Below are 57,671 nucleotides of genomic sequence, written 5' to 3'. Positions count from 1 at the left end.
TCAATTGGTACTGCTGGCAAAGATAGTGTAGTGACTTTGGACAGAGGTACTGTACAAGGTGTTCAAGTAGGTCAAGTTTTTGATATTACGCAGCAAGGTGAAACCATTCGAGATCCTAAAACAAAAGAATCAATAAAGTTACCTGGACAACAAATTGGTAGCTTAATGGTTTTTAGAACTTTTGATCAGTTGAGTTATGCCTACGTATTAGAAAGCGATTTACCAGTTAAAGTTGGTTCAAGCATTCAGCCACCCCGCTTTAATGATTAATGCTGGATGTACCTTTTACAATGCTTACTCAACTTTCTTCACACCATTACCACACGCTTAAAGTGTGGTATTTGGTGCAACACTCTTTAGTCAGCTTTAAAAAAATTGTCGATTATTTTGGTAACTGCGAAAAAGCAGTCCAACCAGTTAATTTGGCACAGTGGTCAAATCTTGGTTTACATGCTAATCATTTAAAACGTGTAGCTGAATTCCAAACTGCTCAAGGTCAAGCTCAGTTTGAAAAACTGATTCAACATATCCATCAGCATACTGACTTTATTTTAACGGCAGATGACTCAGGCTATCCCACTCAATTATTACCTTATACTGATCACCCCCCTATCATTTTTGGAAAAGGTCAGGCACAAGCCTTATTACAACCACAAATTGCGATTGTGGGTAGTCGAAAACCAAGCCCGCATGGTCGTCAGGTTGCTTATGATTTTGCCTACTACTTAAGTGAAAAAGGATTTTATGTAAGTAGTGGCTTGGCATATGGTATTGATGAAGCCGCTCATCAAGGTGCTTCAGTACATCAACGCACAATTGCTGTCACAGGAACAGGTCTAGACAGTACCTATCCTGCTCAGAATAAAAAACTTGCAGAACAGATCTTGGCTCAAAACGGCGCCATTATTACTGAGTTTTTGCCTGGAACACCTCCATTACAACAGCATTTCCCACGTAGAAACCGAATTGTCAGCGGTCTGAGTTTAGGAGTACTCGTCGTAGAAGCGACGTTAAAAAGTGGCTCTCTCATCACTGCGAACAAAGCTGCCGAACAAGGTAAAACTGTATTTGCCATCCCTCGTCATATTTACAGTGAGTTTCATCAAGGTTGCCATCAACTTATTCGTGAGGGAGCAATTTTAGTCGATCATCCTGAACAGATTATTGAAGACCTTGCTTTACCAACTCAGTGGCAAAGTCAGCAACAAAACTCCACCGAGGAGGCTGTAGTTTCTAATACCCCAGAAATTCCTGAGCATTTAATTAACCTTTATCAATCTTTAGACTGGGTCGGACAAGATATTGACCAGCTTGTTTTGCATCACTCTCAACCTGTGGCAGAACTCACCTCTTCACTGATGGAACTAGAACTACTCGGTTTATGTATGCAACAATCAGGGTTGTATTTACGTTGTCGTTCTTAGTACTGAAGCGCACAATAGCAATTCTGTTTGATTGAAAGGAAGAGTATTACCATGATTACCACCTCAGTTACCGAAGCAGCCGAATGTTTACAACAAGGTCAAGTTTTGGCATATCCAACTGAGGCAGTTTGGGGCTTAGGTTGTGACCCTTTTAATGAGCAAGCTTTTCAAAAGATTCTTGAATTGAAACAGCGCCCTATTGAAAAGGGCGTCATTTTATTGGCTGGCCATATTAGCCAAGTTGAACATCTGCTAACTTCTCTACCTCAAACCACTCAACAAGAAATTATTGATGGTTGGACGAATCATCAACCTTCGGAAAGAGCAACAACTTGGCTATTACCTGCTGGTGAACATATTCCTTCATGGATTAAAGGTGAGCATCCATTTGTTGCTGTTCGAGTCACCACGCATCCTTTATGTGTAGCATTGTGCAATGCTTTTCATGGATTTATTGTCTCGACGAGTGCTAACCCAAGCGGGCAAGAACCTGCTCATTCACTACAAGATGCCTGCCAATACTTTGGTTCACAATTAAACTATCTCAATGGTGACTTAGGCCAAAGTCAGCAACCAAGTAGAATTATTAATGCTCTCACTGGAGAGATTATTCGCGCCTAATTTCGAACAAAAAAAAGCTCAGTTATATAGGGATAACTGAGCATAAAAAAGGATGGGTATATACCACATCCAGAGGGTTTGGATATCTGTGGAACGAAAGATGATTTGCCAAAAAAGCACGTCCTTCGTAGTGGCCGCTATTATGTGGTAAGTGATCAAATGAGAGAAATATATTATTTCTCTAAAAAAAGCATGAAAAGTGTAGGGAATTTACAGTTTTTTGCCTATAAATTAAAATTATATTAATATTTTTACTCGGCTTTTTTAATATTTATATTACAACCCATTTTTATAAACTATTTATAAATCATATAGAAAAACTTTAACTAAGAAAAAATTGGCATATTTTCATCAGTTTTTTTAAAAATATGCCATAGTTTTTTTCTCGACTTTAGTTTTGTTCTTGCATTAATTCACTCTTTTTGGGACTCACCTTCTTCTGAGCCATAATGATACCAATTAAGATAACAATCCCACCTAGCGTGTGATAAATGGTCCACTGCTCAGACAACCAGACACTTGCAATAACTGCTGTAAAGACAGGCACCAAGTTCATAAAAATACTTGTTCTATTAGGGCCGAGTTGTTGAACAGCTAACATCCAAACTAACGGCGCAATGAGTGAAGCAAATACACCTGCATAAATAGCACTTGGTGCATTTTCAACATTTAAAGCATCGAGCCCAAACCAAAGAATTAAAGGAATATGAAATATTACAGAAAATCCAATCTGAACATATAAGCTTGTCATAATTGGCAGAGGCAACTGCCATTTTTTCAAGAAAACCCCATAAAATGCATAGAAGAATACGGCAATAATCATTAACGCATCACCAAGATGCCCGCCACCACTTAATAGCTTATTAATATTTCCTTGTGACATGACATAGAGCAAGCCTGCAAAAGACAAAATACTGCCAAAAACTGCAAAGCGATTAGGCACATCTTTTAAAATGGCAAGCGATACAAAGATCGTAAAGATAGGGATAAATGCATTCACAATTCCCATATTGGTTGCACTGGTATAATGGGCAGCGGTATAAGCCAAGCCTTGATAAAGCACCATCCCAAATGCACTTAACACAGCAAGCTTAGGTAAATATGGTTTTACGAGTTGTCTTTGTCTCCAAACAGGCAAAAACATAAATGGAGTCAAAATAATAAAAGCAATTAACCACCGATAAAAACTAATGCTTACTGGAGAGATATAATCCGAGACATAGCGGGTGACTACGATATTTAAAGACCAAATCAATACTGCCAAAATGGGGAAAATAAACGCCCATTTGTGATATTTCATGACCTGACTCATAGCAATACACCATCTACAAAAGAGATTTTATTTTGAAGAATGTCTTAATAAATTGAAATATCGTATTTCCGACATTGATATTGAACTTAGGACATCATCTTTTTTTAAAATAATGTCCAAGCTTTCATGGCATGCTCTACGACTTTATGTAATTGCTCAGTACTGGCGCCGTCTCTGGCCTGAATGGTAAGGCCTTGAATGACCGTAGCATAAAAATCTGTCATTTCCTGTAGAGGAGCATTGGCAGATAAATCACCCTGCTCGACACCTTGTTTGAGACGCTCCAATAATTTTTCTTTGGTCTTTATGCGTTTATCCAATAGGTTTTGCTGCACATCTTGAGTGGCATCAGAGCAGTTCATAGCAGCAACCACCAACATACAACCAGCTGGTTTATTGGGTTGAACTAGTCGTTTTACATTATCATAAAGATATAATTCAAAAGCGATTTTTGCTGTTTTTGCTTCCAAAAAGATGGTCTCAATAGGACACGCCTCATGAGCCAAATAGTAATCAATACTTTTATAAAACAGCCCGGCCTTATCACCAAAGGTACTGTAAAGACTCGGTGCTGTAATTTCTAAAGCTTGCGTTAAATCACTAATAGACGTTGCTTCGTAGCCATGCTCCCAAAAGAGCAACATAGCTTTCTCTAAAACCTGTTGTTCATCAAAGCATTTTGGACGCCCACGCTTCTTTTTTAGCGCTTCCTCAGTAACAACAAGATCTGTTTCATGCCTATTTGTCATAAAGATCACATCTATTTTTATAACAATCATTATTAAATTAATTGACGTTCGATTTTTTATCAACTATTTTATTTTCATAATGATCGTTAGTTAATTAATAAATTGCCTTTCTTTACTCCAAATTTAGCCAAGTAAGGATCTCCTATGGACCAATCTTCTATTTCTAAAGCGCGACCCACGGCCTCCACTCAAGGGAGCTGGTTTGCTATTTTGGCTGTTTCTATCGCAGCATTTGCCTTAGTTACAAGTGAATTTTTACCTGTTGGTGTTCTAAATAGTGTCGCAACAGATTTAAATATTTCTGTAGGTACGGCAGGCCTCATCATTACCGTACCCGGCATTATGGCAGCTATCGCGGCACCTCTATTACCAGTATCTGTAAAACAACTAGATCGGCGTTATGTACTTATCTTGCTGACGGCCATTATGGTGATTGCCAATACCATTACCGCCTTTGCTGAAAACTTTCATGTTTTATTGTTGAGCCGTTTAATTTTAGGTATTTCAATTGGTGGTTTCTGGGCGACAGCAATTGCTTTAAGTGGAAAATTAGCTCCTTCGCATCTTCCTATTGCTAAAGCAACTGCGGTCGTGATGGCAGGTGTAACTTTTGCTACAGTTTTAGGTGTGCCTATTGGAACATGGCTAAGTGAATTTTATGGCTGGCGTAGTGCTTTTGGAATTACAGCAGGCATTGGCTTAATTGTTTTAATCTTACAATTAATCTTTTTACCTAAACTTGTACCAGACTCGGCAATTCACCTGAACGACTTACCAGCACTATTACGTACGCCCAAAGCACGTAGTGGTATGTTAATTGTCTTACTGATCGGACTTGCTCATTTCTGTGCGTATAGCTATTTAGCCCCTTTCTTTAAAAATGTTGCCGGTTTTAATGGGACTACCATTAGTTCATTATTATTACTCTATGGAATTGCAGGTATTTTCGGAAATGCTTTTGCCGGATATAGTGGCAATTTAAATGTCCGTTATACATTAGCTTTTGTCGGTACATGCTTTGCAATCGTATTTTTCGGATTCCCTCTTTTTGCTGTCCATGAGTTTGGTGCTATTGTCTTAACAGCTTTATGGGGATTCGCATTTGGTGCTTTCCCTACCTCTGCCAATATCTGGATGTTTGTACATGCACCAAATGCCGTTGAAAAAGGTATGCCTCTTTTTGTTGGTATGTTTCAGGTCATGATTGCCACAGGTTCTTTATTAGGTGGCTATGTAGTTGATCATTTCAATGAAAATACTTTAATTTATGGAGTATTAAGCTTCGTTGCCTTAGCATTACTAAGTACATTTACCTTAGCAAAAGGCTTAAATAACCCTAAAGCGACTTGTGAAAATTAAAATATGAGTTAGAGCATATAGATGAACAATGAGGACCAGCAATTTTCATTATTAAACAGTATAGAAGTTCATGAATTTCTATACCAAAAAGAAGATATTGTTCGTCCTCATGCATCTCTCTGGGGAGATTTTAATTTCAGTTTGAATGGTATTTTGGAAATGCAAGTAGAGGAACAAATCTACTTATCTCCTCCAAGCTATGGGCTTTGGATTCCACCAAAAACTGTTCATCAATCTACTCATATCGACCATGAAATTCATTATATCTGTATTCGACTACACCCTCGCCTATGTTCTATTTTAGGGGAAAGTTGTCGATGCTTTAGTATCCAGCCTTTTTTTCGTACCTTAGTTTTACAAATTTTAGAACAGCAAAAACAAACCGAACAACCTGAATACTTAGAACATCTTTTACAAGTTTTATTCGATCAACTCAAACAAGCTCCTGCATATTCGCATTATTTACCGCAAACAAGGCATCCTGTTTTATTGCCTATTTTAGAAAAACTCTCAGATCCCTTACTTTTTAATCACTCTTTACAGCAGTTGCTACAAAACTTTTCGGTCAGTGATCGCCACTTATTACGTTTGAGTCAACAAGAGCTTCAGCTTTCGTTGTCCGAATGGAGAAATCGGGCCAAAATTATTTATGCCATTCATCAGATTCGCCAAGGAACGCCTATCAAGCGTTTAGCATACGATTTAGGTTATCAACATAGCTCAAGTTTTATTGAGTTTTTTAAACGTTATACTGGACAAACACCTATTCAAATTAGAAATAACTAGAATTCAGTTTATTTTTAAAAACTTTTTCTTTTTTGAACACGAATATTATTGCACTACCCCTCAATAGCAGTTAAAACAAATGCGTTACTTGATATCAATTACAATCTTTAGGAAAGACTCATGACACAATCTGTATATCACATTCCAGTAAAAGCTATTTCAGGCGAAACGGTTGATCTTGAACAATATAAAGGTAAAGTTCTACTTATCGTAAATACTGCTTCTAAATGTGGTTTAACTCCACAATACGAAGGCTTAGAAAAACTTTATCAAGCAAAAAAAGACCAAGGTCTTGAAATTTTAGGTTTCCCTGCAAATAACTTTAAAGAGCAAGAACCAGGCTCTGATGAAGAAATTCAGCAATTTTGTTCATTAAATTATGATGTTCATTTCCCTTTATTTTCTAAGGTTTCTGTAGTCGGTGAAGATAAGCACCCACTTTACCAAGCTTTAACAGCAGCTCAACCAGAACGTACTGGTGAAGGTCCTTTCCGTGAGCGTTTAGAAGGCTTAGGTATTCCAACCAACCCTGCTCCAGAAGTTTTATGGAACTTCGAAAAGTTCTTAATTAATAAGAATGGTGAAGTCGTGGCTCGCTTTGCTCCGAACCTAACAGCAGACGATGAACAAATCGTTAAAGCAGTTGAAGCAGAGTTAGCAAAATAATATTTTTAAACGTGAAAAAGGGCGTTTTATACGCTCTTTTTTATGCTCTCCTTAAAGTGTTGTTCGTTTGCAAAAATACAATCTTTCTTCATATTTTATGCCTATAGTATTTATTTGCTTTAATTAATGTTGTTTGTAGTTATGAAAAAAGTTTTACAGGGCGCATTTCTTCCTTTTGTAATTTTTGCCTCAGGCATGCTTTTACTCGGGTGCGATCAGGCACAAGACCATGCTACCGAACAAGAAAAGACTGAAATCACTGAACAGGCAGCTGACCAGACTCTTGAGCAACAAGAGGTAGATACTGCACCCAACAAAACCGAACTTAAAAGCGGTAATATTTTTTATATGGTCCGCGACGCTGCTAATTTACAGCTTAAAGCTGGTGACTATGTTGAACAACTTAAAGATACTCAGCTTGATGTTGAACAAGCCATCCAAGATAAAAATCAGAATGAATTAAAAACTACAGTCACAACTTTAAAACAGCAATTAGAAGGTTTAAATCAAGCACTTTTGACTTTAGATATCAAAAGTCAGGAAATTGAGAATATTCGCCAAAGTTTATTACATGCCAATCAACAAGCTCTTAGCATGCCATTACTAAACGGGAAATTAGATCAAATTAATTTTGACCAAATTGAAAAACAACTGAATACCATTCAAATGGATATGGTGAAGCTTGCGGCCATGATTATGGCAGGAGATGAAAATTCAGATTCAAAAACTGAATCTTAAAAAACAATTTATTAAAAAAGCCACCTTACGGTGGCTTTTTTAATCTCAAACCGGCAATTAAAGTGCGCGGTTTTTGATTTTACGAATAGTTTCAAGCTGTGCAGCTGTTTCTGCCAAGGCAGCCAACGCAGCAGCTGAGTCCAAATCACTCTTTTGGTTTGCAAGCAATTGTTCAGCATTTTTACGTGCTTCTAAAATTGCCGCTTCATCCAAGTTATCAGCACGGATTGCAGTATCTGCAAGAACCGTTACAACATGAGGTTGAACTTCTAAAACACCACCAGATACATAGACGATTTCTTCTGTACCATTTTCCAACTGAACACGAATCGGGCCCGGTTGAAGCAAGGTTACAAGTGGAGCATGTCCTGGCAAAATACCAAGCTCACCACCAGCACCTTTCGCGATTAACATCGTTACTGCGCCAGAGTAAATAGACTCTTTAACACTTACGACATCACATTGCATAGTCGCCATGAGATGATCTCCTTAAATTAGAGTTTCTCAGCTTTAGCAATCACTTCGTCAATACCACCAACCATATAGAACGCTTGTTCTGGGATGTGATCGTATTCACCAGCTAATAGACCTTTAAAGCCACGAATCGTTTCTTTAAGCGGTACTAATTTACCAGGAGCACCAGTAAACACTTCAGCTACGTGGAATGGTTGAGAGAAGAAACGTTGGATTTTACGCGCACGGTAAACAACCAATTTATCTTCTTCAGCTAACTCATCCATACCCAAGATTGCGATGATGTCTTTAAGCTCTTTATAACGTTGCAATACGTTTTGTACTGCACGCGCAATTTCATAGTGCTCTTGACCAACAACTAATGGGTCTAACTGACGTGAAGTTGAGTCAAGTGGATCGATCGCTGGATAGATACCAGAAGATGCGATGTCACGGCTCAATACTACTGTTGCATCTAAGTGAGCAAATGTAGTTGCAGGAGATGGATCTGTTAAGTCATCGGCAGGTACATATACTGCTTGGATCGATGTGATCGAACCAGATTTAGTAGATGTAATACGCTCTTGAAGAACACCCATTTCTTCTGCAAGTGTAGGTTGGTAACCTACCGCAGATGGCATACGACCTAACAATGCTGATACTTCAGTACCCGCAAGTGTATAACGGTAGATGTTGTCGACGAATAATAATACGTCACGACCTTTACCATTTTCGTCTTTTTGATCACGGAAGTATTCAGCCATAGTCAAACCAGTTAACGCTACGCGTAAACGGTTACCTGGTGGCTCGTTCATCTGACCGTAGACCATTGCTACTTTGTCAAGAACGTTAGAATCTTTCATTTCGTGATAGAAGTCGTTACCTTCACGAGTACGCTCACCAACACCAGCAAACACAGATAAACCTGAGTGAGCTTTAGCGATGTTGTTAATCAACTCCATCATGTTAACGGTTTTACCAACACCAGCACCACCGAATAAACCAACTTTACCACCTTTTGCGAACGGGCAAAGTAAGTCAATTACTTTAATACCAGTTTCTAAAAGGTCAGTAGAAGCTGCTTGTTCAGCATAAGAAGGTGCTTGACGGTGAATCGGCAAACGCTCTTCAGTCGCTACAGGACCTGCTTCATCGATAGGACGACCTAAAACGTCCATGATACGACCAAGCGTAGCTGGACCTACTGGAACAGAAATCGGTGCATTTGTGCTGGTTACATTAAGGCCACGTTTAAGACCTTCTGTAGAACCCATTGCGATGGTACGAACAACACCATCGCCAAGCTGTTGCTGAACTTCTAATGTAGTTTCAGTACCGTCAACTTGGAGAGCGTCATAGATCTTAGGAACGCTATTGCGCTCAAACTCGACGTCGATAACCGCGCCGATGATCTGAATGATACGACCGCTACTCATTGCTGTCTCCTCAATTCAAACTTAATAATGTTAAACGGCAGCGGCACCGCCAACGATCTCGGAAATTTCCTGAGTAATCGCGGCTTGACGCAGCTTGTTGTAAATGAGTTGTAGGTCTTTAATCAATTGTCCTGCGTTGTCTGTCGCTGCTTTCATCGCGACCATACGAGCTGACTGCTCACATGCAACGTTTTCAATCACACCTTGATAAACCATAGACTCGATATAGCGAACCAACAAACCATTTAACAATTCTTCTGCTTCTGGTTCGTAGATATAGTCCCAACCATAAGTACGGTTGAGATCATCGCCTTCTTCTGCTGGTGCTAAAGGAACAAGTTGTTCTACTTTAGGCTGCTGAGTCATTGCATTAACGAAGCCATTTGATACGAGATAGATACGATCTAATTCGCCTTTATCAAATGCATCAAGCATAACTTGGACTGAGCCAGTTAACTGTTCCAAACTCGGCGCATCGCCAAGTTGGGTAGTTGCACCGAGCACTTTACCGCCGTAATTCTTAAAAAACGAAACCGCTTTTTGACCAATTAAAGCAAATTCAACTTCAATTGACTGCTGTTGTTGTGCTTTGACATGCTGCACAACTTTCTTGAACAAGTTAATGTTCAAGCCACCTGCCAAACCACGATCTGAAGACACTACGATATAGCCAACGCGCTTAACCGGGCGATCAACCATATAACGGTGTTTGTATTCAGGGTTTGCTTGTACCAAGTGAGCAATTACACGGCGCATATTATCGGCATACGGACGGCCCTGAGCCATGCGCTCTTGCGCACGACGCATTTTAGAAGCAGCTACCATTTGCATCGCGCGAGTAATCTTTTGCGTGCTCTTGATACTAGCTACTTTGGCGCGAATTTCTTTTAAATTTGCCATACGCTTAACCTAGTATTCGAAAGCTCTTTCGAGCTTCCGAAGGTTGATCCGTGAACCAAACTTAACTAAAACTGAACTTAGTAAGTTTGAGTCGCTTTAAAGCTTTCAATACCTGCTTTGATTGCTGCCTCGATGTCTTTGTTATAGTCACCAGTTTCATCGATTTGTTTCATCAACGGAGCATATTCTGAGCGGAAGTAAGAAATTAACGCAGCATCAAAGTCTACGATTTTCTTAACTTCTACGTCAGCCATGTAGCCTTCGTTAGATGCATAAACAGAAACAGCTTGGTCAGCAATTGAGTAAGGAGCATATTGTTTTTGCTTCATTAACTCAGTTACACGTTGACCATGTTCAAGTTGCTTACGAGTTGCTTCGTCAAGGTCAGAAGCGAACTGAGCAAACGCAGCCAATTCACGGTATTGTGCTAAAGCGGTACGGATACCACCAGACAATTTTTTGATGATCTTAGTTTGAGCAGAACCACCAACACGCGATACAGAGATACCCGCGTTCACAGCAGGACGAATACCTGCGTTGAATAATGATGTTTCTAAGAAGATCTGACCGTCAGTAATCGAAATTACGTTCGTTGGTACGAATGCAGATACGTCACCTGCTTGAGTTTCAATAATTGGCAATGCAGTTAAAGAACCAGTTTGACCAGTTACTGCGCCATTAGTGAATTTCTCAACGTAGTCAGCAGATACACGAGAAGCACGTTCAAGAAGACGTGAGTGAAGATAGAATACGTCACCCGGATACGCTTCACGACCTGGTGGACGACGTAAAAGTAATGAAATTTGACGGTAAGCAACAGCTTGCTTAGACAAATCATCATAAATAATAAGAGCGTCTTCACCGCGGTCACGGAAGTATTCACCCATTGTACAGCCAGAGTACGGAGCTAAGTACTGCATTGCAGCAGGATCAGCAGCCGCAGCAGCGACAACAGTTGTATACGCCATAGCGCCAGTTTCTTCTAGCTTACGTACAACGTTTGCAATTGTTGATTGTTTTTGACCAATCGCAACGTATACACATTTAATGCCAGAGTTTTTCTGAGCGATAATCGCATCGATCGCCATCGCTGTTTTACCAGTTTGACGGTCACCGATGATCAACTCACGTTGGCCACGGCCAACAGGAATCATTGTATCAACTGATTTATAACCAGTTTGAACAGGCTCATCTACAGATTGACGCCAAATTACGCCTGGTGCTACTTTTTCAACAGCATCAGTTAATTTCGCATCAATTGGGCCTTTACCATCAATTGGGTTACCCAAAGCGTCGACAACACGGCCAAGAAGTTCAGGACCAACTGGAACTTCTAATACACGACCTGTACAACGAGCTTTTTGACCTTCTTGAAGGCTTAGGTAGTTACCTAAAACAACGGCACCCACTGAATCCTGTTCTAGGTTCAGTGCCATACCAAATAAGCCGCCGTCGAATTCGATCATTTCACCGTACATTGCATCAGCAAGACCGTGAATGCGCACGATACCGTCGGATACCATAACAATGGTACCTTCGTTTTTAGCGGTCGCGCTGGTGTCCAGATCTCCGATACGCTGTTTAATGAGCGCACTGATCTCGGATGGATTCAGTTGTTGCATTGCGCTATTCCTCAATCTTTTATTAGTTCAGTCTTCATCATTTGCATTATGCAAGAAGACGAGTACGCATTTTTTCAAGCTTGTTAAGCGCAGAATCATCTATCACTTGATCGCCTGCACGAATTACAACACCTGCAATAAGCTCAGGTTTAACTTCAACTGAAACAGTTACAGTACTGTTAAAACGCTTTTCTAAAGCAGATTTCAACAGTTGCTCTTGTTCAGCAGTTAATGGGAAAGCCGATTCAATCACGACATCCACATTGTTGTTATTCTGTGATTTAAGCTGTTCATATTCTGCTTCAATTTCAGGTAACAACATTAAACGATCGTTATCTGCAAGAAGTGTCAAAAAGTTAGACACTGCTTGAGATTGATCTTCACCTAAAACTTTAGCAAAAAGCTTCACTTGCTCCGCAGGAGTAAGTTCAGGGCGATTTAAATAAGCGGAAAATGCTTCGTCTTGCACCGCAGCACTGAGCACTTGTAACGCATTCGACCAATTGTCTGTTGCACCTTGCTCAGAAGCATAAGCAAATGCTGCTTTGGCATACGGACGTGCCAACGTCAAGAGTTCAGCCATAATTCGCCTCGCTTAAAGTTTAGCAGCCAGCTGAGACAGCATGGCGTTATGAGCTTCTGCGTCAACTTGCTGGTTCAGGATTTTTTCTGCACCAGTTACTGCCAAAGCAGCTACTTGTTGACGTAATTCTTCGCGAGCAGAATTGATTTCTTGATCAACAGCTTCTTTAGCCTGTTGACGAATACGCTCACCTTCAGCCGCAGCTTGAGTACGAGCTTCTTCGATCAATTGCGCTGCACGACGGTTCGCTTGTTCGATCAATTGAGCCGCTTGTGCTTTAGCTGCATCAAGCTCTTGCTTAACTTGCGCTTGTGCATCGGCAAGGTCAGCTTTCGCTTTTTCTGCTGCATTTAAGCCATCAGCGATTTTACGCTGACGCTCACTAATCGCATTGATTAGTGGTGGCCAAACAAACTTCATGCAGAATGCAACAAAGAATGCAAACGCAATCGCTTGACCAATCAATGTGAGGTTGATATTCATTGCAATTCCTCAAATAGTGGATTTAGGAATTAAGATGATTAACCTACAAATGGATTAGCGAAGATGAAGAACAAGCCAATACCAACACCGATCATAGGCACAGCATCAAGAAGACCCGCGATTAAGAACATACGAGTTTGAAGTTGTGGAGCCAATTCTGGTTGACGAGCAACAGCTTCTAAAAAGCGACCACCCAAAAGACCAAAACCAATCGCAGTACCCAAAGCACCGAAAGCGATCAAGATAGCAGATGCAATTGCAACTAGACCTAAAGTGAGTTCCATGAAAAATTCCTCAGAGGTTAGGTTATTACCAAATTAAATTAAAAAAATTCAGCCCAACCATCATTTGATAGTTAGGCAATACCATTAATGTTTTTCGCTTGCCATGCTCAAGTAAACGATGGTAAGCATCATAAAGATGAATGCCTGCAACGTGATTACAAGAATGTGGAAGATCGCCCAAGGCACAGACAACGCCCATTGAATCCAGAACGGCAATAAAGCAATTAGGATAAAGATCAACTCACCGGCATACATGTTACCGAATAGTCGGAGAGCTAATGAAATCGGACGAGCAAGGAATGTTACCAATTCCAAAATCAAGTTCACTGGAATAAGCAACGCTTTTGCAACTGGATTACTTGGGTTAAATGGGTTAAGTGCCAACTCGCCAACGAAACCACCAACACCCTTTTCGCGGATGCTGTAGAACAAGATAAGTACAAATACAGATAAAGACATACCTAAAGTAATGTTTGGATCTGTAGATGGAACGATCTTGAAGTAAACGTGGTGAGGGTCCATACCAAATACGTTTGCACCTACAAACGCTGCAACTTGAGGAATCCAGTCAACTGGGATCAAGTCCATTAAGTTCATGAGGAAAATCCACACGAAAATAGTGAGTGCAAGCGGAGCGATTAAACGTGATTTGCCATGAAAAGTATCACGGACACTTGAGTCAACAAACTCAATGATCATTTCAATTGCAGACTGGAATTTAGTTGGAACACCTGCATTAGCAGCTTTCGCAACGATCCAGAACATCAAACAGAAAATCACACCAAGGCCAATTGACCAACCCATTGAATCCAAGTGAATTGCAGTGAACCCCATCGAATGAGCTTCTTCAGCAGTCTCAGCCAATTTCCATGTACCGTCTGGCATTTTGCCATAGGTCATATTGGTCAAGTGATGCTTGATATACTCTGTCGAAGTGAGGGCATGTTCTTCAGCAGCCATAAATCACACCTGGTCAATGTCAATTACTAAAAAGAAGGGAAACGAACATCGGCGCACTGTCGATATCTCGCTACCCTCCAAAAAATCTTCAATTCTTCTTGTTTCTACACCCGTTTTTGTAGACGTGACACCCAGAACGGAGCGACCCACGACATTGCCTGAACGAGAATAAAACCAAACAGCAATGCTAACGGTGATAAAGGTTTAACATTGCTCAAAATCAAAATAAATCCAACGATCATGATTGCAAATTTGCCTAACATGCCCCTATACATGTTAGACAGCACTTGTTTTGATGCTCGTGCACCTGCTGTTCTGAAGGATTGCCACGAAAAATAACTCGTCGCAAGCCAGCAGACCAACGCACCAAGTGCCGCACTTAATGCTGCTGTCATGTCTTTTATGCTCCACGCTACAAGAGCGGAAACAGGGATCATACATGCTTGTAAGAAGACCAAAGCTTTTGCTAATCGTCGGTCAATCAAGCGACTAGTTTGGCTCATTATTTATCCACTCACAGCATAAATGCTTGACAAGTTTAGCTGATGATCGCTTTTAATCGCAGGCATTATAGAGTTACACCCCTGAACATGCAATCTTTTCCCGACTTTAGTCGGGGTTTTTCATGACAGGTGGTGCTGACGCTACAGTCAGCCTTTGTTTACTTTTTATCTTACTTTTGCGTACTTAATACACATTTATCTGTTTTTATAGCCAGTTTCTTCCATGCAGTGACGAAATCATCCTCATTATTCATGCTCTCGTCTACTGGCTGAAAAGTAATGTTACCTAATTTTTGATATTGACTCTTAGTGGTAAAACTTTCCGCCAATAAACACATCTGTTTTTTTGGTCGACTATCATTAAGATACTTAATTTGAGCTGCTGTTGGTGCAACGTGAGGATCCTCTGTTAAAGCACCGGCGAACTTTAAGTTTAGTGAGCGTTCTAAATATTGATAGGCATCATGATATGCCCAATACGGTTTGCCATTACTTGAACTATCGTAAGCTTGTGCTGCCTGGAACATTTTACGGGCAAACACATTGGCGTTATTCCAATACTTTGCCTTATTTTCAGGCTGTTGCTGAGAGCGCAAAGCGGCAATAAAGAAACCAATTCGAACCGCATTGTTAGGCTCCAACCATACATGTGTATCTACTGTATTGGGTAAAGCTGCACCGCGTGTACTTCGCTGGGGTAAAACAGAAACAATACCACTATCTAATAAGGCTACAGCCTTCTTATTATTACCTAATAATTTATTTAAAGGCGCTTCATGCGCTTTACCCAGCCAAATCACCAAAGAAGCATCATTAATTGCTTTACGATGCGCTGGGGTTAATTGTACGTCATGTCCAGTTTGTCCCTTTAATAAGAGTTGTGGTTCTTCAACACCCTGAGTGACTTCTTTTGCAATCAGATAAATCGGGTGCGTAGAAACCACCAAACCCTGACTCCACCCTAACGTACTCAAAAGCGAGAACATACTGAAAACAAAAAAACGGAACATGATAGACCATCAATTTAAATTAGCTCGAAGCATGTTATAATATAACAAAGTTACAAAAATACCTAAGATTAATCGAATGAAGCATCGCTTCATGCTAATATTCCGTTAAAAATTCGAGGTTATCCTTATGAGTTCCTGCTCGCATGAACATCATGATTCTTTGCATGGTGTGCATGATCACCACAATGTCGCAAGCCGTTTAGCTGAAGCAGAAAGTTTATGTTCTGCGACTGGCGCACGTCTTACACCTTTGCGCAAAGAAGTTCTGGAACTCATTTTAAATGCGTCAGGTCCAATGGGCGCCTATGACTTATTGGCACGTATAAAAAGTCAAACCGATCGCCCTGCTGCACCTCCAACTGTATATAGAACTTTAGATTTCTTATTAGAAAAAGGGCTCATTCACCGCCTAACTTCTATTAATGCTTATATTCCTTGCTGCCACCCGCGTGAAGGCCACCAAGCAGCATTCTTAATTTGTACTGAATGTCATATGGTTAAAGAGGCCTCTTCCCAAGGTCTTACACACCAGCTTGACCAGCTTGCAGCTTCAGATGACTTTATGGCTCAACACAGCATTATTGAAATTTCGGGGAAATGCCAACAGTGCCGCACAACTCCTTAAATCCTGTATTAATTCAGCTTGAGCAGGTTTCTGTTCATCGTGATGATCGGGATATATTAAAAAAAGTTGATTTTTCCCTGCATCAGAATGAAATCGTGTCCTTAATTGGTCCTAATGGTGCAGGTAAATCAACACTAATTAAAGTTCTACTCGGTATTCTCCAGCCGAGTAGTGGGCGTGTTATTAATCATAAAAAACTTAAAATGGCTTATGTGCCACAAAAGTTTAACCCGTCACACAGCTTACCTTTGCGTGTTCAAGACCTACTAGACCTAGAAAAATGCAGCACTGCCCTGCGTCAGGAAATTATTCAAGACACAGGTATTTCAAAGTTACAACAATCAAAAGTACAACAACTTTCCGGTGGAGAACGCCAACGTGTACTTTTGGCTCGTTCTCTACTTCGCCAACCAGATATTTTAGTTCTTGATGAACCCATGCAAGGTCTAGACATTCAGTCAGAAGCGGAACTTTATGATTATGTCCGCAGTCTGCCAGAACGGTATGGGTGTGCGATCTTAATTGTTTCTCATGACTTACAATGGGTTATGCAAGGAACACACCGCGTAGTGTGTTTAAATAAACATATTTGCTGTAGCGGGCTACCCGAGAATATCCAACAACACCCTGAATATCAGGCAATCTTTGGAACTCAAAGGGTCTTCTATCAACATCATCATGACCATTGTGCTCACGGTGATGCTGCACACCCCTGCCCTCATAATGACCGTCCTCACATTCACCCAGAACCGGAAGCTTAAGCCATGATGGAATGGTTACAATTATTGTTGCCCGCATGGATTATGGGAACCCTGCTGGTATTTTTGACCGCGCCTCTAGGTTGTCTGATGCTTTGGAGACGTATGTCTTTTTTTGCTGACACAATGGCGCATGGTACACTACTCGGGGTTGCTATTGCCGGAGCTTTAAGTCTTCCATTATGGCTTGGCGTTGCAGGCACGGCGGTTTTACTGGTCGGCGTTTTATGGGCTTTACATGACAATCGTTTACCAAACGATGCTCTACTCGCCTTATGTTCAGCGACATTACTGTGTAGTGGTTTATTGTTTATTCAACATGTTCCAAGTTTAAGACCAGAGCTTTTAAGTTATTTATTTGGTGACTTACTTAGCATTGATTGGCCCGACTTACCCGTTTTCACTTTAATTATTGCGATATCAATCGTGATTCTCTACCGTTTTTGGCAGCCGCAAATACAGTTTGCAATTGATCCGGATATCGCAATTAGTGAAGGCGTGAATGCAAACTGGCAACGCCTTATTTTTATGCTGTTATTGGCTTTATTTACAGTTTTAGCTTTGCGTGCTGTAGGTTCTTTGCTCATGGGGGCACTACTCGTAATACCAGCCTTAAGCGCTCGTCTATTAGCAAATTCGCCAAAGCAAATGGTGATTTGGGCGTTTGTGTTAGCCCAGCTCGGCGTTAGTGTCGGTTTATGGTCAAGTGCAGCACTCAATATCTCTACAGGCCTTAGTATTGTTTTATGTATGGCATTAAGTTTTGCTGTTATTTTTATAACTCAAAAACTAAAAAATCAGACACAGGCGACCTAGATTAGGACGCCTGATGAACTGTGCTCAATAATAAAGCCGCACAGCTAAACATCACAGCAAAGCCCCGATTTAAATATTTTTGCTGCCTAGGGGACCGAAGTAATCTTAAAACCTTTGACGCCAATCCCGTGTATCCTGCCATTACTATCAAATCAATCGTAATCATAGTAGCCGCCATAATTAGATATTGTATCCATTGAGGCTTACTCAAATCTAAGAACTGCGGCAAAACTGCCAATAAAAATACGATCGCTTTAGGATTACTAATATTAATCACAAAGCCTTTTAACAACAGAGCTAAAGCAGACTTATCTCTTTTTTCTTGTTGAATTTCTATATCTTTTACAGGTGCTGTCCATTGCGAATATGCTAAATACAATAAATAAGCTACGCCAAACCATTTAACAAACTGAAAAGCTAAAGGAGTTGTTGCAAATAGGACACCTACACCTGCTGCCACCACCATGATTTGAAGCAGCAAAGCAATTTGCATCCCAATCACATTCCAGTAACCATGTCTAAAGCCATAATTTAGACCACTCGACATTGAAGCAATCGCTCCAGCACCCGGAGAGATGCTAATGACCCAACAGGCCAACATATAGGCAAACCAAACTTGCAAAGACATAGTAAAAATAGACAATAAAAGTGGAATTATACCGTTTTATAAAACGATATTGATGAGAATTCAAACAATAAAATCAAGAAATAGACTACTAACCGCTCTTCGCATCAGGCACAATAATTAAAGCTCATACTAAATTATAATTGAGGAGATACCTTCCAATGACTGCTCAATCTGTCATTTTGCCGTTGCCATCAGATCATGCGCGTTTTATTGTTCTTCGTTTAAAAGACTTATCGATTGATGAATTAAAAGAACAACTCGAAGCGTTGTTTGAAGCACGCGACCGTCTCATTACTCAGCATTCAGACGCGCAAATTAAAACAGCAGTCGCTTTTGGTCCAGAACTTTGGAAGCAACTTTATAGTCAATCTCCTGCTGGATTTAAACAACTTGAACCAGAAAATGGCGCATTTAACATGCCAGTCGTACCAGCTGACGTTCTCATCCATATCGCGAGTATGCGTTCTGACATTTGTTTTGCATTGAGCCAAGCCTTTTTTGAAGGTATTAAAGATAAAGTTGAAGTCCTTGATGAGCGTGTTTGCTTCCGCTATTTCGATGGCCGAGATATTACAGGCTTTATAGACGGTACAGAAAACCCTCAATTTCCAGATGACCGTGCAGAAACAGCCCTATTACCAGAAAGCGCGGGAGTTTTTGCTGATGGCAGTTTCATTTTCGCGCAGCGTTATGCACACGACTTAGAAAAATGGAAAAAATTAAAAGTTGATGCTCAAGAAAATGTTATGGGTCGTACTAAGCTTGAGTCAATTGAACTTGATGATGACGTTAAACCAGAAAATGCCCATGTCGCCCGTACTGTTGTCGAAGATGATGAAGGCGAAGAAATGGAAATCTTGCGTCATAGTCTGCCTTATGGCGACGGCAGAGGCGATCAAGGTTTATTTTTTATTGCCTACACCAAGGACCTGAACATTATTGATGCCATGTTAAAACGTATGTTCGGTACAAGTGGAGATGGCATCCATGATCGCCTATTGCATTTCGTGACACCACTAGATGGCGCATATTACTTTGCACCTAGCGAAGAATTACTCGAAGAAATTTTAGAAGACTAAAATAAAAAAGAGGAGCTTAAGCTCCTCTTTTTACGTTCTGAACCTTAGAAAGGAATACGCTTATATTTGCGATATTCAGGTTTCCAGAATGATTGATCAATTTTTTGCTGTAGTAAGTCATCACTAATCGTTACAGCCACGCCATCTGCCATTGCAGCTTTCGCAACTTCAAATGCAATCACTTTAGACACTTGTTGAATTTCACCTAACGGTGGCAATAAATCAGCTTGTGGATCTTTAAGCAATGGAGAACAATTTGCTAAAGCACTACTTGATGCCATGAGCATATTTTCAGTAACGCGTTTAGCACCCGATGCCACTACACCTAAGCCAATGCCCGGGAAAATATACGAGTTATTACACTGAGAAATATTATAAAGCTTGCCGTGATGATTCACAGGAGCAAACGGACTACCTGTTGCAATTAATGCTCTACCTTCAGTCCATTCCACAATATCAGCCGGTACAGCTTCAACACGTGAAGTTGGGTTAGACAACGGCATAACAATTGGGCGCTCACAATTCGCCGCCATGGTCTTGATAATCTCTTCTGTGAACAGACCTGGTTGACCAGAAACCCCAATTAACACTGTAGGCTTAGCATTTTTAACAACATCAAGGAGTGAAATCACTTCTTCAATATTGCCCCACTGATCAACCACCTCAGCTTTTTGCGCTAACTTGCGTTGGAAATCCAATAGGTTTGGCTGATTTCCGGTAATCAAACCAAAGCGATCCACCATGTAAACGCGTGCACGTGCTTCAGCATCCGTCAAACCTTCAGCAACCATTTGCGCAACGATTTGTTCGGCAATACCACAACCTGCTGAACCCGCACCCAAGAAAGCAATTTTCTGATCTTTTAATTGCTTGCCCGCTGCACGGCTTGCTGCAATCAAACTACCTACGGATACCGCTGCTGTTCCTTGAATATCATCGTTAAAACAACAAATTTTATCGCGATATTTTTCTAAAAGTGGCATCGCATTTTTTTGTGCGAAATCTTCAAACTGAATTAATGCTTTTGGCCAACGACGCTTTACAGCTTCAATCACCATATCGACAAATGCGTAATATTCATCACCACTAATACGTGGCTGACGCCAACCCATATAGATCGGATCATTTAACAATTGTGGATTATTCGTCCCTACATCAATTGTGATTGGCAATGTGTAAGCTGGGCTAATTCCACCACAAGCGGTGTAGAGTGAAAGCTTCCCAATAGGGATACCCATTCCACCAATACCTTGATCACCAAGACCCAAAATACGTTCGCCATCAGTAATCACGATGACTTTTACATTATTTTTATTTACGTTTTGCAAAATATCATCAATCACATCACGATCTGGATATGAAATAAAAACACCACGATGACGACGATAGATATCAGAGAAGCGTTGACATGCCTCACCCACTGTTGGGGTATAAATAATCGGCATCATTTCTTCAAGATGATTTTCGATTAAATGATAGAACAAAGTTTCGTTGGTATCTTGGATATTACGCAAATAGATATGACGGTTGATATCGTCAGTAAAAGCACAATATTGCTGATAAGAGCGCTGGCTCTGCTCTTCAATAGTTTCAATAATATGGGGGAGTAAACCGTGTAAGTTAAAGTTACTTCTTTCTTCTTCAGTGAAAGCCGAACCTTTATTTAAAAGTGGTAACTCTAAAAGTGTAAAACCTGCATATGGGATATAAAGGGGATGTTTACTTGGGTGTCCTGATATCATTGCCTATCTCATTTTCCAGCTTAGAGTAGAGAAAAACACGTTTGTATGGTCTCTAAAACTCTTTGTGCGTATAAGCTTAAGCCTAATTCGATCAAAATAGATATTTTAAACTGTGATGTTAAAATTAAACACTATTTAGTTACAACATGTTTAAAAATAACCAATAAAAATCAGCATTTTAATATTTTTATAATTTTAAAAATTTCTTTTATTTTCTTAATTTTAAAAGCCATAATTATATGATTTAGCGGCAACAGGTATTTCCTCAGGAAATAGTATTCAATTAAACACGTAATTTACATATCAAAATTACCCAAAAGGCTTGTAATTCTTCATTTCTAGAATAATAAGACGATTCAACAACCGACATTCATTTAAAAAATAATCATCAGTAATTTGCATAAAGAATTATTGGAATATTAAATCCCCTCCCCTAAGTCATCGGAAATTTGCTATATTTGACGTTTTTCTGCGACATCTATTTTCGATTGATATGAATACGGCAATACAAGCAGCTCTCGACCATGCAGTGCAAACTCTTCAACAAGAAGGGGTGCTTCCTTCCGACTGGAAAAACACAAGCAACTTAACACGCACCAAAGACCGAAGCCATGGCGACTTTGCTTCTAATATTGCCATGATCGGCTCGAAACCTGCTGGTATGAAACCACGTGATTTAGCTGAGAAAGTTCTAGCTGCATTACCAGAAGTTGCAGATATCAGTAAAGCTGAAATCGCAGGACCCGGATTTATTAACTTCTTTTTAAATGCAGACCAGCGCTTTGCTATTCTTGACCAGATTCAAGCACAAAAAGAAATCTTTGGTCGCAGCCAAGCGAATGCAGCGAAAAAGATCCAAGTTGAATTTGTTTCTGCAAACCCAACGTCTAGTCTACATGTAGGACATGGCCGTGGCGCTGCATATGGTATGACTGTTGCTACGTTACTTGAAGCAACAGGTGCTAAAGTTGACCGTGAATACTATGTGAATGATGCAGGCCGTCAAATGGATATTTTGGCGACTTCTACTTATTTACGTTATTTAGAATTACTTGGTCAAAAACTTGTATTTCCAAAAAATGCTTATCAAGGCGATTACGTTAAAGAAATCGCACAGACTATTATTGATAAAGATGGCGATGCCTACCTTCGTGAAGTGGCTGATGTCTACAAAGATGTGCCAGAAGACGTACAATATGCAGAAGAACTAGATAGCGACGGCAATAAAGTCGTTTTATCTGGCGACAAAGAAAAACATATTGATGGCCTTATTGCCAATTCACAACAGTTGTTAGGTGAAGGCTACCGCGTATTCCACCAAGCTGCTCTTCATGCCATTTTAGATGATATTAAAGATGACCTTGCTGACTTTGGTGTAACGTTCAACCAATGGTTTAGTGAAGCGTCTCTTAGTGCAAAAATTGATGAAGCGTTAGAAACACTAGATCAACGCGGCTTCCTTTATGAAAAAGATGGTAACATCTGGTTTAAATCGACTGAATTTGGCGACGAAAAAGACCGTGTTGTGAAGCGTCGTAATGGCCAAACCACTTACTTTGCATCTGACATTGCATACCACTTAAATAAATTACAACGTGGTTATACTGACCTTATCGATATTTGGGGGTCTGACCACCACGGCTATATTTCCCGCGTAAAAGCGGCGATTGATGCAATGGGTTACGACTCTAAAAAATTGACTGTCCTTTTAGTTCAGTTCGTAAGTTTATGGCGCGGTGGCGAGATGGTTCAAATGTCATCTCGTTCAGGTCAGTTCGTGACTTTACGTGACTTGCGTAAAGAAGTTGGCAATGACGCAGCTCGTTTCTACTATGTGATGCGTAAGAGTGAACAACACATCGACTTCGACCTTGACCTTGCTGTGTCACAAAGTAAAGACAATGCTGTGTACTATATTCAATATGCACACGCACGTATTTGTCGTATGTTAGAAAAAGCAGCAAGCACAAACTTACAATTCGATGTAAACACTGCTCGCCCACATGCGGCGCGCTTGTCTCTTGATGCCGAAACTGAGATTCTTGCTAAATTGGCAGCTTATCCAGATGCAGTGTTACGAGCAGCAAATGCGTATGAACCACATCAGGTAGGTAACTACTTAAAAGAGTTAGCTGCCCTGTTCCACGGTTGGTACAATGAGCATAAAGTATTAAGCGATGATGCAGAGCTTACACAAGCCCGTTTATTGCTTTCAATCAATGTACAACAAGTGCTTCGTAATGGTTTAGAATTACTTGGTGTATCTGCACCAGAATCTATGTAATAAATATATTGCATGACAGCAAATCAAAGGTCATGCAATATATAGTAAGCGGTGGTTTGTATAGTTAAGATAGCGAATACAAACCGCTGCTTTTAACATCGTAAGACGAGAATCAAACTCGAATTAAAAAACAATCAAAATACAGAGGAATAATCCACGTGTTTGGCAAAACGCAACGCGGTGTATCTGAAAGACCTAACAAGCCTAAAAAGCCCCTAATTCCCAAATGGTTAGGGACACTTGTCGCTATTTTGGCGGTCTTATGTATCGCTGTAATGCTTATGCTTTGGAAACCTTGGCAACCTGTTCCTGCGAAAAATCAGATTACCTCTGAGCATTATCAAGAAGAAGATACCAATAAAGACTATCGCTTCTACGATCTATTACCTCAGCAACAAGTTACCCCTATTCCTGAACAAGCGATCCCTGAAAGTAAAAATCAAGGCACTGCTATGATTGTTGAGGCACCAAGCACAACTCAACCCGCTGCCTCTGAAAGTGTAGGAATTGATCCTAATCAGACAGCTACAACTCCTCAGCAACCTACTTATATTTTACAAGTTCGTAGTTATAACGACCCTGATCAGGCCGATGCCCGCCGTGCAGAAATAATTTTAAATGGCTTATCTGCTGACGTAATTAAAAGTACTGAAAACGGGCAAACATGGTATCGCGTTATTTCCGGACCGTATGACACTCAAGACGCTGCATTGGCTGCTCAACAGACCTTACAACACAGCGGCATTGATTCTATCGTGATCAAACGCAAGTAAAGTGAAAATAAAAAAGGAACAAATATTTGTTCCTTTTCTTTTAAATATCAGCGCAATTCCTTTCATTAGAACCAATTCCCTTTTGTCTCGCTTTTTGAAACGCGGGTCTTTGCTGAATACGATGTAAAAAAGCTTGAATATGAGGGTATTTACCCTGTAAGCGGGATTGTAAAGCTTCCAAAGGAAAGCTCATTTGAATATCAGCAAATGAAAAATCACCTGCGAAATATTCATGCTCTGCCAAATAGTTTTCTAAAAAACTAATATGATCTTTCATACGTGGACGAACAAAATTTGCCTTTACCCCTTCCGTGATTTTTTTAGCTACGGGCTGAATTAGCCATGGCACATGCTTGTTTACACTATTCATGACCAAAGTCATGACTAATAATGGCATAAGTGAACCTTCTGCATAGTGCATCCAGTAAATATACTGCTGTAAATCTTGAGGATCGGTAGGTTTAAATTGTTGCTTCTGATCATAACGCTGCTGTAAATATTCTAAAATCACAGCTGATTCTGCGATGACTTGTTCATCATCAGTCAAAATCGGAGCTTTACCTAAAGGATGAATACATTTCAATGTTTCTGGAGCGGAATAGTTAGGTAGGCGTTGATAATAATGAATATCATAATCTAAGCCCAACTCTTCTAAAGCCCATAAAATTCGAAACGATCGCGAACATTCCAGGTGGTGTACACTAATCATGTTATTGCCTGCTTTTATTTTTCTTTTTTACATAAAAAACAGCATGTGAACATGCTGCTTTATTCCATTTGTGGGATGGATATAAAATCATCCACCTCAACAAAATAGCATTTTTACACTGTAACAAGCACAGTATGAATGTCTAAACTACGTAACAAAGTTTTAGTGACGGGGGTTTTACCGCATACCGCTAAGATTTTTTGTTGAAGCTCTTCGTTTGGTAAGTCTTTAAAAACAATGCGACGTTCTATGTGTTCTTCATGCTCTCTATTTGTATGAAAATCGATTTCAACCGAAAACTCACCAAAATCATAACCCTTATGCTTTGCGTACATTCTTAAAGTAATGAGCGTACAAGCGGCTAAACTTCCAGTGAGCAAATCATAGGGCGCCGGACCTTGGTCTTGCCCCTCTAGCTTCTCTGGCTCATCACAAAAATATTGGTGGCGACCACTGGTGATTTCGCCCTTCCATTGTTCAGCAAGGGGCTTTGCTTTACTGCTTGCGATTACTGCTGTCATTTTGATGCTCTCATTTGATCTGGAAGAACAGGGGCTTCTAAACGCGCACCTACATAATCTGGAATTTCACCAAAACGTGCATCATGGTTAATCCATTGCTCGCGAGCTTCTTTTAAATCATCCATAGTACGTGCAACAAAGTTCCACCAGAGTAAAATTGGCGTTTCAAACGGTTCACCACCAATCAACAAAATCCGATTGCCTTTTTTTACTTCAACCTCAATTTCACTAAGACCCGTATCTAATACCACCATGTTGTCGGCAGTTAACTCATGACCATTCACATGAGCACTACCCTCAAGCGCCATAAAACCATATTCATAATTAGGATTTAATGGAATACGGGTTTTAGTATCTTCGGTAGCAATTAAGTCAACACCAACTAACGGCGTATGTACCACAACTGGAGAAGTCGTTGCCAGATATTCACCCACAAGCACGGTAAACTCTAGACCGTCTTTCTCAACAACAGGCAGTTCAGGATAATGTTCAAATTTTGGATCCATGTTGCGCTTAGCATCTGGTAAGGCAATCCAGAGCTGCGCAGCGTGCATTTGAGTTTCTGTATCAGGTGCAACTTCTGTATGTGAAATTCCGTGTCCCGCTGTCATTAAGTTCACTTGTTTAGGACGAATTAGTTGTTTTGAGCCTAAGCTATCGGTATGCATCATGGTGCCTTCAATCATCCAAGTAAAGGTTTGCAAACCAATATGAGGATGAGGGCCAACATCTAAACCATCGCCTGCTGGAAAAGTTACTGGGCCCGCATGATCTAAGAAACACCACGCACCAATCATTCGTTTTTGTCGGCTAGGTAAAGCCCGCTTAATGACTGTCCCCTGTCCAATTTCAGCAGAGCGAATTGGAAATTCCTGAATAAACTGATTGGCAAATTTTTCGCAATCCTTTGAATCAGAAATATCGTAATCATTATTATTGCTCATGATATTACTCTCTTTTACCTATGCTTTTGCAATGAGTCGTTGTAATGATCTTAACAATACACTCATTATTCAATATAGTCTTTTAGTAATACACAGGGTGCTATGAATGAGACAATCAAAGTTTTTAAATATCAAAATTAATTTTTCTCTTTAAAAGTTAAGTAATAAAAAAGGACGCTAACACGTCCTTTTCTTTACCAACTAACAGGGGAAAAATTATTCCCACTCAATCGTTGCTGGTGGTTTAGATGACACGTCATATACAACACGTGATACATCTTTAATTTCATTCATAATACGCGTTGAGATTTTATCAACCAATTCATATGGTAAATGTGCAAAACGAGCTGTCATAAAGTCAACCGTTTCAACTGCACGAAGCGCAATTACCCATGCATAACGACGGCCATCCCCCACTACACCAACTGACTTAACAGGTTGGAACACAGCAAACGCTTGAGCAGTTTTATCATACCAACCGCTGTCACGAAGCTCTTGCATGAAGATGTCATCAGCAAGACGAAGAATATCAGCATATTCTTTCTTCACTTCACCCAAAATACGAACACCTAAACCAGGGCCCGGGAATGGATGACGGTAAATCATGCTATGTGGCAAACCAAGTGTAGTACCTAACTTACGAACTTCATCTTTGAACAAGTCACGTAATGGCTCTACCAATTCAAATTCTAAATCGTCTGGTAAACCACCCACGTTGTGGTGAGATTTAATAACGTGTGCTTTACCTTGTTTGCTTGCAGCAGATTCGATTACGTCTGGGTAAATCGTACCTTGCGCCAAGAATTTCACGCCATCAAGTTTACGTGCTTCTTCAGCAAAAACTTCAATGAACTCACGACCAATAATTTTACGCTTTTTCTCTGGATCAACTTCACCAGCCAATGCAGTTAAGAAACGTTGTTCAGCATCTGCGCGAATAACACGGATACCCATGTTTTCAGCAAACATTTGCATCACTTGGTCACCTTCGTTTAAACGAAGTAAACCATTATCAACAAATACACATGTTAACTGATCACCAATTGCTTTGTGTAAAAGCGCAGCAACGACAGATGAGTCAACACCACCAGAAAGACCTAAAAGAACTTTTTCATCACCGATTTGTTCACGTAATTGCTCTACACGTAAATCAATGATGTGTTCAGGTGTCCAAAGGCCACCACATCCACAAATTTTATGAACGAAGTTTGCAAGTAACTCTTCACCTTTTGCCGTGTGTGTTACTTCTGGGTGGAATTGCACGCCATAGAAACGACGCGCTTCATCACTTACAGCAGCAACTGGACAGCTTGGTGTGCTTGCAGTAATGGTAAAGCCTTCTGGAATCTGGCTAACTTTGTCACCATGACTCATCCAAACATGAAGTTGGTTTTCACGGTCTTGTAAGTTACCAATCAGTTGGTCGCGTTTAACGATATCAACTTCGGCATAACCAAACTCATGTACAGTACCCGGCTCAACTTTACCGCCCAACTGTTCAGACATGGTTTGTAAGCCATAGCAAATACCCAATACTGGAACGCCTAACTCAAACACCACTTGTGGTGCACGAGGGCTGCCTTCTTCATGTACACTCTCAGGTCCACCTGACAAAATAATGCCATTTGGCTTAAAAGCGCGAATGTCTTCTTCAGACATATCAAAAGCATACATTTCAGAGTAAACACCAGCTTCACGTACACGACGTGCAATGAGCTGACTATATTGAGAGCCGAAATCCAGAATCAGGATACGATCTTCAGTAATTTGAGTATTGGTAGTCATGACAAACCACTAAATGGCAAAAGAATTAAGCGCGCCATTTTAACATTTTTCACGCTTCGGCGCACCGCAAATCATCATATATCTTATTTTTTTCATATCAGAATCATTTCTATAATTGGATTGTTTGATATAAATCAAAATTTAATGATATTTATCAAATGTATGGGTTACGCTTAAAAACTCCATGCGTATTGATAAATTCATCACATTCTATGCAACATCACTTCGAATTTGATGTTAAGATGAGCCGATAAAACAGGCATTACCATGGAAAGGTAAATACCATAAGCGATATTTGTCTGTGCTTAAACAATTATCCATTTTTATGGCTTGTTGCCCCCTATCAAAATCAATAGAAATCTAAGGAACAACAATGCTTCAAACTATGATTGCAGATTTCCAGCAACATTTTTGGTTGTATGTCTCTATTCCTTTTATGAGTGGTTTAATTGGCTATATCACCAAGGTGGTTGCCATCCAGATGATGTTTTCACCACTTGAATTTAAAGGTATTAAACCATTTTTGGGTTGGCAAGGTATTGTGCCTCGCAAAGCTGAAAAAATGGCAACCATTGCTGTTGAGCTCATGACAGCTAAGCTGATTAAACCTGAAGAAATTTTTGCACGCCTAGATCCTAAACGTATTGCCAAAGAAATAGAAAAACCTCTACTTGCAGCGGCTGAAGATATTACCCGTGATGTTGCTCAAGAATATCAGCCCGGTTTATGGGAAGGTATGCCAGAATTTGCTCGCCAAAGACTCATTCGTCGTGTGCAATCCAAAGCACCCGAAATCGTTGAACACATCATGAGCGAAGTACAGCGTGATGTGAACCGATATTTTGACATTAAACATCTTGTTATCAGCAACTTGCTTAAAGATAAACGCCTACTCAACAATATTTTTAAACGTGTAGGAAAACAAGAATTTAAATTTTTCAGTAATGTAGGTTTTGTATTTGGTTTTGGTATTGGTGTGATTCAGATGCTGTGCTGGATTGTCACTCAAGGAAAATACCCTTGGATGCTACCTTTGTTTGGTGGTTTTGTGGGTTTCTTCAGTGACTGGATTGCACTGCAAATGATGTTTAGACCACTTTATCCTAAAAAGATATTGGGTTACACATGGCAAGGCCTGTTTATTAAACGTCAAAATGAAGTTGCAGCTGACTATGCAGCTTTAATTTCCAAACAACTTTTAACATCACGTCACATGATGGAAGAGTTATTTTCGGGTACACATTCTGCACGTGTTATTGATCTGGTTAACCGCCATGTCAAACAAGAAATTGATATGCAAGCTGGGGTTATTCGCCCGTTAGTTGTATATGCAATTGGCGGAGAAAAATATCAGAATATGAAATCACAGGTTGCTGAACGTATTATGCAACAGCTTCCAGAGACGATGAAATATGTAGAGTCTTATGCAGAAGATGCAATGAATATTCGTAGCACACTCATTGAACGTATGCAAAAACTAACACCTTCTGAATTTGAAGGCATGTTACGTCCTGCATTTAAAGAAGATGAGTGGGCCTTGATTGCAGTCGGTGCAGTGCTTGGTTTCGTGGTTGGGGAATTGCAAATCCAATTTATGCTTTAATTTTTAAAATAAACAAGTAAAAAAAAACCGGATGAATTGCTCATCCGGTTTTTTTCTTGAATATTATTTCTCGATTGCATGATCCAGACTAATACGGCCAGCACCATGAAGCATTAGGAAGAATAAACCGCCTGCCATTGCTAAGTTTTTCATAAAATGGATGCCATTATTGTATTGTGCCGCTGCGTCAGCCCCACCTTGGTGGAACAAGAATGCAGTTAAAATACTAAAGATACCAAGACCAAAAGCCGCAAAGCGTGCTTGGAAACCAAACAATAAGGCTAAACCACCACCAAACTCAACCAAGATCACTAAAGGAAGAATCCCAGCTGGAACCCCCATTGCTTCCATATATCCTGCAGTTGCTGCATAACCAGTAATTTTCCCCCAACCAGCAACAATGAAGATATAAGCCATAAGAAGACGAGCAATAAGGCTAATAAAACTGTCCGCGCCTGATTGCGTTACGATATTTTTGACCACTACATTTGGATTAAACATTTTGCCACCTTTATTTAAATGCTTATTTATTGATGAGCTCATTCTAGGTTTGGGACATTGATAATTAAATACTCAAAATCCATATATATCGTTGCACAAACAGGATGATCAATTTGTATATTTTTGATGTTTTATACTGACTTTCTAGAGGCTCACTGCTAGGATTTGAGCACGGTTTACCACTTAAACATCTCATGGAACTTCTTGATTTTATTCTACACGTTGATCAGCATCTCGCCGAGTTTATTACAAATTACGGGACGTGGATTTATGGCATTTTATTTCTAATTATTTTTGTCGAAACCGGTTTAGTGGTTATGCCGTTTTTACCGGGCGATAGCTTGTTATTCGCAGCAGGTGCTTTAGCAGCATCTACAGGTGCGATGGACCCATGGTTATTGGGTGCTCTACTCTTCGTGGCGGCTGTTTTAGGCGATACAGTGAACTACCATATTGGACGTTTTATCGGTCCACGTGTGTTTGAAATGAATTCTCGATTCATTAATAAGCAGCATTTAATTAAAACTCAAGAATTCTTTGCTCGCCATGGCGGTAAGACGATTATTTTTGCTCGTTTCGTTCCATTTGCCCGTACCTTTGCACCCTTTGTTGCTGGTGCTGGCAGCATGAATTATAAGTTTTTCTTAACTTATAATGTGATTGGCGCATTTTGTTGGGTCGCTTCTTTTGTGGCGTTAGGCTATCTATTTGGAAATATGCCAATCGTTAAAGATAACTTCACTCATCTCATTTTTGGCATTATCATTATTAGTGTTTTACCGGGCATCATCGGCTTTATACGTGAAAAACTAAAAAAACGAAAAGCCAACGTTTGAGATTGATTTAGAAGAAACGGAATACTACCGGAAGCATACATAAGATAAGCAACATAGCCGATCCTTTATATAAGTGATCGGCTTTTATTTTCTTTACGGGACCTGTCAATAATGCACGTCCAAAAATCATCCAGAAACTCGCAGCTGGAATGAGCGTCAATGTAAAAACGCCAAATACCATTAGACAATTTTCAGGCGAATTCCAGGTTTCAGCTGGAAAAATACCTGCGGCAAAAAGTAAAGATTTCGGATTTTTTAAAGTTGAGAAGAATAACTGACGCGGACGAATATTACTGTGAGTTTGACTAAACTGTTGTAAATGAGTGGTTTTCCATAGTCGGAATGCCATCCAGAACACATATGCCACACTTGTAATATGCAAAATCAGCAATAACGCAGGCCAAACTGGTGCTGCTAAATGAATAAATACGGCCCAAAAGCTAATACCATAGGCATAGCCCAACCATTCCATAGGAATAAGCCAAAATGCTTTAGATAAACCTTGAGAATGAGCAGCGGTTGCAAGTAAAGCATTTGTCGGCCCCGGAATGAGCAAAACAGCCAACATTGCCAATACAAAAAACCAACTCTCAATCATAAAGTTTCCATAATATCCAAGATGGGGCCACCTTAAACGAAACAGGCAAAATATAGCAAGTTTATGAGGCTTTTTGATTACAGAAAATGCAGGGTTTTAGAAGCTTAAAAATGAATAAACAACTTATTTATATTAATTTTATTATGAAACATTTTGCTAAACTTTATTCATCACAACATGCCTTAGTTAGCATATTGTGATGCAAAGTTGACTATTAATTGGTCTTTTTACGAACAATAATTGGACAATTCTTGAACTGAGCAGCCTGAACAATCGCTTCTTGTTGGCCTAAAACACGTGAAAGCTCAGTATTCTTCGTTGAAGAAGATTGTCCCATGTTTACAGAAATAGATGGACCGAATCCCCAGCCACCTCTTCCCCAGCCACCACCGAGTCCAAGACCAACACCCATACCTGTACTTTTTGGAGTTTGCACTCCATTGTCGATATATTGCTGAATACGGTTATATTCACTTTGTAGCTGTTGGCAGCTCAAAGATTGATATTGTGTCGGAGACACATAAGTCGGTTTTACCGTTGTAGCACAAGCGCCAAGGAGTAAAGTGGCTGCCACCAAAGGCGCAATATATAAGCCTTTCATCATTTTTCTCTTATCGTTTTGGCTCAATCTCACCAAACAATGTCTCATAAGCTTGAGTCAATTTATGTTCTGGTGCCAAATGGGCCAAAGGTAAATTTTTCTGATGCGATTCTTTCATCAAAATCGAAGGCGGTAACATGCTATTAAGTACAGGCAACCCTTCATCTTTTAACTGCTGAACCACTTCCCGAGGTAATTTTGCTTGGGATTGGAATTGATTCACCACAATTCCTTCAATTTCCAAGCGATCATTATGATCATCTTGCGTTTCGAGAACATTTTCAATCAATGTTTGTAACGCACGCTTTGAAAAAACATCACAGTCGAAAGGAATAAGTACTTTATCTGCTGCAATCAGAGCAGAGAGAGTAAAAAAGTTAAATGCTGGTGGTGTATCTATATAGATACGGTCATATCGCCCAACTAAGTTTTGGATCGAATCACGTAATTTATAAATTTTATGTTTACTTTCAAGCGCATGTTCAAGCGCGCCAAGTGTAGGACTTGCTGGAAGCACATCTAATTTTGCAAAGGGAGTTGAATGTACAAAACTGTCGAGATCTTTATTTCGTGGAGCTTTTAAAATCGAACCTAACGCATTACCGATTAAACCTTTTTGTTGATTGTTGCCCAACACGTCATCAAAGAAATTTTCGATATTTGGCTCTAAAATTGATTTTTCAGCAGAATAGGTTGCTTCGTCACCTAAAAGATACTGGCTAGAATTGGCTTGAGGATCAAGATCGATCACCAATGTTCTTAAGCCATTTTTGGCACTAATTGCAGCCAAATTTACAGTAATACTTGATTTCCCTACACCGCCTTTTTGGTTAAACACCACACGAGTTAACATGTTTCCCTCTGCATATTTTTTTTACTGTACGCAGTTTAACCTAGAGCTTAATCAAAAAGGCAAAGAATGTAGAACAATTAAGCAAAAACAGGTTTTATAATTACTAAAATAATAATAGCAATAAATGCAATCGCACTAATGATCAAACCTGCACGGCGCTGTGCCAATAAAAGAGTGTCGTCTTTTTTAAAGGCTTTCATCAAGGAAGATAACAACACTAAAAATAGAATAATTTTAGCGTAAAACCACGGTTGTACTTGAAAGTCTTTCATGACTAACAAAATTGCACCCGTAATAAAAACTACGGTAAATGACAAATGTTGTAAGGCAACTAATACTTTACGCCCTGCTGGATTGGGTTGTTCACCTTGAACACCTATAAACAGAGTTGAGGCACGTAAAACAAATACCATAAGTGCGGCAGCTACTGCAGTCATATGAATAATTTTAGTGAGTAAATGTGCATCCATGAAATTAACCCTTAGTTTTTAGGTGCATGTGCACATTCTGGGCTAGCAGGTGCTTGACCTTCCCATTCACTTGGCAAATAAGCATGGATTGCTAAAGCATGAATTTGGCCTGGGTTCATTAAATCAGACGCTAAGGCATATACCTTTTGATGACGTTGGACCAAACGCAATCCATCAAATTCATTGCTTACTATAATCACTTTAAAATGAGATTCTTTACCTGGGAAATAACCACCGTGCCCGGCAGACTCATTGATCACTTCCAAATGGCTAGGTGCAAGGGTTTGTAACCGTTCAATTAACTGTTGTTCAAGGCTCATAGCTTTTCCTTTTACGATTATTCGTATATTTGAACCTAGTATACCCTGTCTACATACAAACAAAAGTTGCTCTTGTATGCTTTGACTTCAAATAAAATGTCTATTTATTCGGCAACTTAACAATAAAAATAGCTCTAATTGCTCATTTCTGTTTTTATTTTATGCAATCAGCATAATTATTTGCATAAAGTTGTTGACCCTTGTTTTGCTTAATGTATTATAAGCGGCACGCGGGAATAGCTCAGTTGGTAGAGCATAACCTTGCCAAGGTTGGGGTCGCGAGTTCGAGTCTCGTTTCCCGCTCCAAATTGGTTTTTTTTGAGAAAGTTTTAGTAAAAACTGCTTATATATGCGGGAATAGCTCAGTTGGTAGAGCATAACCTTGCCAAGGTTGGGGTCGCGAGTTCGAGTCTCGTTTCCCGCTCCAAATTTAAAAGGCCCTAGTCGAAAGACTGGGGCTTTTTTCTTTTTATCGATCCATGATTTTACATTCTATCGATTCACAGCATATTTTTTGAGAATAGCTCGGCTCAAGGCCGAGTGTTTCATTAATAGACTCAGATTTTTAAACCATCGATTGTTTCGAGGTAATCTAGTTATATTTGCAGGGTACTGGTGTTATTCGATGTATAGATATACACGGCACTAATTGAAAACAATCCAGATCAAATCTTTCTTGGGCAAGACGCTGCTGTAAACAGATTGAAAAGATAAAGTTATAATCATAGATATAACTTTGGAAATAATATTCTTCTGTCTTTTGAACATCACGAGTCAAATCGAGAAACTCTATATGTTCAGCTAACACATGAAAGTTGAGTTTCTTTAAATGACGGCTCATTCCTTCGCCAGTGCATTTAATATAGGCTTCCTTTAAGGTCCATATTTGAAAAAACCGTTGATATACACTGGATGGATCAATCCTTTCATTTTCCTGAATCCATTCAATTTCAGTTGGCGCTAACACGCTATCGACACGCATCCAATCGAACTCACGGTCCACCCGTTCAACATCGACTCCTATTTCCCCTTCTTCGGTCACAGCAAGAACAATAACGTCTGCTGAATGACTAAGATTAAAATAAACAGCTTTGTTACCTTGTACAAAAGGTTTGCCGTTAGGTTGTAATTGAATGTTGACTTCATGGGGTGAGATACCCAACTTATCTGCTAAAACAGACTTCGTTAACACACGAGAGATCAAGAAAAGACTTGCAGCATGAGGATGATATTGATCATATCTCAACTTTTCTGCCGCATTGAGAAAGCTGAGATAATGACTCAATATTAAGTGGTTTTGTGGCACCCGTGAAACTGGGCAGACATAAACCTGTACTTTGGAAATATCAGACATCACTGAGCTGTACTGTGGTGCTGATATATTTGGTTAGAACTGGTGTGAGATAATCATAAACCACTTCTACATGTGTAACGTGTGGATTATGACCTGCACCAGCGATCACCTGTACAGGGATATTAGGATTTATTGATGTAACTATTGGGTCTTTCTCTCCCACAATAATCTCGACTTTAGATTGAAGCTCGTTGAGTAAAGCCGTTTGCATTGCACGCTGATCTGGTACGTTAATGCGGTGCATATACTCACTAATATGCTTAGCTACCGACACTCGACGTAATGAATCCATCGCATAACCAACAGATAGATTTTTTTGCCCATCCGGGTGCAGATTTTTAGCAATCTTCTCTTTCGAAACAAAACGGAAAATTAGATTAGAGAGGGTTTGTACTTGAAATATTTTTGCGGCCTGTGCCTGCACGAAATAAGGCGATATAAGGATAAGACGTGCAACTTTATTTGGATATTTTTTTGCAAGATTCAATGCAAACAGACATCCTAACGAGTGAGCAATAACAACACTATTTGGTGCTAAAAGCTTTGCAGCAGTATCAATAAACTGATCATTGTCAGCTTCCATCACCTCATAACTACCTGAACGCCCAAGTCCGGGTAAGTCCATCATAGAGACTTGATCGTATGTAATTTTATTGATGATTGGGGACCAACATGTGCTATCAAATGGAATACCGTGTAAAAATAGTGCAGAAGATTTTTCTGAACCAACTGGTTGTTTAGTATAGATTTCTGTCCAATATCGATTCTGATAGCTAAAATAGCTAGGTGTTGGTGCTTGCATACGGCCAAAGCGTGTAAGCACCAGACGATCAATCCAACGAGAAAAATAAGGACTGGTATTGATTAGGTCTGCGATACCCATCCTAACAGCCATCTTTTCTGTCTCAGCGACATGATAGTTTTCATTAGAAATGAAAGCGAGCTGCTCTTTTGAGCCACCAAGCAATACCTCAGGTAATTTCTCGAGCAGAACTTTAGGTATTTGCAAATGTGGTGCGCTAACTCCTAAGTGCTCAGCAGCTAGGTTCACTAGATGATGACATTTAGGTGTCGCAGGATCAAGCAAAACATACTCCTGAGCAATGGTCTCAGGAAAAGATATCGTTCGAATGAGAAAGCTCACGATATATTGCATATTGCACAGTGGCAGGAATGTATCACTCCCACCAGGCAGCGCCAGCAAACGCCCTTGATATAACTTATCAATCATTTCGGCAATACCAATATATTGCATATCGCCATAAGTATAGAAACCATCAATGACTGTCGCTGGATTTATTGCAGTCCATGGCACATTTAAACGCTTACATTTCTCAATAAAAGCTTGATGCCCTAAAATTTTCGAAGCTTCGTAACCGCCGTATTTATAATACAAATCATCAGCCGACTCTTTGGGCGGAGTAGCGACTCGATATCCACCGATCCAGATAAATCGCTCAAGCTGCTTCAATGTCGCAGCCCATTCAATCAGAGCTAGTCCTGATTTGACATTGGTTCGCTGAGCTTCAGCTTTGCTAATGCCCCAATTAAATGATGCAGCAAGATGATAAATAACATGGATCTTTGTTTGAGCATCGGATAGTAGAGAGTCCAACTTAAAGTCATGTCTTAAATCATATTCAACAAAAGAAATCGCTGGATCAGTTAGCCCTTGCATTGCAATGAAACCTAATAGCTTGTCTTTCTTAGTTGCCGCATTGCGCAGTGCAGCAATCACCTGATGACCTTCACGCAAAAGTTCAACGATCAATCTACTGCCAATAAAACCTGCTGCACCTGTTACTAATATGGTCTTCCGTGAAAAATTATCTTTTTTTGCGTTATTTAAATTATTCATAAATCACCTTAATTATTAGGGACTGCAAACCCAACTATTGTTTTGGAGCGAATTATCTTAAAAATTATATCGAACCTGCACATAGACCAAACTGTTATCTCTAAATTGTCCAAACACCGTGTCATTTCTGCCCCAGAAGCGATCGCCACCCGCATTCAATTGCCAGTGATCATTGAGATTGTAATTAATACGGACTCTCAACATCTCATTAGGCTGTGGTGCAAAATAAAAGCCTGTTACTTCCAACTTTAGATTGTCATTCAATAGATTAAGTGCATAGCGCAGCATAGCTCCATATTGATCCTGCTCATACTGACCACTAATCGTTTGCTGATAACGATAAACTATTCTCAATGCTGGATTTATTATGCTATCGGCAGATCTGAAATCCTCCGTATGTTTGTATACGCCTACCAAACTCAGCGTAGAATTCTTCAATGACCATTCCGGTCCCATGACCACGGTCAGATTATTTTTTTTGTGTGTAAGATCGTCACTACCTTCTGAGTCAGTATGCGTATATGCCGCTTCACCTCGCCACACGATATCGTTATGGTTATAACTGAAATCAAATCCATAGACAGACATAGGATTATTTTTCAGTTGCAATGTGGCCTGTCCTATTGGAGATGCTGAAAGCACTGAAAGATCAGGCATATGATCTAGACCTGAAAAATACGATGCCCCAACATCTAAACCATCCACAGAATAATCCCAGCGCATTGCAAATGCAGGACGGCTCTTACGATCAATTTCATATTGGACACCAGCAATCTGACGCAATGGAATCACATCTGAACGACTACGTGGGTACCACAATGCTGTCCATTTATTGGTCCCCGATTCAGGAATATACGTCAATTTGAGAGCATCATTTCCAAGACGCTGATCTGTATCATCTGGCACCAACCGCGTATAGTCACGTGGCGATAGATTATCCGTTGGATTAATTCCATCAGCTCGCCCCCAGACTACAATCTGGCGACCAATGTCGAGATAAAACGTCTGATCCCAGTTATAAGAGGCGTACAACTCACGTAAGTTGCGATTCATTTTGCTTGTATGATCTGGATTTACAGTGTGGTCCGTTTCGTCTCCAATATTTATGTCGTAATGGATTTTAAAGGCAGGGTTAAACTTGAGCGTACCATTGGACCAGAAACTTGCTTGCCCAATGTTTTTTAACGAGCTTAAATCACGATCCGATGACCACAGGTCGAATCTAGCCGAGTTCTGGCTCACAAAACTAATTTTGCTGTCATCTGCATAAGCATGCTGCAGTAGCATAAAGCTACTGCAGCATGCAAATACCCAATAGGCACCTTGCGTCATTTTTCAAGACTCTGCGGTGAGAAAATCTTATCGGATAAAGTTTTTTCTGCTACAAAATCATTGACGATCACTTGTGTCATATGCTGAGTTTGCAGATTCTTCGCCATAGATTTCATGGCTTGCCATCTTGGTTTCACTTTGCCGTAAGGACGGATATCGGTGAACTCAATATGCTTTAACGGTTTGCCTGCTGTGTCCCATATATCGATGGTTGCTGTAACAAAGTTGTCTTTGAGAATGCACATGCGACGTTTGCTATAACCAAAGTCACTCTTCACCGTATTATTGATTGGCGTTGCTTCTATCATGTAGCAATCTTTGCCATTAAATTTGCCATCTGCAAGTTTGGTGTACTTCCAGTCACTTAGCTTATAGCCAAGTACATCACCATAACTAAAGTCCGTACCAATAAAAGCATCCCCCTTATTCGCTGATGCAAGACGACGTACTTTTTTCAATGCAGGCAAATAGACAAACATGCTATCACTGCCTTTTGAGTTCTCAATCAATAGTGTCGTAGTTCCCTGTACATCTGCAGGCGAGATGAACTCGGTCAAACGCATATTGTTCTGAGTATTTCCAGCAAGCTTGGTCATATTTTTAGTCAAGCGCACACGTTGCTCACCATTTTTAGAAGTCAAAATAAATTTGGCACTAGCACTTGAGGTCAGGAATTTAGAGGTATCATCACTACGATTAACAATGTCTTGAACTTCATCTGCATAAGATGTTTTTGGTAATGAAAAGGTGAGCGCAGTACCCAACAAAAGGCTTGTCACAACAGTTTGTGCAACAGGAATGCTCTTCTTATTTGAGGAAAAGATGAAACGAGGTTTTAATATTAGAATCATTGTAGGTACCATAATTAAGGTTGCAAACACACTGAAAAGCATCGCAATCACAATAAACATCGCTAGCCATTGATGTACGTGGAAGCCCTGCGATAAGGACAATACGCCATACCCGCCAGCGACCGCAGTCGCGACAAAAAGAGAGGCCTTACCCGCAGTACTTAAGGTTTTACGAACAGCATCTTTGATATCTCCCCCTTCTTCTCGCAAGATTTCACGCAAGCGATAGAGGAAATAAATTGCGTAATCCGCACCAATACCTACGGCCATGGCTGAGATAAGGGAATTCGGAATATTAAGTGGAATATCGAGCCAGCCCATCACGCCAAAGATCGCAAGAATTGAGAACAGAAGTGGCGTCAGGACAATCAGTCCCGCTGAAATCGAACGGAAGACCAGAGCTGAAATAAAGAATACGGCAAATGAAATTTGTAGAATGTTCATGAGTTTGCCGTGAACCATTGTTTCAGTTAAAGCAATAGTCTGGGTCACATCACCACCAAAACTTACTACAGCCTTGTCACCCAGTTGACCCGCCATATACGTTTTTAGCGACTCAAGGATTTCTTTAATACGGTGGTTGCTGCCCGTTTTCATAAGAATCGTGATTTTGGCATAGCGCTGAGTCGTATCAATGTAGGATTCAAAATCAGTCGGTTCACCAGACATTGAATACAACAGCAGATATTGAGCAACAACATCTTTGGTTGCAGGAACCTGAAATGCCTGTGGCTGATCGGCATTCATTGCCTGATTCATTCTTTTGATATAGTCCACAATAGAGATGGTTTTACCAACCTCTGGAATTGAATTCGCGAACTTTTCAGTATTATCAATCGCTTTTAGGATTTCTGGATTTTCAATACCATCACGAATCTTCGTATCGACCATAATATAAAGGCTATTTGTGCCACCAAGTGACTGATTCAAGAACCTGTCATCCTGCTGCATCGGTAGGTCACGAGAAAAGAAATTCCGACTATCGTTATCTACCACAATACGGCTCGTGCCGATCGCAAGAAAGATACCAATTGCCGCAATCGCAGTCATTAACACCATTCGTGGACGAACTGACAAAATGGCATCACCAATACGATTTGGAATCCAATCCCAGATCGGCAGCCCTTTGCGTTTGACCTTCGTAACCGAAGGCGGTGGCAACATTGAGCGCAGTGCCGGAATAAAAGTCATCTCAATGATCAGCGTGCTGATGATCCCAATTCCAGTAAAAATACCGAATGAACGGATAGTTGGAATGTTGAATGTCAACAAAGAGAAGAATCCAGCCGCCGCAATACCGCCAGCCAGCACCATAACTGGACCAACACGAACCATAGACTGCACCACGGCTTCGCTATTGGCAGTTTTAGGCTCCATACCTTGGGCAATCAGACGATCAAAATCTTCATAGTAACGCTTGAGCAACTGCACGGCGTGCCCTGCTGCAATGGCGAGAATCAGAATTGGTGTAGGCGAGTTAAAGATATCCATCGGCTGTTTGAACAGCCCCATCATACCCATACCCCATGCCACAGCAAGTAAAGCTGTAACGAGTGGCAGAATCAAACCCTGCTTACTGCGGAATGCTTCAAAGTGCAACAATCCAATCACCAGTACGGCAATTGGGAACAAAATATTGATACGTTTAGAATAATCTTCAGCTTTATCTAGATAGACAGGATTACCACCGACACTGAGCGTCATATCTTTAGATTGTTCGCTTTCTACAATTTTGTTGATCGGAGCCATCATCTTCTGGAAGCCCTCTGGACTTTCCTCAAGCTCAAGCAAAATCGCAGCAGTTCTTTGATCTTTGGACACCACCGAATTCATATAAGTTGGATTCATTGCCAACACTTTTTTCAGTTGATCGATATCATCCTGAGTTACAGAACTGGTCGGCAATAATTTCTTGGCATCGAACCCTTCCGAATTAGCCATGATTCCTTTCGCTTGACGTGCAGCCAAACTCATCATAGTGGACCGAACAACGCCGGGGGCGTTGTCCACTTCTTCGGTAATACGTTTGACTTTTTCCAACACTTGCGGCTGATAAATATCACCTTGCTTCGGTGTAATACCGATCACGACCATATACTTGGAGCCGAATTTTTTTTCGATCAACTTAGTCGAGGTGATATAAGGATGCCCATTCGGTGCAAGTGCGCCTGGATCAATAATAATTTTTACGCCAGATGCAAGGTATGCCAAGGCAATCGTCAAGAGCATGACCACTGTCAGTACAATACGGCGATGTCTGAGAATCCAACGCGCATATTGCTCCATCACCAGATGAGTCTTTTGAAGTGGTTTTTCGATCTCCTGTAATGGTTTTTTGATCTCTGGCGATGGTTCTTCTATCTCCTGCGATGTTTTTTTGACCTCTACCGATGGCTCTTCAATCTCTTGCGTTTGCGTACTCACTGCCTCATAGATTCCACCCTTCTGAGCCAGCGCCTGAAGATTAGCAAGATCTTTCTTGAACTGGGCAAGAACCATTTTTTTTAGCAGTGCATTAGGAAATACACCAAAAAAGCCGCCCGGCTCTGCCTCAAACAACCATTCAATCCATGTACCTTCTGGATGCGGTTTGAAGTGATAAGTACCTTTGTAATAAAACGGTCCTTCTAACACTTGGAAGGCATACAATTCGTTCGGTACCAGATGTGTAATTTCACCTTTAAAGGCCAACTCTCGACTAGCAAAGCTCAAATTGAGTTCATACTTGCTGCCCACACGCGGAGTAGTGTCTAGTAGCTCTGAATGCTTACATGACAATTGCCAGCTTGCATCATTGCCCGGATTCGCAAGATATTTAAAAACCTTATCAATCTCGGCCGGTATAAGGAAAGCATGTTCTATGGTCACCATAGTGGTTCTACCTTCTTGTATTTCTTATGCAGGAATTGGATACATCTGATCAATTGTCTTGGCCACAGCCGCAACATTCTCAGCGAACATAATCGATGAATGGTCACCAGGTAGATCCACTTGTGTAAGCGTATCTTTGATCAAATGATCCCAGCCGAGACTTTCCCCAAAATCTTCAGACTCATCTTTGGCTTTAACCAAGAGGATCGGAAAATCTTCAGGCTCGGGGAAATAGGTCTGAAGTGCGACGCCATTCGCTAAATAGGTATCAAAGTAAAGTCGGAAATCTGATGGGTTAGCATCGAGAGGTATGACATTGATGGCCTTAGCTTCTTTAAGCACATGATCAAACATGTGATCTGGGCTCAATTCACGCAAGTATTGCGCTGATATCGTCAGCTTTTTGCCATAAGGCACAGCCAAATCACGAGCAAACCAAGACAAAAGCATGGCATCATCAGCATCTTCAGGCACATTCTCTGGAATTGGAGCACGTGTATCGATCATGACAATCCCTGTGACCTGCTGCCCCATTTGACGCAACTGACGACTGATCTCGTATGCAATCGCACCGCCAAAACACCAACCACCGAGGAAATAAGGTCCTTGAGGCTGCATTTTTTGCATTTCAGCAATATACAGCGTCGCCATTTCTTCGATCGCTACTTCCGCAGCATCTGCTTCAATCAGACCTGGAGACTGAATAGCACGTAAAGTACGGTTCGGGTTGAGATGACGCGAGAGCTCCATATAACAGAAGGTACTGCCACCAATCGGATGGAAGAGCCATAGCGGCTGTTCATAAGTTCCGCGGCGCAGTTCGATTACGATTGAAGGTTTGATTTCTTTATTTTCACGGATGATCTCCCCCAAACTCTCAACAGTTGAGTACTGTGCAAGTAAAGCAACTGATAATTCGGTACCAAATACCTTCTTGAGATGATTGACAAGTTTCACAGCCAGTAATGAATGCCCACCTAATTCAAAGAAATCATCATGTATACCAACTCGCTTGACTGACAAAATCTGCTCAAAGGTAGTACATAACTCGATTTCAATCGAATCGCGTGGAGCAACATAATCGTTGCTCTGCTCAAACACTGGCTCAGGGAATGCTTTACGATCTAACTTATTGTTAGCCGTCATTGGAAACTCATCCAATCGGATAAACGTACTTGGCACCATATAAGCCGGAAGATGGATTTGCAGAGTCTTTTTTAAACCAGCCATTTCAATGTCATGTCCAGTCACATAAGCCACCAGCTTCTGATCGTTGTCGGCTGTGGTCTTAACCAAGACTACGGCATCTGTAATACCATCGATCTGTTTGAGGACATTCTCAATTTCGCCTAGCTCAATACGGAATCCACGGATTTTGACCTGAAAATCCAGACGTCCGTGATGAGTCAAACGTCCATCCATTCGCAGACAGACTTTATCTCCAGTGCGATAGAGTCGACCAGCATTTGGTAGGGATGGTAAAGTTCTAAATTGTGCATCTGTCAACTCAGGTCGATGCCAGTAATCGACTGCAAGACCATCGCCTCCAATCCACAGCTCCCCCATAACGCCTCGTGGAACCAATCGCTGCTGTTCATCAAGAACATAAAGCTGGGTGTTCGCCATTGGTTCGCCTAAATCAATATATTTGGCATCGGTGATGTGGGCTGCACTGGACCACACAGTCGTCTCGGTCGGACCATAGACATTCCAAAGACAGCTGACTTTGCCCAGCAGTTTTTCTGCGAGTACAGGATCTAGCGCTTCGCCTCCGCTAAGTGCAGTTAGATGTGGGATACCTTTCCACTCACTGTCCAAGAGCATTTTCCAAGAGGACGGCGTTGCCTGCATAACATTGATTGACTTCGCCTGCATATACTCAACCAGCAGGTTACCATCTAGAGATATCTCACGTGGGCACACATGCACCACACCGCCGTACATCAGCGGAATCAATAGTTCAACAACCGAAATATCAAATGCATAAGTAGTGATGGCTAATAACTGCATATCAGCAGTTGCTTGCAGCCTATCGTTCACAGACAACAAGAAATTAGCTATTGAAGGATGCCCAATACGCACGCCTTTAGGCTTACCTGTCGAGCCCGAGGTGTACATCACATAAGCGGTATCACCAAAGGCAAGCGTCTCACGTACTTGCTCAAAGGGCACAACACCAGCTTGATTGATATCTAGACGTGGTACAGAGACTGTAAGAGCATCCATCAAGTCAGTTTGGGTCAAGATGACTTTAGGTTCAGCATCTTCTACGATGTTATGCAGACGTTCTCTTGGGAAACTAGGATCCAACGGTACATATGCTGCTCCTGCCGCCCAGATTCCGAGGACTGCCGCGGGCAATAGCACAGTGCGGTCTACCATCAGACCTACACGATCCCCCTTGGTAATACCATGTGCACGTAAATATTCAGCAATCCCAGCGATATGCTGGCCTAACTCATGATAGCTGACTGCATGGTCTCTAGAGGTCATAGCATGGTTATCACCACGCTCATCGATCTGCTTTAGAATCATTCCCAGTAGATCATGTCGAGGATAGTCAGTCACCTGACCACGTAGATAGCCTAGCTGAATACCATTCGCATAATCAGGTGCGATATCTAACTCAACAATCTTACGTTCAGGATGAGCCCCCATTTCCGATAGTACAACTTGCAGTAGTTGCACCATATTCTCGGCAGACTCCGCAGAAAATATTTCAGAGTTGTATTTCAGTACACCAACCAATTCACCCTGATATTCACCACCCATTTCTAGCATAATATCTAGTTGGCCTTCTTGTTGGCGAACCGGAAAGCCTGCTAGCGTAAGGTCTTGACCAGCTAAAGTAGCTGGATTCTGGATTGGTAAGAGTAATTCTTTAAACTCATCCAAACCACCGAGACGTTCCCAGAACATTCCAACTTGAGCCAATGGATTAATACTGCCATCACGCTTTGGTGAAACAGCTTCAACCACTCTGGAAAAAGCAACTTTTTGATGTTTAAGACTTTGTTTTAATTGTTCCTGCACCTGCTGGGTAAATTGATGTAAAGTCTGATCAGCATCGATGTCTATGTTCAGAGCAATTGTATTGACAAACTGTCCTAGTGCATTGCGCAAAGAGCGTTCAAGTCGACCTGCTACTGCTGTGGCAACGACCAGATTATTTTCATTCGATAATTTGTTCAGCAGAATATAAAAACCAGATAGTACAAGTCCGAACAAGGTAATTTCATAATCTTTCGCCAAGTTTACAAGACCAGACGATACTGACTCAGGTACACGGAAAATTACCGAGCTACCCTTATGTTGTTGCACAGCTGGACGTGGATAATCAAGTGGAATGCTATGCACATGTGGAGCATGCTTTAACGCATTTTTCCAAAACAGTAAGCTTTCATCAGCATCACCGATCACGTTGCTCTTCTGCTTATCTGCATATTGAGCGAACTCGATTCCGTTCACTACATTTGAGTCTGTTACCAGTCCAAAACGCTTGCAGACATCGCGCAGCAACAGACCAATCGACCAGAAATCCATTAAGGCATGATGAATCACAACTGCAATCACATAGTGATTCTGACCGCGCTCATAACAATGAATACGCCACAACGGTGGCTGAGTTAGGTCAAATGGTTGCTTGGTATCCTGTTCGACTAATTTCGTCAAATCAGAAGCTTCAACATGACGAGCATCAGAGAGAATGATATTAGGATATACACGATCCCAGATGATTTGCTCGATGCCCTGATCATTGGCAGGCATGCTTACACGTAGTAACGGATAATCATGTAACACTGCTTCCAAAATCTCCATCGGCTTGTTGCCTAATGGCTGGTTGACCTTCACATCAAAAGCCACCACCATATTGTAGGCACTGCAAGTTGGCTCAAGACGCTGGATATACCAAATACCAAGCTGTTCTGCAGAAATCGCATGACGCGACAGAATTTTTGGTTCTAGGCTTGCTATGTTATTCATGAAGCAACTCCCTGTTGCAACTCAGAAACCAGATATTCAGCCAACGCATTGATTGTTGGATAATCCCATAGCAGTGTCGGCTCAAGTTCCAGTTTTGTCAGATCTTCTAAGTCCCCAGACACAGACAAAGCAACGATCGAATCAAGACCATAACTGGTAAATTTTTGCTCTAGATCAATCGTCTCAGGCTCTACACGCATTTCTTTGGCCACTAACGTACGAATAGTTGCGCTCCAGTAAGCCTTATCTTTATTCATGGGGTAATCTCCTTTTTAACCGGTTTGGCATCACGTGGTGCCAATGCAAAATCGATGACAGATAACATATGGTTGGTTGAAATTCGGTCTAGTAAATCTACCAATGTGTTTTCACGTAATGACGTGATAGGAGGAGATGTCTGCCCTTCAGCAGTATTTAGGAAAATGATCAGCCATGATCCATCCTGTAAAGCAGGTCTTAGACTAGGGCGGTTAAAGACCCAGAAACCCAGCACAGCAATGCGGGCAAACAGCTCGGCGTAGCCTCGGGCGAGACTAAAACGCAACGTTTCAAACTCTTTGCTTTGCTCAGAATTTGAAAAGTAATCCTGAATTTTTTGATCTAATGTACGCTGTTCAACCATAAGCTGGTCTACACGCTCACGTAGTGTGGATAGCGTTTCAGCAGACAACCCCACGGTGGCCTCGGAATCATTGAGCATCTCGATGATCGTCCCCAGCGACTCCATCACTAAGTCACCATCACGGTTGAAAATCTCAAGTTCACGGAAATCAATAGCGTCTGTCTCCACTTGTAAGTCATACAACTGGCGATAGCGTGCTTTAGCTTCGGCTTGGTTAAGATGGTCAGCTTTTTTGCTACGACCTTTATTGGCAGATTTGAGCTGAAAACTCAGACTGTCTAGACAGACGGTGCTACTACCGTCAAAAACACTAACAATCAGATGGTCTCTGAATGCTTTCTGATACATTCCATCAGCATAAGCATTTCTTAAGAAGAAACGTGACCCAAGTACTGAAGACGTGATCTTGGCAAGTGACTCTACATATTCAGGCACCAGTACTTTGACGATTGGTGACCATGTACTGAACTGATTAATACAAACGTGTAATCCACGTGCACCAACGAGTGATAACACTTCAGCCGCTAACAAATAGGCATATGCTGTAGCGAGTTGCTCACGCACCAGTGGAATGCTAATTACTTTTTTGTTATATAACTCGCGTTCGATCGCGAACTCGGTCGCAATACGTAGCATCGTATCGCCGGCTCCCAGCGAAAAACTACTACAATATGCACGCGTTACCTGTAGGGTTTTGAGTCCAAGTTCCAACCCTTGGCCTTCTTCACCGATCAAAGCATCTTTGTGAATTTCAGCGTTGTTAAAGCCAATACCACTAATATCTAAACCACGCATGCCCACTGTTGGCAGGCGGTTCAGACTATATGTTCCTTTAGAAGCCATATGACGCTTATCAAGCCAGAATGCGCTCAAACTACGTGGTCCACGATCATTCGATGTTTTAGCGATCAGACTTAAAGAGTCTCCTAAAGTGGCGCGATTAATTGACCATTTTTCACCATTTAAAACATACTTGCTCTCGGTAGCTTGTGCAGTCACTTCACTAGATAACAGATCGGCACCATGCGCTTTCTCACTATAAGCCAGCGCTGGTGCGGCACCACTTAAAATTCGACTAGCAATGTTTTGGCATTGATTAGCATTACCACCGATCCATACGATTACAGACCATGCATTCGTGCTATAGGTCGAATTGATTGTTAGATCACGTCGTGCCAACACACGATGCAGATACAGCAACTCTTCCCCAATTTCCATGCGACCTCCGAGCTCTGAAGGTACATAGAAGCGGTTCATCCCCACAGCATTCAGAAAATCAACAGCACGCTGAGGATATTGCTCCTTCTCATCACGCTCGATGGCAGCGGACCAAGAAAAATCGTTATTAGTATCATGTACGGAGCCTAAAATTTGCTCCAGACGAGCAGCAGATTGAAACTGCCGCAAATTGGACGTAAGTGACATGGATTTTCACTCAAATGATTAGAGGGTAAGGGTTAAAACAAAGCACTTTTCAGGCGATTAAAAATCAGCGTGCGTACTTCACGTTCCTTGATCATTGAGTTGAGTAGATTGGAGCTATAACGAATCAGTTGCCCCCGTTGCTCACGATCACGGATGACTTCTAAGCCGTTTTTGACATAGTTTCGAGCAATCACCGTTCTACGGTTTGGATGGGTTAAACAAACCAATTGACCACGTTCGATCTGCTCTTTAATTTTTCTTCTTCTGATTTTGCCGCTAGTAGTTTTGTTAATTCGGCCTTGATGCAGCAAATAGACACCGTCGACAGGTAAGCCAATATCAGCTGTCACTTGTTCCTTGACCTGAGTTCTAATGGCTTCAAAATTGAGAGTCTTATCGAGTGATTTCTTCTTGATCTCAAGTACAACCGTGACACCCTCAGAATCAGCAACATTTACTGCTGCAACACAGCCTTTACGAACAGCAGGATGCGCCGTTTCGACAGAACACTCGATATCTTGTGGGTAATAGTTTTTGCCACGGATGATAATTACATCCTTAAGGCGGCCAGTCACATACAGGTCTCCGTCTTTGACAAAACCCATATCGCCAGTTCTCAAGTAATGCACTTGACTCGGCTCACACGCATCATTAATGATCGTTGCCGCAAAGGTTTCCTGATTGACCTCTGGCTTCTGCCAGTAACCTGCTGTAACGCTCTCACCGGCTAACCAGATTTCACCGACTTCATGAGCCGCTACTTCTTTATGGGTATGAGGATTAACAATACGGCAATCAATATATGGTGAGATCTTGCCACAGCTCACCACTTGCACGGCGGTCTGATCTTGGCTGGCCTCCACCAAATTCGCATTTAACTTGTCACGATCAATTGAAATTGCATGGAGAGGACCAGTCACACCGCTGACCAAGAGCGTAACTTCAGCCAAGCCATAACATGGCAAGAAACTATCTATTCTCAGTTTGGACTGGGTATTAAACTTCTCCATGAAGCGTTGCATGACGTGAGCCTTAATTGGCTCAGCACCATTGAACAACACACGTAAACGACTCAGATCAAGTGATGCCGCCTGCTCATCAGAAATGCGATGCAGACATAATTCATAGGCAAAGTTTGGCCCACCAGTAATCGTTACACCTTTTTCACTGATAAATTGCAGCCATTTTAGGGGTTTACGAATAAAATCCAGCGGCGACATGACATAACAAGTCAGACCCACATGAACACTTTGTAAAACTGAGCCAATCAGTCCCATATCGTGATAGACAGGTAGCCATGTAAAACCAATATCTTGAGGTTGTGTACCAAAAGCTTCAGCAATCATGACTTCATTTGCCATAATATTTTTATGGGTAACGATTACCCCTTTAGGCCATCCTGTTGACCCCGAAGTGTATTGAAGGAAGCAAACATCTTCTTCATCAATATGCGGGAAATCTTTTTCTACCAAGTCACGTTGCAATTCGGCATCAACGGCATGCAATATTAAACTTTCATTTTGCGCTTTTAAGGTGATCAGGCCTGAGATCTCAAGAATCTTTTTGGTTGTGAGTACTATCTTTGGCTCACAGTCATTCATAATATTCAAAATATTAGAAAAACCATTACGATTAAACGGCAAACTGACTGGTACTGCGATAATTTTGGCTTTTAGACAGGCAAAGAACGATACAATAAAATCTAGCCCAGGCTCGAACAACAACACAGCACGATCACCACTGTCTACGAGATTCATTAATACCTGAGCTTGATATTGAACCCGCGCATTCAAATCTTTATATGTAAGAGACTGAATACGACCCGTTTGACGCCCTAAATATTCGAAAGCAAGCTTACTTCCATTTAAATTTGCGTGGGATTCCAATGTTGCAATGATATTATCCGTATCCATTACAGCCATAAATTACTCCGATTAATTATAATGCACCCTTAAAATTCACTAATTTAGAAATTACATTCTCTTCGGGGCTTTTAATAAAAATGAATATACTTTTTATTTAAAATACAAATTCACATTATATTTTAAGTTCAAATATTTCTTATTACACCTGTAAGGGTTTACAGGTTGCTTTTTATTTATTAAAAATTAAGACATCTAAGTACTTTCAAAAAATTATTTTTATATTTTAAATTCAACCAATTGAATTAGACCCAAAGCTAATTTTGTCTTCTATTTCAACAGTATTCAACAAACTCTAAAAGTTTCCACCAAGATATTAAATGGAGAAACACATTATTTTATATTAATTTTAATATTGAAATAAAAATAAATTTTAATTTAACTTATACTTTTTAAAATAAAAATTTTTACATAATCTTTCTATGAAATTTTATTTTAATTAATTCAACTTAACTTTAAATACAAAATTAAAATACCCCAATTAATCTAATATTAAATTTTTCAAATATTTATATATATAATTCTATAAAATCCCTAACATTACAGCTCGAATAGCAGCTGAAATTTTATTATTCACATTTAACTTCTGCATTGCGTTACAAAGATGAAAATTTACTGTTCTTTCAGTAACTCCAATAATCTGTGCAATCTCTGCTGATGTTTTACCCTCAGCAGTCCAACGTAATACCTCTTTTTCACGATGAGTTAAATAAAGATTAAACTGAGCAAATTCTGTGTCATTCACAATTTTAGCAATACTGGAGTGTACTGTTTGGGTCAACCAATACATATTCGTATATTGAGCTTTCTGCTCTTTTTCTGACAATTGCTCACTGGATCTTGCCAGAGTTAACATTCCTCTAGTACCAATAAAGTCGCGGCTTGACTGTGCCCAACCGACATTTAGGCCATAAGAACTTGCTTCTTCCCAGAACTCTTTTTGTTCTTGTGTCTTCGCAGATTGGTTCGACCATATAAGAGGTTGAAGTGATACCATACAATGCTGCACAGTTGGATCTACCTTTATATATTGCTGTTCCACATAGCGTTTCTGCCATTCTTGTGGATAATTATTCAACATAATTGTTTTTGGTTCGGCAATAGACAAGGGCGATTGCATACCATACGCACAATAATCAAATCCGAGCTTTAAAGCTGTGGATTTAACGATTTCAAACAATTGATATTCATTTTGTACGATCAGAGATGCCGATAGTAGATCTTCTTGCCAACTTTCCATTTTCCCGCATTAGTCCTCGCACATAAATTATTTTTACGCAGTTGCATATTGTGAATTCATAATCCAATTAACAACATTTTTTAGCCTGAGAGGGTTTTAAATTATTCGGGTAAAATAGTTTCAGAAAGCTTTGTAAGGTTGTTATATTGCATGCGCAGATTATGCTTTAAATATTAAATTTTATAGGGCACATTTTATTCCAAAAAATGATTATTTTTGGCTTACAAAATAAGCCTATTACTTAATCTAATTTGCATATTCTTATTAATTTAATTAAATAATATTTTTATTATCTCCTGATGCCCATATTATTCTACACTAATCATAAGATAAATTAGCAATCTTTAAAAATTAAAAAATTATATGATTTTATTACAATTATTTTCCAATCAATGAACTAGACACTATCTATAATATGTATAATACATTTTGTTTATAATATAAAAATACATGATTTTCCTATTAAGAAGGAAAAATTCTTAATTTCCACTTAAATAAACCCTACTCTCAAGAATAGCTTAATGTTGCATGCAATCTGCCACCAGTTAACCTGCTAAAGATAACAGTATTTTATTGGTAATAATTTATGCTATTTATCCATTGAACCCCAATTCAAGTCATTTGAACAGGTAGCATGGTCACCGTCCCCTCTCATTTATCAATATCAACAGATGGTTTTATTCGAATGAATGAAAACCAGCTTATGAACTATCCACTCCACCATCTCATATCTATTGTTGAATCAACGCGAATGCAAGATTGTCAAACTCTACATTATGGTTTTACTGAGTGGGCAACCTCACTGACCCCAGCGTTAAGTACTGGATGGGACTGGGAATTTATTGAATACAATGGCATCACGAGCATAAAACGTATTGGCCTACCTCGAAGTAATATCATGATTGTTGATCTATATGGTACAGATATTGGATGTGCTCTGACTGACACACTAATCAAAAAGAAAATTGATACTTTGTTCTGGGAACAGTTCATTTATGCCCAAATCAATACAACCCGAACAATGGCTAAATTAACTCCATATTTCTCTTAGAAACCTGTAAATTCTTACAGTTACCGCCCTCCCAGCTGTTCAGTAAAGTCACTTGAAAAATAAGTGGAAGCACTTGTAATGAATGTTATTGCTGGATTTCAAAATAATTTTTCAGAAGGCCTATATACTAAATTTAAAAATTACCGCTATAGGGTATTTGTTGAATATTTAGGTTGGGAGTTGAACTGTCCAAATCATGAAGAACTAGATCAGTTTGACAAAGTTGATACCGCGTATGTCGTCGCTCAAGATGAAGAGTTCAATATTATTGGTTGTGCCAGATTACTACCGACTACTCAACCTTATTTACTTGGTGAAATATTTCCTCAATTACTTAATGGAATGCCTATTCCTTGCTCACCAGAAATTTGGGAGTTATCAAGATTTTCAGCCATGGATTTCTCAAACCCACCTTCTTCTGCTAGCCAAGCAGTGTCATCCCCCGTCTCTATTGCTATTCTGCAAGAAGCGATCAACTTTGCAAGAAAACAAGGCGCCAAACAACTTATTACCACTTCACCTCTTGGGGTAGAGCGGTTATTACGTGCTGCGGGTTTTCGTGCTCATCGTGCAGGCCTACCCATGGTTATTGACGGATATGCTATGTTTGCATGTTTGATTGAAGTGTAATTTTTTAAATTAAAGTCTAAGAATATTGGTGACATTACAAAGATTAAGGTCTTAAGCCCGAATCTCGTTTCCCGCTCCAAATTTAAAAGGCCCTAGTCAAAAGATTAGGGCTTTCTTTATTTGAAAATTCAAACTTAATATTAAGACTGCTCAGTAATTTTGGTTTTCAAATTTAATTCCTCTTTCTTATGATAAGCCTCATCCGTTTTAGCACTCCAATCGCGCGGCATAAATGACGTCGATATAATTGCGACTACAGCCATACTTCCAATATAAAGCATAATTAGATATGGATTGCCCTGCCCCACACTCAACAGTTTAGTAGCAATCATCGGTGCCAAACCACCACCTAATACGCCAGCCAACTGTACCGAAATTGAAATTCCACTATAGCGAATTTCCGCAGGAAATTGACGTGCAAAAAGCTGAGCTTGCGGTGCATACATAATTGGGAATACAACACCAATAGCCAAAACAATTGCTGTCCAAACTAAGACCGGATCTTTTGTATTGAGCATGGTAAAAAATGGGTAGCAGTAAAGTGCCAGTATGCATAGGCCAAACATAAACATATTGCGTTGGCCGACTTTATCCGACAAATGTCCACATAACGGCGTCATAAATAAAATGACGGCTGCACCGCAAATGGTGGCAAATAAAATGTCTTGGCGTGGGATTCCAAGTTGTGCAGTGGTATAAGCTAATGTAAATGTTGAGGCAATATAGAACCATGCGTTCTCGGCTGCGCGAGCCAAAATAATGGTGATGAGTTGCTTTGGATGGTTTTTAAAAACCTGTAAAGCAGGAACTTTGACTTCTTCAGACTGCTGTTTTACTTTTTCAAAATCTGGTGACTCAGGCACTTTCACACGAATATACCAACCCACTGCCAGTAAAATAATGCTAGCAAGAAATGGTAAACGCCAACCCCAACTAAACAGTGCTTCTTCAGGTAATAACGACACCAGACCCAACGCGATTGAGGCTAGCATTAAACCACCACCTGTACTAGCTTGAGGCAGGCTTCCCCAGAACCCTTTACCGCCTTCGGGTGCATGTTCAACGGCCATCAGTACGGCACCACCCCATTCACCACCCATTGCCATACCTTGAATGAATCGCAAGACAACCAAACCAATCGCAGCCCAATAACCAATTGATTCGTAAGTCGGTAATAAGCCAATCAGTACAGTTGGGATGCCCATGAGCATCAAGGTCAGCAGCAACATCGATTTACGGCCAATCTTGTCACCAAAGTGACCAAAGACTAAGCCGCCTAACGGTCTTCCAATAAACCCGACGGCGTAAGTTGCAAATGCAGCAAGTACGCCGGTAAGTGCATCCAGATTTGGGAAAAATAGCTTATTAAAAATGAGCGCTGCTGCCGCACCGTAAATAAAAAAGTCATACCACTCAATGGTAGTGCCGACCATGCTAGAGATGCCTGCTAATCGATGTGACGACTTTTTAGTATTTGAACCGTTTCCATGTATTGATTGCATCGTAATGTCCTTTTTAGATTTTCTTGTTTTATCTTTTTTATGCTTATGACCAACCCTGACCATAAGCATTTTCAGGTCTCGCTTTATCTCCTTAAGCTTTTTAGGATTACGTAATACGGCTTAGCTCAATTTTTCTAAAATTGGCTCAAATTTCGAATTACGTCCTTGCCACTGTGGTTGTTTGTCTTTATCGACAATGAGAGCACGAACACCCTCAATAAAGTCACCATGCTCAAACCAGATATCCTGTAAATCACGTTCAAGCTGCATACACTGTGGTAAAGAAAGTCCTCGACCCAAATGTTGCAGTTTTAAACTGGTTTGTTTAGCAATAAATGAGCGCTGCTGCAAAATGCTAAGCATCTTGCTTGCCCAAGTCTTTAAGCTTTCATCTTGTTCATTTTCAAGACTTTGCTCGATTTCATCTAAATGCTGATATCCGAAGTGTTTACGAATACCTTCCGCCAATTGTTTTAATTCACTTTCAGCAGGGCGAGTAATAAATCGGGTAATGATGTGTTCAATTCCCTCTTTGCTTAAACTTGGTGCTTCAACAAGAGCATCCTGTAAAGCTTGTAACTGCTCGCTTGGCACATGGTAGTCAATTAAATCAAGGTAGAGCGCATCGCTACTGCTAATCTGCTCTCCCGTAATTGCCATATAAACACCAATATCATCAAGGCGAGACAAGAAATGAGTTGCCCCGACGTCTGGGAAAAAACCAATCGCTGTTTCAGGCATGGCAAATCTGGATTTTTCACTGCTCACCACAATGTGACACGCCTGAGCCAAACCAAAACCACCACCTAAGACATAGCCATCAAGTACAACGATGATTGGCTTTGTATATTCACGCAGTGTATTTAGCATTTTATATTCGGCGCTAAAGTAGCCTTTATAATCGGCTGTGCCATTTTTATAGCTGTCGTAGAGATAGCGAATATCTCCACCTGCACAAAAGGCTTTTGGGCTATTTGATTTGATTAAGATTGCCTGAACATCCGCATCATTTCGCCAAAGTTCTAATTGGGCACCAATACTTTTAATCATATCTAGCGACAGTGCATTGAGATGAGTCACACGGTCTAAGGTAATCACGCCCAACTTACCTTGTTGCTCAATCATTAAGTGATTTTCTGTATTCATTTTATTGATCTCTTATTGATTTTTAAAATTCGCCTTTCGTTTTTCAACAAAAGCCTGCATTCCTTCTTTTTGGTCAGATGTTGCAAATATTGAATGGAACATACGTCTTTCAAAACGTAGGCCTTCGGTGAGATTCACCTCAAAAGCTCGGTTAATCGTTTCTTTAAGCATCATGTTTGCAGTTAAAGATCGTGCTGCAATTTTTTCTGCAGCTTGCAAAGTTTGTTCAAGTAATTCTTCTTTAGTAAACACACGTGCAACCAAACCACTTTGCTCTGCTTCTACAGCACCCATTTGACGAGCGGTAAAACACATTTCCATTGCTTTGGCTTTACCAATTGCATGAGTTAAGCGTTGTGTGCCACCAATACCCGGGATCACGCCTAAAGTCACTTCAGGCAAACCAAACTTGGCGTTATCAGCACAATAGATAAAGTCACACATGAGTGCCAATTCACAGCCGCCACCTAACGCATAGCCACTGACAGCAGCAATTAGAGGTTTACGGCGCTGTGCGATACGGTCTGCAAGATGAAAAAAATCATCAAAGTAAATATCAGGAAATGCTAAATCAGCCATTTCTTTAATGTCTGCACCTGCGGCAAAAGCTTTTTCCGAACCTGCCAATACCATACAACCAATTTCGCGGTCTTTTTCGAGCTGATCTAATGCCTGATTAATTTCACTAATTAATTCGCTGTTTAAAGCATTGAGCGCTTGAGGGCGATTTAATGTAATCAGTCCAACCCCATTACGCTTTTCTAATAAAATACTTTGCCACTGCATTATTTATTCCTTGTTCTGATTTTATAGACTACGTGCGATGACTAAACGTTGAATATCACTGGTGCCTTCGTAAATTTGGCAAATACGGGCATCACGATAGATACGCTCAATTGGGAAGTCTCTCAGGTAGCCATAGCCACCAAACACTTGTAGCGCGCTCGAGCACACTCGCTCAGTCATTTCTGAAGCAAATAGCTTGGCCATTGAAGCTTCATTCAAACACGGTTGACCTGCTTCTTTTAAACGCGCAGCGTAGTGAACCAGTTGTCTCGCTGCTTCAATTTCAGTTGCCATACTAGCAAGGCGAAACGCGATGGTTTGATGCTCAAAAATTGGTTTTCCAAAAGTAATACGCTCTTTGGCATAACGGGTTGCTTCTTCGAGCGCCGCACGTGCTAAACCAACTGCTTGTGCAGCAATACCAATACGTCCACCTTCTAAATTGGCAAGTGCGATTTTCAAGCCTTCGCCTTCTTTACCTAGCATGAGACTTTTATGGATGCGTACATCTGTCAGAGCAATCTGACACGTATCTGAAGCATGCAGACCCAGTTTTTCTTCAACACGAATCACTTCATAACCCAGTGTCTCGCGTGGGACTAAAAATGCGCTAATACCCTTTTTGCCTGCACTTGGATCGGTCACTGCAAATACAATAATGACACCGGCATTATCACCAGAGGTAATAAATTGCTTGGCACCATTTAAAATGTAGTCATCGCCATCTTTTACTGCACGGGTTTTAATAGCTCCCGCATCTGA

The 57,671-nt window shown here is 40.6% G+C and carries 54 protein-coding genes and 2 tRNA genes (2 of these 56 cut by a window edge); 19 read left to right on the top strand and 37 right to left on the bottom strand.

Annotated elements, in window-relative coordinates; translation table 11 throughout:
* The 3 genes in view from AWW73_RS05440 to tsaC are tightly spaced (at most 51 nt apart) and all read left to right on the top strand, a layout consistent with a single transcriptional unit that may run on beyond the window.
* On the top strand, positions 1-270 hold the 3' end of the coding sequence (locus AWW73_RS05440; RefSeq protein WP_062848996.1) for a LysM peptidoglycan-binding domain-containing protein. Its footprint begins 885 nt before the window's first position; only the last 270 of its 1,155 coding nucleotides appear in the window; its start codon lies beyond the left edge, outside the window; it ends in the stop codon at positions 268-270.
* Between the two features lie 20 nt (positions 271-290).
* Positions 291-1,424, top strand: a complete 1,134-nt coding sequence (dprA, locus tag AWW73_RS05435; protein WP_062849001.1) for a DNA-processing protein DprA — start codon at positions 291-293, stop codon at positions 1,422-1,424.
* Positions 1,425-1,475: 51 nt separating this feature from the next.
* Positions 1,476-2,045, top strand: a complete 570-nt coding sequence (tsaC, locus tag AWW73_RS05430) for an L-threonylcarbamoyladenylate synthase type 1 TsaC (RefSeq protein WP_062848995.1) — start codon at positions 1,476-1,478, stop codon at positions 2,043-2,045.
* A gap of 391 nt (positions 2,046-2,436) precedes the next feature.
* Here the strand turns inward: tsaC and AWW73_RS05425 are convergent, their stop codons facing one another.
* Both AWW73_RS05425 and AWW73_RS05420 read right to left on the bottom strand, forming a co-directional pair.
* Positions 2,437-3,357: a DMT family transporter gene (locus AWW73_RS05425; protein WP_079748210.1), complete on the bottom strand. Its 921-nt coding sequence runs from the start codon at positions 3,355-3,357 to the stop codon at positions 2,437-2,439.
* Positions 3,358-3,461: 104 nt separating this feature from the next.
* On the bottom strand, positions 3,462-4,115 hold the full coding sequence (locus AWW73_RS05420) for a TetR/AcrR family transcriptional regulator (RefSeq protein ID WP_081409505.1): 654 nt from the start codon (positions 4,113-4,115) through the stop codon (positions 3,462-3,464).
* A 135-nt stretch (positions 4,116-4,250) separates the two neighbouring features.
* Here AWW73_RS05420 and AWW73_RS05415 point away from each other — a divergent pair, with 135 nt between their 5' ends.
* From AWW73_RS05415 to AWW73_RS05400, 4 genes are all read left to right on the top strand, one after another.
* Positions 4,251-5,465, top strand: a complete 1,215-nt coding sequence (locus AWW73_RS05415; protein ID WP_057104995.1) for an MFS transporter — start codon at positions 4,251-4,253, stop codon at positions 5,463-5,465.
* 21 nt (positions 5,466-5,486) lie between these two features.
* A complete protein-coding gene (locus AWW73_RS05410; protein ID WP_057104996.1) occupies positions 5,487-6,251 on the top strand; it encodes an AraC family transcriptional regulator in 765 nt (254 codons plus the stop codon).
* Positions 6,252-6,371: 120 nt separating this feature from the next.
* The gene (locus AWW73_RS05405) at positions 6,372-6,917 is read left to right on the top strand and encodes a glutathione peroxidase (RefSeq protein WP_014208128.1); all 546 of its coding nucleotides are present in this window, start codon (positions 6,372-6,374) and stop codon (positions 6,915-6,917) included.
* A 141-nt stretch (positions 6,918-7,058) separates the two neighbouring features.
* On the top strand, positions 7,059-7,655 hold the full coding sequence (locus AWW73_RS05400; protein ID WP_081409504.1) for a hypothetical protein: 597 nt from the start codon (positions 7,059-7,061) through the stop codon (positions 7,653-7,655).
* A 57-nt stretch (positions 7,656-7,712) separates the two neighbouring features.
* Here AWW73_RS05400 and AWW73_RS05395 read toward each other — a convergent pair whose 3' ends face one another.
* From AWW73_RS05395 to AWW73_RS05350, 10 genes are all read right to left on the bottom strand, one after another.
* A complete protein-coding gene (locus AWW73_RS05395) occupies positions 7,713-8,132 on the bottom strand; it encodes a F0F1 ATP synthase subunit epsilon (protein ID WP_002114076.1) in 420 nt (139 codons plus the stop codon).
* 17 nt (positions 8,133-8,149) lie between these two features.
* Positions 8,150-9,544 carry a F0F1 ATP synthase subunit beta gene (atpD, locus tag AWW73_RS05390; protein WP_002114045.1) on the bottom strand — a complete coding sequence of 465 codons (1,395 nt, stop codon included), beginning with the start codon at positions 9,542-9,544 and terminating at the stop codon, positions 8,150-8,152.
* A 30-nt stretch (positions 9,545-9,574) separates the two neighbouring features.
* Positions 9,575-10,444 (bottom strand): F0F1 ATP synthase subunit gamma, encoded by an 870-nt coding sequence (gene atpG / locus AWW73_RS05385; RefSeq protein WP_002114131.1) that lies wholly within the window; start codon positions 10,442-10,444, stop codon positions 9,575-9,577.
* A 77-nt stretch (positions 10,445-10,521) separates the two neighbouring features.
* Positions 10,522-12,066 carry a F0F1 ATP synthase subunit alpha gene (gene atpA / locus AWW73_RS05380; protein ID WP_002114049.1) on the bottom strand — a complete coding sequence of 515 codons (1,545 nt, stop codon included), beginning with the start codon at positions 12,064-12,066 and terminating at the stop codon, positions 10,522-10,524.
* Between the two features lie 46 nt (positions 12,067-12,112).
* Positions 12,113-12,649, bottom strand: a complete 537-nt coding sequence (locus tag AWW73_RS05375) for a F0F1 ATP synthase subunit delta (RefSeq protein ID WP_002114070.1) — start codon at positions 12,647-12,649, stop codon at positions 12,113-12,115.
* A gap of 12 nt (positions 12,650-12,661) precedes the next feature.
* Positions 12,662-13,132, bottom strand: a complete 471-nt coding sequence (locus AWW73_RS05370) for a F0F1 ATP synthase subunit B (protein ID WP_001024691.1) — start codon at positions 13,130-13,132, stop codon at positions 12,662-12,664.
* A gap of 38 nt (positions 13,133-13,170) precedes the next feature.
* Entirely contained in the window at positions 13,171-13,416 is a 246-nt protein-coding gene (gene atpE / locus AWW73_RS05365) for a F0F1 ATP synthase subunit C (RefSeq protein WP_000424060.1), read from the bottom strand.
* Between the two features lie 84 nt (positions 13,417-13,500).
* A complete protein-coding gene (atpB, locus tag AWW73_RS05360; RefSeq protein WP_002114072.1) occupies positions 13,501-14,376 on the bottom strand; it encodes a F0F1 ATP synthase subunit A in 876 nt (291 codons plus the stop codon).
* Between the two features lie 104 nt (positions 14,377-14,480).
* Positions 14,481-14,879 (bottom strand): ATP synthase subunit I, encoded by a 399-nt coding sequence (locus tag AWW73_RS05355; protein ID WP_002114124.1) that lies wholly within the window; start codon positions 14,877-14,879, stop codon positions 14,481-14,483.
* Between the two features lie 170 nt (positions 14,880-15,049).
* Positions 15,050-15,889 (bottom strand): metal ABC transporter solute-binding protein, Zn/Mn family, encoded by an 840-nt coding sequence (locus tag AWW73_RS05350; protein WP_062848992.1) that lies wholly within the window; start codon positions 15,887-15,889, stop codon positions 15,050-15,052.
* Between the two features lie 127 nt (positions 15,890-16,016).
* Between AWW73_RS05350 and AWW73_RS05345 the strand changes: the two genes are divergently transcribed.
* Genes AWW73_RS05345 through znuB form a run of 3 tightly spaced genes read left to right on the top strand, consistent with a single transcriptional unit; the run spans position 16,017 to position 18,088 of the window.
* Positions 16,017-16,514: a transcriptional repressor gene (locus AWW73_RS05345; RefSeq protein ID WP_016142503.1), complete on the top strand. Its 498-nt coding sequence runs from the start codon at positions 16,017-16,019 to the stop codon at positions 16,512-16,514.
* Positions 16,487-17,275 (top strand): zinc ABC transporter ATP-binding protein ZnuC, encoded by a 789-nt coding sequence (gene znuC / locus AWW73_RS05340; RefSeq protein ID WP_062848991.1) that lies wholly within the window; start codon positions 16,487-16,489, stop codon positions 17,273-17,275. Before AWW73_RS05345 ends, znuC begins: the two co-directional genes overlap by 28 nt.
* Positions 17,276-17,278: 3 nt before the next feature.
* Positions 17,279-18,088, top strand: a complete 810-nt coding sequence (gene znuB / locus AWW73_RS05335) for a zinc ABC transporter permease subunit ZnuB (RefSeq protein ID WP_016144046.1) — start codon at positions 17,279-17,281, stop codon at positions 18,086-18,088.
* Between the two features lies 1 nt (position 18,089).
* On the opposite strand, the gene AWW73_RS05330 is transcribed toward znuB, so the two are convergent.
* Positions 18,090-18,716, bottom strand: coding sequence for a LysE family transporter (locus AWW73_RS05330; protein ID WP_031947103.1), 627 nt, complete (start codon positions 18,714-18,716; stop codon positions 18,090-18,092).
* Between the two features lie 158 nt (positions 18,717-18,874).
* On the opposite strand from AWW73_RS05330, the gene AWW73_RS05325 reads away from it, so the two are divergent.
* Entirely contained in the window at positions 18,875-19,795 is a 921-nt protein-coding gene (locus tag AWW73_RS05325; protein WP_061875238.1) for a Dyp-type peroxidase, read from the top strand.
* Positions 19,796-19,839: 44 nt separating this feature from the next.
* On the opposite strand, the gene AWW73_RS05320 is transcribed toward AWW73_RS05325, so the two are convergent.
* The gene (locus tag AWW73_RS05320) at positions 19,840-21,537 is read right to left on the bottom strand and encodes an NAD-dependent malic enzyme (RefSeq protein ID WP_062848990.1); all 1,698 of its coding nucleotides are present in this window, start codon (positions 21,535-21,537) and stop codon (positions 19,840-19,842) included.
* Positions 21,538-22,030: 493 nt separating this feature from the next.
* Between AWW73_RS05320 and argS the strand changes: the two genes are divergently transcribed.
* The gene (argS, locus tag AWW73_RS05315) at positions 22,031-23,821 is read left to right on the top strand and encodes an arginine--tRNA ligase (RefSeq protein ID WP_062848989.1); all 1,791 of its coding nucleotides are present in this window, start codon (positions 22,031-22,033) and stop codon (positions 23,819-23,821) included.
* 158 nt (positions 23,822-23,979) lie between these two features.
* Positions 23,980-24,594 (top strand): SPOR domain-containing protein, encoded by a 615-nt coding sequence (locus AWW73_RS05310; protein WP_062848988.1) that lies wholly within the window; start codon positions 23,980-23,982, stop codon positions 24,592-24,594.
* Positions 24,595-24,634: 40 nt separating this feature from the next.
* Here the strand turns inward: AWW73_RS05310 and AWW73_RS05305 are convergent, their stop codons facing one another.
* The 4 genes from AWW73_RS05305 to guaA form a co-directional block, all read right to left on the bottom strand.
* Positions 24,635-25,303, bottom strand: a complete 669-nt coding sequence (locus AWW73_RS05305) for a glutathione S-transferase family protein (protein WP_016144040.1) — start codon at positions 25,301-25,303, stop codon at positions 24,635-24,637.
* A gap of 113 nt (positions 25,304-25,416) precedes the next feature.
* The gene (locus AWW73_RS05300; protein ID WP_014208118.1) at positions 25,417-25,824 is read right to left on the bottom strand and encodes an OsmC family protein; all 408 of its coding nucleotides are present in this window, start codon (positions 25,822-25,824) and stop codon (positions 25,417-25,419) included.
* Entirely contained in the window at positions 25,821-26,768 is a 948-nt protein-coding gene (locus AWW73_RS05295) for a pirin family protein (RefSeq protein WP_057105914.1), read from the bottom strand. The genes AWW73_RS05300 and AWW73_RS05295 overlap by 4 nt, the downstream gene beginning before the upstream one ends.
* A 216-nt stretch (positions 26,769-26,984) precedes the next feature.
* Complete coding sequence (gene guaA, locus AWW73_RS05290) at positions 26,985-28,553, bottom strand: glutamine-hydrolyzing GMP synthase (protein WP_009387699.1); 1,569 nt, start codon at positions 28,551-28,553, stop codon at positions 26,985-26,987.
* Positions 28,554-28,938: 385 nt separating this feature from the next.
* Between guaA and AWW73_RS05285 the strand changes: the two genes are divergently transcribed.
* The gene (locus tag AWW73_RS05285) at positions 28,939-30,156 is read left to right on the top strand and encodes a DUF445 domain-containing protein (RefSeq protein ID WP_014208114.1); all 1,218 of its coding nucleotides are present in this window, start codon (positions 28,939-28,941) and stop codon (positions 30,154-30,156) included.
* Between the two features lie 63 nt (positions 30,157-30,219).
* Here AWW73_RS05285 and AWW73_RS05280 read toward each other — a convergent pair whose 3' ends face one another.
* Positions 30,220-30,657 carry a DoxX family protein gene (locus tag AWW73_RS05280; protein ID WP_062848987.1) on the bottom strand — a complete coding sequence of 146 codons (438 nt, stop codon included), beginning with the start codon at positions 30,655-30,657 and terminating at the stop codon, positions 30,220-30,222.
* Positions 30,658-30,851: 194 nt separating this feature from the next.
* On the opposite strand from AWW73_RS05280, the gene AWW73_RS05275 reads away from it, so the two are divergent.
* Entirely contained in the window at positions 30,852-31,493 is a 642-nt protein-coding gene (locus AWW73_RS05275) for a DedA family protein (protein WP_016144032.1), read from the top strand.
* Positions 31,494-31,500: 7 nt separating this feature from the next.
* Here the strand turns inward: AWW73_RS05275 and AWW73_RS05270 are convergent, their stop codons facing one another.
* The 5 genes from AWW73_RS05270 to AWW73_RS05250 all read right to left on the bottom strand — a co-directional run bounded on the left by AWW73_RS05270 (position 31,501) and on the right by AWW73_RS05250 (position 34,335).
* Positions 31,501-32,091, bottom strand: a complete 591-nt coding sequence (locus AWW73_RS05270) for a LysE family translocator (RefSeq protein WP_016144031.1) — start codon at positions 32,089-32,091, stop codon at positions 31,501-31,503.
* Positions 32,092-32,305: 214 nt separating this feature from the next.
* Complete coding sequence (locus AWW73_RS05265) at positions 32,306-32,692, bottom strand: hypothetical protein (protein ID WP_002114091.1); 387 nt, start codon at positions 32,690-32,692, stop codon at positions 32,306-32,308.
* 10 nt (positions 32,693-32,702) lie between these two features.
* Positions 32,703-33,545, bottom strand: coding sequence for a ParA family protein (locus tag AWW73_RS05260; protein WP_062848986.1), 843 nt, complete (start codon positions 33,543-33,545; stop codon positions 32,703-32,705).
* 77 nt (positions 33,546-33,622) lie between these two features.
* Positions 33,623-34,015: a SirB2 family protein gene (locus tag AWW73_RS05255; protein ID WP_062848985.1), complete on the bottom strand. Its 393-nt coding sequence runs from the start codon at positions 34,013-34,015 to the stop codon at positions 33,623-33,625.
* A gap of 11 nt (positions 34,016-34,026) precedes the next feature.
* Positions 34,027-34,335 carry a BolA family protein gene (locus AWW73_RS05250; protein ID WP_031947094.1) on the bottom strand — a complete coding sequence of 103 codons (309 nt, stop codon included), beginning with the start codon at positions 34,333-34,335 and terminating at the stop codon, positions 34,027-34,029.
* 230 nt (positions 34,336-34,565) lie between these two features.
* Between AWW73_RS05250 and AWW73_RS05245 the strand changes: the two genes are divergently transcribed.
* Together AWW73_RS05245 and AWW73_RS05240 are read left to right on the top strand one after the other, a co-directional pair.
* A tRNA-Gly gene (locus AWW73_RS05245) sits at positions 34,566-34,641 on the top strand.
* Positions 34,642-34,686: 45 nt separating this feature from the next.
* A tRNA-Gly gene (locus AWW73_RS05240) sits at positions 34,687-34,762 on the top strand.
* 165 nt (positions 34,763-34,927) lie between these two features.
* Here the strand turns inward: AWW73_RS05240 and AWW73_RS05235 are convergent.
* From AWW73_RS05235 to abaR, 9 genes are all read right to left on the bottom strand, one after another.
* Positions 34,928-35,689: a 4'-phosphopantetheinyl transferase family protein gene (locus tag AWW73_RS05235; protein ID WP_062848984.1), complete on the bottom strand. Its 762-nt coding sequence runs from the start codon at positions 35,687-35,689 to the stop codon at positions 34,928-34,930.
* Positions 35,682-37,547: an alpha/beta fold hydrolase gene (locus tag AWW73_RS05230; protein WP_062848983.1), complete on the bottom strand. Its 1,866-nt coding sequence runs from the start codon at positions 37,545-37,547 to the stop codon at positions 35,682-35,684. The genes AWW73_RS05235 and AWW73_RS05230 overlap by 8 nt, the downstream gene beginning before the upstream one ends.
* A gap of 57 nt (positions 37,548-37,604) precedes the next feature.
* Complete coding sequence (locus AWW73_RS05225; RefSeq protein ID WP_062848982.1) at positions 37,605-38,879, bottom strand: hypothetical protein; 1,275 nt, start codon at positions 38,877-38,879, stop codon at positions 37,605-37,607.
* Positions 38,876-42,601 carry an outer membrane lipoprotein-sorting protein gene (locus tag AWW73_RS05220; RefSeq protein WP_062848981.1) on the bottom strand — a complete coding sequence of 1,242 codons (3,726 nt, stop codon included), beginning with the start codon at positions 42,599-42,601 and terminating at the stop codon, positions 38,876-38,878. Before AWW73_RS05220 ends, AWW73_RS05225 begins: the two co-directional genes overlap by 4 nt.
* Positions 42,602-42,625: 24 nt before the next feature.
* Entirely contained in the window at positions 42,626-46,585 is a 3,960-nt protein-coding gene (locus tag AWW73_RS05215) for a non-ribosomal peptide synthetase (RefSeq protein ID WP_062848980.1), read from the bottom strand.
* The gene (locus tag AWW73_RS05210) at positions 46,582-46,842 is read right to left on the bottom strand and encodes an acyl carrier protein (RefSeq protein WP_031947088.1); all 261 of its coding nucleotides are present in this window, start codon (positions 46,840-46,842) and stop codon (positions 46,582-46,584) included. Before AWW73_RS05210 ends, AWW73_RS05215 begins: the two co-directional genes overlap by 4 nt.
* On the bottom strand, positions 46,839-48,614 hold the full coding sequence (locus AWW73_RS05205) for an acyl-CoA dehydrogenase family protein (RefSeq protein ID WP_081409501.1): 1,776 nt from the start codon (positions 48,612-48,614) through the stop codon (positions 46,839-46,841). Before AWW73_RS05205 ends, AWW73_RS05210 begins: the two co-directional genes overlap by 4 nt.
* A 50-nt stretch (positions 48,615-48,664) precedes the next feature.
* Positions 48,665-50,554 carry a fatty acyl-AMP ligase gene (locus AWW73_RS05200; protein WP_062848978.1) on the bottom strand — a complete coding sequence of 630 codons (1,890 nt, stop codon included), beginning with the start codon at positions 50,552-50,554 and terminating at the stop codon, positions 48,665-48,667.
* 523 nt (positions 50,555-51,077) lie between these two features.
* Complete coding sequence (gene abaR, locus AWW73_RS05195) at positions 51,078-51,794, bottom strand: LuxR family transcriptional regulator AbaR (protein ID WP_057106353.1); 717 nt, start codon at positions 51,792-51,794, stop codon at positions 51,078-51,080.
* A gap of 634 nt (positions 51,795-52,428) precedes the next feature.
* Between abaR and AWW73_RS05190 the strand changes: the two genes are divergently transcribed.
* Together AWW73_RS05190 and abaI are read left to right on the top strand one after the other, a co-directional pair.
* On the top strand, positions 52,429-52,845 hold the full coding sequence (locus AWW73_RS05190) for a DUF4902 domain-containing protein (RefSeq protein WP_062848977.1): 417 nt from the start codon (positions 52,429-52,431) through the stop codon (positions 52,843-52,845).
* Positions 52,846-52,908: 63 nt separating this feature from the next.
* Positions 52,909-53,475 carry an acyl-homoserine-lactone synthase AbaI gene (gene abaI / locus AWW73_RS05185; RefSeq protein WP_081409496.1) on the top strand — a complete coding sequence of 189 codons (567 nt, stop codon included), beginning with the start codon at positions 52,909-52,911 and terminating at the stop codon, positions 53,473-53,475.
* 140 nt (positions 53,476-53,615) lie between these two features.
* On the opposite strand, the gene AWW73_RS05180 is transcribed toward abaI, so the two are convergent.
* From AWW73_RS05180 to AWW73_RS05165, 4 genes are all read right to left on the bottom strand, one after another.
* Positions 53,616-54,977, bottom strand: coding sequence for an MFS transporter (locus AWW73_RS05180; protein WP_062848975.1), 1,362 nt, complete (start codon positions 54,975-54,977; stop codon positions 53,616-53,618).
* A gap of 120 nt (positions 54,978-55,097) precedes the next feature.
* A complete protein-coding gene (locus tag AWW73_RS05175; RefSeq protein ID WP_061874751.1) occupies positions 55,098-56,123 on the bottom strand; it encodes an enoyl-CoA hydratase/isomerase family protein in 1,026 nt (341 codons plus the stop codon).
* Between the two features lie 12 nt (positions 56,124-56,135).
* Positions 56,136-56,909 (bottom strand): enoyl-CoA hydratase, encoded by a 774-nt coding sequence (locus AWW73_RS05170; RefSeq protein ID WP_062848974.1) that lies wholly within the window; start codon positions 56,907-56,909, stop codon positions 56,136-56,138.
* Positions 56,910-56,930: 21 nt separating this feature from the next.
* On the bottom strand, positions 56,931-57,671 hold the 3' portion of the coding sequence (locus AWW73_RS05165) for an acyl-CoA dehydrogenase family protein (protein WP_016144017.1). It continues 387 nt past the right edge of the window; the window shows 741 of its 1,128 coding nt (coding positions 388-1,128); the start codon falls outside the window, past its right edge; it ends in the stop codon at positions 56,931-56,933.

Source organism: Acinetobacter lactucae (assembly GCF_001605885.1).
Taxonomy (GTDB): Bacteria; Pseudomonadota; Gammaproteobacteria; order Pseudomonadales; family Moraxellaceae; genus Acinetobacter; species Acinetobacter lactucae.
Note: the sequence above shows the minus strand (reverse complement) of the source record. Positions and strands in the feature narration are given on the sequence as shown.

Coding starts and splice junctions, on each gene's coding strand:
- dprA (WP_062849001.1), top strand. CDS start 291: ATGCTTACTCAACTTTCTTCACACCATTACCACACGCTTAAAGTGTGG.
- AWW73_RS05215 (WP_062848980.1), bottom strand. CDS start 46,585: ATGAATAACATAGCAAGCCTAGAACCAAAAATTCTGTCGCGTCATGCG.
- AWW73_RS05200 (WP_062848978.1), bottom strand. CDS start 50,554: ATGGCTGTAATGGATACGGATAATATCATTGCAACATTGGAATCCCAC.
- AWW73_RS05225 (WP_062848982.1), bottom strand. CDS start 38,879: ATGACGCAAGGTGCCTATTGGGTATTTGCATGCTGCAGTAGCTTTATG.
- argS (WP_062848989.1), top strand. CDS start 22,031: ATGAATACGGCAATACAAGCAGCTCTCGACCATGCAGTGCAAACTCTT.
- AWW73_RS05295 (WP_057105914.1), bottom strand. CDS start 26,768: ATGAGCAATAATAATGATTACGATATTTCTGATTCAAAGGATTGCGAA.
- AWW73_RS05170 (WP_062848974.1), bottom strand. CDS start 56,909: ATGCAGTGGCAAAGTATTTTATTAGAAAAGCGTAATGGGGTTGGACTG.
- AWW73_RS05300 (WP_014208118.1), bottom strand. CDS start 25,824: ATGACAGCAGTAATCGCAAGCAGTAAAGCAAAGCCCCTTGCTGAACAA.
- znuB (WP_016144046.1), top strand. CDS start 17,279: ATGATGGAATGGTTACAATTATTGTTGCCCGCATGGATTATGGGAACC.
- AWW73_RS05320 (WP_062848990.1), bottom strand. CDS start 21,537: ATGATATCAGGACACCCAAGTAAACATCCCCTTTATATCCCATATGCA.
- AWW73_RS05330 (WP_031947103.1), bottom strand. CDS start 18,716: ATGTCTTTGCAAGTTTGGTTTGCCTATATGTTGGCCTGTTGGGTCATT.
- AWW73_RS05270 (WP_016144031.1), bottom strand. CDS start 32,091: ATGATTGAGAGTTGGTTTTTTGTATTGGCAATGTTGGCTGTTTTGCTC.
- AWW73_RS05250 (WP_031947094.1), bottom strand. CDS start 34,335: ATGAGCCTTGAACAACAGTTAATTGAACGGTTACAAACCCTTGCACCT.
- AWW73_RS05405 (WP_014208128.1), top strand. CDS start 6,372: ATGACACAATCTGTATATCACATTCCAGTAAAAGCTATTTCAGGCGAA.
- AWW73_RS05180 (WP_062848975.1), bottom strand. CDS start 54,977: ATGCAATCAATACATGGAAACGGTTCAAATACTAAAAAGTCGTCACAT.
- AWW73_RS05370 (WP_001024691.1), bottom strand. CDS start 13,132: ATGAATATCAACCTCACATTGATTGGTCAAGCGATTGCGTTTGCATTC.
- AWW73_RS05275 (WP_016144032.1), top strand. CDS start 30,852: ATGGAACTTCTTGATTTTATTCTACACGTTGATCAGCATCTCGCCGAG.
- AWW73_RS05350 (WP_062848992.1), bottom strand. CDS start 15,889: ATGTTCCGTTTTTTTGTTTTCAGTATGTTCTCGCTTTTGAGTACGTTA.
- AWW73_RS05345 (WP_016142503.1), top strand. CDS start 16,017: ATGAGTTCCTGCTCGCATGAACATCATGATTCTTTGCATGGTGTGCAT.
- AWW73_RS05400 (WP_081409504.1), top strand. CDS start 7,059: ATGAAAAAAGTTTTACAGGGCGCATTTCTTCCTTTTGTAATTTTTGCC.
- AWW73_RS05425 (WP_079748210.1), bottom strand. CDS start 3,357: ATGAGTCAGGTCATGAAATATCACAAATGGGCGTTTATTTTCCCCATT.
- atpA (WP_002114049.1), bottom strand. CDS start 12,066: ATGCAACAACTGAATCCATCCGAGATCAGTGCGCTCATTAAACAGCGT.
- AWW73_RS05415 (WP_057104995.1), top strand. CDS start 4,251: ATGGACCAATCTTCTATTTCTAAAGCGCGACCCACGGCCTCCACTCAA.
- AWW73_RS05355 (WP_002114124.1), bottom strand. CDS start 14,879: ATGAGCCAAACTAGTCGCTTGATTGACCGACGATTAGCAAAAGCTTTG.
- AWW73_RS05255 (WP_062848985.1), bottom strand. CDS start 34,015: ATGGATGCACATTTACTCACTAAAATTATTCATATGACTGCAGTAGCT.
- atpD (WP_002114045.1), bottom strand. CDS start 9,544: ATGAGTAGCGGTCGTATCATTCAGATCATCGGCGCGGTTATCGACGTC.
- atpB (WP_002114072.1), bottom strand. CDS start 14,376: ATGGCTGCTGAAGAACATGCCCTCACTTCGACAGAGTATATCAAGCAT.
- AWW73_RS05375 (WP_002114070.1), bottom strand. CDS start 12,649: ATGGCTGAACTCTTGACGTTGGCACGTCCGTATGCCAAAGCAGCATTT.
- AWW73_RS05265 (WP_002114091.1), bottom strand. CDS start 32,692: ATGAAAGGCTTATATATTGCGCCTTTGGTGGCAGCCACTTTACTCCTT.
- AWW73_RS05285 (WP_014208114.1), top strand. CDS start 28,939: ATGATTGCAGATTTCCAGCAACATTTTTGGTTGTATGTCTCTATTCCT.
- AWW73_RS05190 (WP_062848977.1), top strand. CDS start 52,429: ATGGTCACCGTCCCCTCTCATTTATCAATATCAACAGATGGTTTTATT.
- abaR (WP_057106353.1), bottom strand. CDS start 51,794: ATGGAAAGTTGGCAAGAAGATCTACTATCGGCATCTCTGATCGTACAA.
- AWW73_RS05210 (WP_031947088.1), bottom strand. CDS start 46,842: ATGAATAAAGATAAGGCTTACTGGAGCGCAACTATTCGTACGTTAGTG.
- tsaC (WP_062848995.1), top strand. CDS start 1,476: ATGATTACCACCTCAGTTACCGAAGCAGCCGAATGTTTACAACAAGGT.
- AWW73_RS05305 (WP_016144040.1), bottom strand. CDS start 25,303: ATGATTAGTGTACACCACCTGGAATGTTCGCGATCGTTTCGAATTTTA.
- AWW73_RS05410 (WP_057104996.1), top strand. CDS start 5,487: ATGAACAATGAGGACCAGCAATTTTCATTATTAAACAGTATAGAAGTT.
- AWW73_RS05230 (WP_062848983.1), bottom strand. CDS start 37,547: ATGAATAATTTAAATAACGCAAAAAAAGATAATTTTTCACGGAAGACC.
- atpE (WP_000424060.1), bottom strand. CDS start 13,416: ATGGAACTCACTTTAGGTCTAGTTGCAATTGCATCTGCTATCTTGATC.
- AWW73_RS05260 (WP_062848986.1), bottom strand. CDS start 33,545: ATGTTAACTCGTGTGGTGTTTAACCAAAAAGGCGGTGTAGGGAAATCA.
- AWW73_RS05280 (WP_062848987.1), bottom strand. CDS start 30,657: ATGTTTAATCCAAATGTAGTGGTCAAAAATATCGTAACGCAATCAGGC.
- AWW73_RS05325 (WP_061875238.1), top strand. CDS start 18,875: ATGACTGCTCAATCTGTCATTTTGCCGTTGCCATCAGATCATGCGCGT.
- AWW73_RS05175 (WP_061874751.1), bottom strand. CDS start 56,123: ATGAATACAGAAAATCACTTAATGATTGAGCAACAAGGTAAGTTGGGC.
- AWW73_RS05220 (WP_062848981.1), bottom strand. CDS start 42,601: ATGGTGACCATAGAACATGCTTTCCTTATACCGGCCGAGATTGATAAG.
- AWW73_RS05235 (WP_062848984.1), bottom strand. CDS start 35,689: ATGTCTGATATTTCCAAAGTACAGGTTTATGTCTGCCCAGTTTCACGG.
- guaA (WP_009387699.1), bottom strand. CDS start 28,553: ATGACTACCAATACTCAAATTACTGAAGATCGTATCCTGATTCTGGAT.
- AWW73_RS05395 (WP_002114076.1), bottom strand. CDS start 8,132: ATGGCGACTATGCAATGTGATGTCGTAAGTGTTAAAGAGTCTATTTAC.
- atpG (WP_002114131.1), bottom strand. CDS start 10,444: ATGGCAAATTTAAAAGAAATTCGCGCCAAAGTAGCTAGTATCAAGAGC.
- znuC (WP_062848991.1), top strand. CDS start 16,487: ATGCCAACAGTGCCGCACAACTCCTTAAATCCTGTATTAATTCAGCTT.